We start from the raw sequence: 57,671 nt of genomic DNA on the forward strand, positions 1-57,671 counted from the left end.
AAACTCTCCGATAAAAGTTTGAATAGCTCTTTAAAATAAATCTAGAATTAACGTTGACGTATTGTCTTGTTTTGTTCAGTTTTCAAGGTTCAATAATCAGGTAATAAATTGGAGCGGGTGAAGGGAATCGAACCCTCATCATCAGCTTGGAAGGCTGAGGTTTTACCACTAAACTACACCCGCATATAAAATTTCGATGGTCGGGAAGACAGGATTCGAACCTGCGACCCCTTGGTCCCAAACCAAGTGCTCTACCAAGCTGAGCTACTTCCCGTCAGAAAAGCATATGTATAAATTCGTGAATGATACTCACTAGTAGAAACAAGATGGCGCGCCCGAGAGGAGTCGAACCCCTAACCTTTTGATCCGTAGTCAAACGCTCTATCCAATTGAGCTACGGGCGCATTATGTCTTTTGAAACCTTTTGGTGCGGCCGAGAGGACTTGAACCTCCACGGGGTCGCCCCCACTAGGCCCTCAACCTAGCGCGTCTGCCATTCCGCCACGACCGCGTTTTAAAGCGACAAACACTATTATATCGAGGAAAATCTATTTTGTCAACAACTTTTTTAAAGTGTTAAAAGTGCGGGTGAAGGGACTTGAACCCCCACGCCTTGCGGCGCCAGATCCTAAGTCTGGTGCGTCTGCCAATTCCGCCACACCCGCATGAATCTGTAAATATTTCCGCATTCGCGAAAATCCTATAATAAGATATTTTACCGGAGTAAAAAATCTATGGTGAGCCATGAAGGACTCGAACCTTCGACCCTCTGATTAAAAGTCAGATGCTCTACCAACTGAGCTAATGGCTCGTAATGGCTGGGCTAGCTGGATTCGAACCAACGCATGTCGCAGTCAAAGTGCGATGCCTTACCGCTTGGCTATAGCCCAATATGTCATTAAAAAGTGACGAGGTTTTAATAATACCATGTCCACTTCGATGAAGTCAATGACTTTTTTAAAATAAATCTGGCGGTCCGGACGGGACTCGAACCCGCGACCTCCTGCGTGACAGGCAGGCATTCTAACCAACTGAACTACCGGACCAAAGCTTTTTGCGTTAGCAAAATAGGTATCATTGCATTGCGAAAGTAACATAACTTTCATTAAAGTAAATATGACCCGTACGGGATTCGAACCCGTGTTACCGCCGTGAAAGGGCGGTGTCTTAACCGCTTGACCAACGGGCCACGTCATTAAAGTAATGGCGGAGAAGGAGGGATTTGAACCCTCGCGCCAGTTGCCCGACCTACACCCTTAGCAGGGGCGCCTCTTCAGCCACTTGAGTACTTCTCCATAAAAATGGCTCCGCAGGCAAGATTCGAACTTGCGACCGATCGGTTAACAGCCGATAGCTCTACCACTGAGCTACTGCGGAACGTGAAGTATTCTAACGCTTAACTCGTCTTATCGACTCTTTAGATTATAATGACTCATCGTTTTCTTGTCAACTACTTTCCGACACTTTTTTCACGAAACGATTGTAATCAAAAGTCTGAATCTTTATCTTTTTTCAAACACCATTTCCTTCTCCAGTCGTAACTTTCCACTGCAGCGACCGCACACATATTTACTCGTATTAATCTTTCGTTTTCTTTCAAATTTCCACCCACACTTAGAACAGCTATAGAGTACTACTCGTTTTCGCTGCTTCTCACTAGGTAACGAAGCACAATGCCTCGGTCCCCCCACCTTCTGAAGAAGCCTCTTAAAGTCTTGATCTCCATGTTTGTAACCTTTTCCTTCTATATGTAAATGGTAATGACACAGTTCATGCTTAATGATCCCGATTAATTCCTCCATCCCATGCTCATCGAGATACTTACGATTAATATCAATATCATGACTTCTTAACATATACCTTCCTCCCGTTGTCCTTAATCTGGGATTAAAGTACGCCTTATGAAGGAAAGGCTTGTGGAACAACTGCGTTGAAATATTTTCAACTAACTGTTGCAACTCAGCATTCGTCATAAAAATTCCTTCTTTCTTCGTTAGAACATGACAACCCATTATAGCATAAACTAGGTATCACCCTTACTGTTAAAACCTGAGATCAACTACTCTTATAAAACCCTTTTTCATTGGGGCTTTCTTAGAGACAAGGAGGTTCATACATGCCTAATTGGCTTGTCAATCAATTAAGGAAAGCATACCTCGAGAAGGATCGTTACCAAATTAAACTTCTCAATCAGTGCTGGTACTTTTACCGAAAGAAGAACTGCTCTTAATGGAAACTGTAAAGACACGAGTCATTCGACCACATATTGAAAAAAAGAGCTGACTTCTGATAGTTCCCTATCATGCCGTCAGCTCCTATTCTCTTCCTACTGAACCATCGTCAGCGAGACTCTGCCTTTTTGGACATCAACACTATCGACCCAAACGGTTACAACGTCTCCAACAGAAACCACATCTAATGGATGTTTTACATATCCGTTTTTCAACTTCGATATATGGACAAGACCATCCTGTTTAACACCAATATCGATAAATGCTCCAAAATCCACAACATTTCTAACAGTCCCTTGCAATTCCATTCCTTGAGTAAGATCCTCCAATTTCAGGACGTCCTTCTTCAGTAACGGTTTGGGAAACTCATCCCTTGGATCACGGCCCGGTCGAATCAGTGAATCGATAATATCCTTCAGCGTCAGCTTCCCTATTTCCAGTTCACCAGAAACCTCTTCTATATTCAATTGATTCAATGCCAGCTTTAATTCTTCTGTTCCGATGTCCTGTACACTTAATCCCACTTTAGAAAGGAGTTTCTTCACATCATTGTAGTTATCCGGGTGAATCGGTGTTCGATCAAGCAGTTCTTTTCCATCCATTATTCTCAAGAATCCGATACACTGCTCATACGTCTTGGCGCCCAGCCTTGGAATCTTCTTTAATTGGGCTCTCGATTGAAACTTACCTTCTTCTTCTCGTTTTTTCACAATATTATTTGCCACTGTCTTTGAAAGTCCAGCAACATATTGAAGAAGAGAAGAGGAGGCAGTATTGACATTTACTCCGACCTTGTTAACCGCTGTCTCTACGACGAAGGTTAAGGATTCATTCAGCTTCTTCTGAGAAACATCATGTTGGTACTGACCAACCCCGACGGATTTCGGATCAATCTTCACTAACTCTGCCAATGGGTCCTGCAATCTTCTCGCAATAGAGACAGCACTCCTCTCTTCGACCTGAAGATCAGGGAATTCTTCTCTTGCCACTTCAGACGCTGAATACACACTTGCCCCTGCTTCATTGACAATTAAATAAGAAATGTTTGCATTCAGATCTTTAAGCACATCCACAACAAATTGTTCCGTCTCCCTGGAAGCTGTCCCGTTGCCTATCGCCACAACCTCTATGGAATATTTCTGTAATATCCCTTTGATAATCTCTTCAGCTTTTTCCCGCTTCGGTTTAGGCGGATGTGGATACACCACATTTATATCAAGGGTTTTCCCTGTTTCATCAATGACAGCAAGCTTACACCCCGTCCGGAATGCAGGATCCACCCCTAACACCATCTTCCCTTTCATCGGAGGCTGAAGCAATAATTTCCGTAAGTTTTCGGAGAATATATGAATGGCCTGATCTTCCGCTTTGTCTGTTAACTCATTACGGATCTCCCTTTCCACGGAAGGCTGAATAAGCCTTTTATAACTATCCTCCACCGCTTCTTTCACAATCGGGACAGAAATGGAATGTACATTTTTAATAACCTGCTTTTCCAAATAGTGCTGAATACCCTCTGAATCAGGCTGGATATTCACCTTCAGGATGTCTTCCTTTTCTCCTCTATTCATCGCCAACACCCGATGAGGAACCACTTTATGAATAGGTTCTTGATAAGAATAATACATTTCAAATACACTTTTTTCGTCCAGCTCTTCTTTTTTTACTTTTGTTTCAATTAATCCTTTTCGGAATGTATACTTTCTTATGTAGTCCCGGTAAGATGCTTCGTCGGAAATATATTCTGCAATGATATCGCGTGCTCCACTCAGGGCTTCCTCGACTGTCGTCACTTCTTTCTCTTCAGAAAGGTAATGTTTCGCCTCATCTTCCAAGTCACCCTTTGATGGGAAGGAAAGAATCCATTCAGCCAGGGGTTCCAATCCTTTTTCTTTCGCTACGGTCGCTTTAGTACGCCTTTTTTGCTTATAGGGGCGGTATAAATCTTCCACCATTTGCAGCTTTTCAGCTTTATGAATGGCATTTGCCAATTCTTCCGTCAACTTCCCTTGTTCTTCTATCAAACGGATAACTTCTTCTTTTCGCTGCTCAAGATTCTGCAGGTAATTCCATTTATCCATAATATTACGGATCTGAACTTCATCCAGCGCGCCTGTCTGCTCTTTTCGATAACGAGCGATGAAAGGAACTGTATTCCCTTCCTCCAGCAACGAGATGACGTTTTTTACATTCTTTATCGATAAGTTCAATTCTTTTGATACTTGGTTAAGTAAAGGTTCCTGCTTTGTTAATGTTGATGTCACATGTATTACCTCCATTAATAGGATTCTTTTATATTTTACCATAATTGCCTTTTAGGGTTGAAAAGGCAACGGGGAAATCAATGTATCCAAATAAACAAAAAAACTTACCCTAAGCCCATTAGAGTAAGTTTCCTATAATATATGTTGTATCATCTGATGTACCATCGACTAATGATTGGATATCCCCTAAAGCTCCGTGAAGGGTTGGATACCTTTGGAGGATATTCTTTACGCCGGATATACTCAAACCATCTGAGTGAATAAGAAATCTGGAGTTCGGATTGTAATGAAAGCGTTGAGTTTTATACTTCTGCGGTCTTCCAGATAAGTAACCTGTCACCGGAAGGGGATAGGTCATCTTTCCTTCAGGTGCATACATATAAAAGCGGATATTTCCAACACAGCTATACACAAACTCTTTGGAATGGTAATATGCTTTAATGATTGCAACTGCCGCTCCGCGTTTTCTTTGCAGAGCTTCATTACACAGGCTCATGAGAGTTTCCACATCCTCATGGTGATGCTTTTCAACTATTTCCACCACAACATGTGACGATTCGTACGCAAACTTACCACTACCTAAACCATCGGCCAGGACACAGATAAAGTAATCGTTTGTAGATGTATAGTAATAGCTATCACCACAAAAGGGGTTCCCATTTTTCGATACTTGTTCTGCATAAAGCTCTATTTCATTTTGTTGAAGATAAGCCATTAATAATGACTCTCCGAATCGTTCATCTCTTCTTGTATGGCTTCCCTTAACTTCTTAATTGCCCTTCTTTGCAGACGGGAAACATGCATTTGTGAAATCCCGAGCTTTTCACCAGCTTCTTTTTGGCTTAGATTTTCCAAGTAAGTGTGTTGTATAATCGCTTTCTCTCTATCTGTAAGGACATGAAGGACTTTTTCCAGAACAAGCCGCTGATTTACTTTCTCGTAACCCTCATCCTGATCCCCTACAATATCCAGTATCGTTACCGTGCTTCCTTCTGAATCCGCCTCTATCGAATGATCCACGGAAAGCGCCTGATAACTCCTGCCCATTTCCATTGCTTCCAGTACTTCTTCCTCGCTCACTTCCAGATACTCCGCAATTTCATGAACCTGGGGAGAACGCTCCAATCTATTCGTTAACTCTTCAACCGTCGATTTGATTTTCGGGCCGAGTTCCTTAATTCTACGCGGGACATGTACACTCCATGTCTTATCTCTTAAGAACCTTTTGATCTCACCGATGATGGTTGGAATGGCAAAGGCTTCGAATGATCTGCCGAAGGATTCATCATATCGTCTGATGGCACCAAGCAGTCCAATCATCCCTACCTGGATAATATCCTCATGGAAAGACCTGCCCTTTGAGTATTTCCTTGCGATGGACTCAACGAGGTTTTGATAGTGAAGGATGAGCTGGCTCTGAGCATCGTCATCTTGCGTTTCCTGATACTCCTTGATCCATTGCAGTACTTTTTCTTTTTGGGCCTGCTGGTTAGGTTGAGATAGTTTTTTCATCCCTCTCCACCTGCTCCCCTGATAGGAATTTAGTCATGAAGACTGTCACTCCCTCCTTGTGATGCACTTTTACATCATCCATAAGGCTCTCGATAAGGTAAAGGCCTAACCCACCTTCTCTTAAGAACTCAACGGAATGATCGGCATGATAAGGACCAACAGCACTTCGGATTTCTTTAAAATCAAAGCTTTCACCATGATCTGCCACCATCACCTCAAGACGATCCTCATACAGGGCAAATCCAACGACTACTTCCCCGAGATTGTCCTTGTAAGCATGCTGTACCGCATTAGTGATTGCTTCACTTGTGGCAATCTTCAAATCCTCAATTGCATCATAATCAAACCCCATTCGACTTGCAATACCTGAAAGCGTCAAACGAATAACCCCGACATATTCCGGCTTTGCGGGGATTTTCATTTCGATGTAATCAAAAGCTTGCATCATTCCACCCCACCTTCTACCTTGGAATTAATATTCATAATATCCCCTAAACCTGTAATATCAAACAGTCTTTGTAAACGATCGGAAAGGCCAACAAGATGAAGTTGTCCACCACGCGCCTTTACCATTTTAAACAGACCGACAAAGACTCCTAGTCCGGTACTATCCATATAAGACACTTCGGAAAGATCGACTGTAATATCTTTATTATCAGCTTCAGCAGATGGTTGAAGCGTTTCCTTAAGCTTTGGAGCTGTATATGCATCAATTTCACCGGCCACTTTTACAAGCAGCTCATTTTCTTTTTCTTTCATATCTATTGATAAGTTCATAAAAAGACCACCTTTTTGGCAACGTTATATTAAGTCTCTATACATTTACCCTATGAATGATAAAAATAAACTTCTTTATGAAATTCTTTTTATGATGATCAAGGTGAAATCGTCTCTCAGTTCAAAGTGCTGCAGCTTCTCCAGTTGTTTATACACTTTATTCACGATCTCCTGTGTCGGCAGATGCGTATATTGGCTGATTAATTGAACTAAGTCCTCTCTTTCGATGAACCCCTCTTCGGTACGGCATTCAGTTACTCCGTCAGAGAGTAGGATAATCATATCCCCTACTTCCACCCGTCGTTCATACTGCCTGTACTTCGCTTTCTTATCCACTCCCAATAAGAGCCCTTTTGCATCAAGGTCCTCATATTCATCCGTTGAAGCTTTATAAAAAAAGCCAGGTTCATGCCCGGCTGATGAGTATGAAAACAGATGTTTCTCGGGATTATAAACACCGTAGAACATTGTGATGAACATACTCGCATCCACATTCTGTTCCACAACCCTATTCAAGCTTTCCAGTACCGCATTCGGTTCATGGCGATATTCAGGTAAACTATCCATCGCGTATTTAATCATGGACATGCAAAGAGCAGCCGGTATCCCTTTTCCGATGACGTCTGCTATGGCCACGCTGACACTATCATTTTCATCCTGCACAAAGTGATAGTAATCTCCGTTCATTTTCTTGGCAGGTACACTGACTGCCCCAATATCCAATCCTTCCACTGCCGGAACGACGGTCCCAAGAAGGGTCTGCTGCATATTGGATGCTACATCTATTTCGTTATTTAGTTCTTGTTGTTTCGTTCTGAGGCTTTGATGTTCCCGGTAAGCAAACCCGTAGCCAATCATGACTTCCAGCAGGATGTCGAATGAATGCAAAACCTGATGCGGTATATCCGGTTCCATTTCCAGAATGACATTCTTATGAAGACTGATGATTTCTTCGGGTGACACGTGATGCTCAATTGATTTACGGCTGAATTTCTGCCCTAAGTAAAGGGCTTTCTCATCTTGATCGTTTAGATAGTGCTCAATGATCTCTCTATATTTTGAATCCATCAATTCTCTGAAATTCATCTAACTCCCCCTAGCGGAGCCACTTAGTTGCCCTTATATCTGTCCCTTCACCAGGTACAGACTCTACGTTAAACTCATCCATTAAGCGCTTAACTCCAGGCAAACCTGCTCCTAATCCGCCCGATGTGGAATATCCATCTTCCATTACTTTTCTGATATCGGCAATACCAGGACCTTCATCTAAGGCGATGATGCGCACACCCTTTTTCCCGGCGTCAAATAATTTCTCAATACATATCTGACCATAGCCGGCATATAAGTAAATGTTCCTTGCTAATTCGCTGATAGCCGTAGTGATACGAGCTTGGTCAACGGTGCCGAATCCGAGCTCCTTCGCTACATTCCTCCCTAACTGGCGGGCAGCAACGATGTCCCATTCATTCGTGATCTTCACGCAGGATTGGCTATCCATACCTAGTCCCCCAGTTCCAATTGTAATTTCTCCAGACCTTTTTCGAGATCAAGAGCGGTTAGGACGTCCTCTAACCTGATTCCAAGCTCAATCAGCGTAATCGCTACAGCTGGCTGAATACCTGTGATGACCACTTTAGCCCCCATTAATCTGGACATGTTGATGACATCCCCAAGAACCTTCGCGATAAAGGAATCTATGAAATCGATGGAGGTAATATCAATCACAACTCCCCTTGCACTCGTCTCGTGAATCTTCTGTAGAAGATCCTCTTGAAATTGAAGGGCGGTTTGATCATCCAGCTCCCACTGAATGGAAATCAACAAACAATCATGCAGCTTTAAAATTGGTATTCTCACTCTAATCCCTCCGCCGAAACAATTTTTCGATTTGTCATTTCAAGAGCCTTTTCTATTCCTTTTCTTAACGTACTATTCGTACTGAACTGATTAAGATCAATCCCTAAATTGACGATCGTCTGGGCAATCTCAGGTCTGATACCTACCAGCATGCACTTCGCCCCGACTAAACGCACAGCCTCTGCCGCTTGAATGATATGATGAGCAACCATTGTATCCACCACCGGTACACCCGTGATATCAATCAATACAACTTCTGCCCTATGCTTCACTACACCGTTTAACAGGTTTTCCATGATCAAGCGCGCTCGTTCAGTATCAATCGTTCCGACAAGAGGCATGATGGAAATTTTCTCAAAAACCGGTATAAGGGGCGCAGATAATTCCTGCAATGCTATCTTTTGAAGAGAAACCGTTCGTTCCCATGATTCTGTATAAGCCTTAACCACTTTGTTGTACATCGGGGTCAGCCATTTGTCGAATTTCTCAACCTGAGCAGCATAATTTTCTTCTGATATCAGTTGATCATTCGTCATGCCCTCAAATACCACTTTCCCAAATGTACCTAATGCTGATGTCACAAATGTTAGTGGCCACCCTAATCTGACAACTTTCTCAGCGAAATCTTCCAACCGGCTGGTGAATTCTTTCGAATCTCTCAAATTGGCAGCGATCATTTCCACAAACTCATGGCTTGTCTTAGTGAAAACCTGATCAGAAACGACTTGAAGAAACTTCTCATCCGCCTCATTTCGCATTCGTTCCATCCATATACTAGTGATTTCTGATTTATTGGTTTGAATATAATCCGTGACTTCACTAAACATATCGTTCTCTCCATTCTATCATATGAAATTTAACCTCAGTATTTATGCCGAGTGATGTAACCCAATTTTAAAGTAGTTTACATCCATTGACGCAAAATGACGTAATTAATCTAATAGTAACAAATTAACATAGAAAAGAAAAAAGCTATGCCTTTTCGGGTATTTTGCTTTCTTTTCCCATTATAAATTGTTTGCCTTGTTTTGTCATAAAATTGTCTATATTTCCACTATCCATATTCTTCTTACAATCAAAAAAACTTCGCCGTAATATAAAAAAGGCAAAACAAAAAGGCTTAATGATCAATATCGTGTTGATCAGCAAGCCTTCTGGTTTGCAGTAATACTGTCCCTATTATAAACGTGACCATGATTACACACATTCAGTAAGAATGCTGGTTAAAACTGGATCAGACCCACACTGATTTGCAGGGCGTCATCCACCTTTTCCATCATCTCATCATCCAGATGTGTAATTTTATCGGTAAGACGCTGTTTATCGATCGTTCGAATCTGTTCAAGCAAGATAACGGAATCACGTTCAAAGCCATAACGTTTTGCATCAATTTCAACATGAGTAGGCAGTTTTGCTTTTTGAATTTGTGCGGTAATGGCAGCTACAATAATTGTGGGACTAAACCTGTTCCCTATATCGTTTTGAATAACAAGTACCGGCCGAACTCCGCCTTGTTCTGAACCTACAACAGGAGAAAGGTCTGCAAAATATACGTCACCACGCTTTACAATCAAAGGATTAACCTCCGCTTACTAAGCGTTCGACTGTATGTTCTGCCTCATATTCTGCTTGAATCGCTTCAGAAGCGATTGCGAGATTAATCTTAGCCATTTCCATATAGCCGCGTCTCATAGATTCACGTAATTGTCTCTTCTTACGCTCTCTTAGATACATTTTGGTTGCACGATAAATAAACTCATTGCGATTCACATTTTCTTGATCTGCAAAGCCGTCTAATTCTGTAACGAGCTGTTGCGGTAGACGAATTAAGATTTCTGTTGTTGCGCTGGATTCAGACACAAACTACACCTCCACCAATCACTACATACCGTTTCTGTTCATTAACATATTTATCATACCATCAATTATAGGGAATGAAAAGTTAATTTATCAATCTCTTCTATTATCCACCATTTAAAATACGAATTATTCATCCTGAAGTTCTTTATTTTTCAATTGACCCTGTACCCCGGTAGATAAGAGTTTATTCGATACTTCTGCAGGTTCTCCGTTCCGTATATAAATACGCGGAACCCTTGTAGAGATGATACAAGGTATCTCATAGTTGATTGTATCAAGCTTTTGAGCGATTTCATCCATGGTGATATCCTCTTCGCCCTGACTGCCGATTAGCGTGACATGGGTTCCAATCGACCTGGATTCAGGGAGGCGGATCATGCATTGATCCATGCAAATCCTTCCAACAATTGGAACTCTCTTTCCGTCCACCAAAACGTCCTGCCCCTGTAACTTTCTAAGCCACCCGTCAGCATAACCGATGGGAATCGTCCCGATCCACTCAGCCCTTTCCGTTTGATACGTAGCTCCATAACTGACCTTCTCAAAAGCTCCGAGCTCCTTGGTGTGGATGAGTGTCGAATGAAGAGAAAAGACTTCCTTTAACGGAAATGGCAGTTCCGGTTTCATTTCAATCGACGGTGTAAGTCCATACATGGCAATTCCGACCCGCACAGCATTAAAGAGTGTATTCGTTTTCCTTAAAGTAGCCGCACTATTGGAAGAATGAATATAGGCAGGAAGACTATCCAATTGTGCAAGCATATGTTCGAAACGCACCAATTGCTCATCAAGATACTCATCGTTCAATTCATCCGCAGTGGCGAAGTGGGTAAAGATCCCTTCCATTTCGAACTGAGGATGATCAAGGATATATTTCTCAATCCCCTTCAACTCTTCAGTCGTCCGTACACCGATCCTGCCCATACCGGTATCACATTTGATGTGGAGGTTTAAACAATCTCCTTTTGACAGTTGTCTTTCAGCTTCCACTAGCCATTCCTGCTGAAACACCGTTAATGAAATATCCATATCGGCAGCCATCTTCACGTCTTTAGGGCGTGTAGCCCCCAACACCAGGATAGGTGCGATGATGCCGCCTCTCCTTAAGGAGATCGCTTCATCCAGGAATGCCACAGCAAGACCATGCGCCCCCGCCGAAAGAGCCGTCAGAGATGTTTGCACATCCCCATGACCATACGCATTCGCCTTCACTACGGCAAACACCTTTACATCATTCGGGATATGACCTTTGATATTCTTTACGTTTTCATATAAATGATCTAAATTGATTTCAGCCCATGTATCACGAAAAAATTGCGTCTGGGTTTCCACTCTGTTCACTTCCTCGTATCTTTACACAAAACATTGTCATTCTATTCAAGAATACCATGGATTATTCATAATATCATTGATTGTGGTGAAGAGAATTTTTTGGGGAAGGGTGAAACTCGAAAAGAGGGTGTTTGAAAGGAAATAAGATCTGCGACGAAACTTTCTATCCGTTTGTGCTCAAATTGCTTGATTAGTAAAATATGTGACCTTTTATTATCGAGTTTGGGTTATATATTATCGAGTTTCTGATTTTATTATCGACTTCTACTCGTATATTATCGAGCTTTCGCATATATCATCGACTTTACAACTTATATTATCAACTTACGCTATTCACTCTTGATCCCGTCATTGAAAAGAGGCAGACCCGGCAGGCCCGCCCCTATCATAGAATTTATTTCACCATCGAACCTTGTACAGACTGGGCCACCATCACCATCTCGGAAGGAGTGAGATCATTTGAAGCAAGCATATAATCCACGCCGTTATCCGTCCATCTGATGGATTGATCTGTCATGGCCGCCACTGTGAATCCGAGGTCCACTAATTCCCCTTTAAGTGAAGTAGAAACCGTCATCGTCGGCACGACAGTTGTCTTCTCCTGTACGATTGTAAATGACTTTTCACCATCGTAGGTCAAGATGACACGTTTTCCGGTATCCGTCGCCACTTCTTTTTCTTCTATTAATTCAGTCCCCGTGATTTCTGACATCGGGTAAAGAACAGTGAATTCAGTATCTTCTACAGATGCTGTAACAGGGACTTCAAGCTGGGCACCTGTCATGTTCTTCTTCATGTCGAAGTCTTTCTTGTCAAATGCCGCTTTCATATCCATCTTGGAAAATTCCACTTTCACGAGCGGGTTTTGATCGGAATCCATGACACTGACGGATGCAGGAGTCAGGTCTTTCTTGTTAAAAGCAATCTCCTGAGTAGGCAGCATCTGACTGTTTTGGTAGCGTGTTTTCGTCGTAAACACATAATGGTTCTTCGTTTCTTTGAAGGTCGCTTCCTTGTCTTCTAACACATCCTTGACAAGCGATTCATACAAGTACGCCTGACTGCTGTTTTCAGGCCAGTTGCTTTGGAATCGGAAGCTTTTGTTCAGGGCCGGTGTCAGAACGAACACTCCCTCGTCATTTCGCAGAATCATCTGGCTTTGATCTTTCGAAGCATTCTTTAAAGCTACACGGTAATAATTAGGGTCATTATGCCATACTTCTACATCATAGGTTTGGGGTTCCTCTCCCACCTGAAGGGTCATTTTGGCATCTGCTTTGTACCCCTTCATATCCTCTACTTTTGCCTTTAGGTCCTTGGTTACATCTTCTTTCGATTTTTGCCCACAAGCGGCGAGCGCCAGCACCGCTAACATGGCAATCACTAGTATCACTAGCTTTTTCTTCATTTTTTCAACCCCTTTTGTCCCAGGATATACGTAATTGAGAGAGGGGAAGGTCAGCTGTCAAAGAATGGACGATCCTTGAAAGAATGCCCGTTTCCATTCGCCAACGAACCGCGATTGTGAGACACCTGACCTTGTCTCTCCTATTGCACTACTGAATATATGAGACAACCTCGGGGATTATGCTGACAAGCATAAAATTTATTACTCTTCGATGACGACTTGAGCAGCCGCAAACTCCCTGCTATGGGTGATGGATAGGTGGGCAGCCGTTCCCTCAGGCTTTGAAAAATACGGCTTGCCTCTTTCATCCTTGCTGATTTCAATATCCCGGAATGAAAGCTCCTTCCCGATCCCGGTACCATTCGCTTTGGCATATGCCTCTTTCGCAGCGAAACGCCCAGCAACAAATTCAACCCTGCGCCGCTCATTCAAAGAATAGAACGCATCCTCTTCTCTGTCCGTTAGAATCCTACTTACAAACTTCGTCTTGCGCTCCAGCAGTTCCTGAATGCGTCCTATCTCAACAATATCCATCCCTATTCCTTTTATCATATGCGATTCCCCTTCTACTCTTGTCCTATCTTACATATATTAATTAAGATTTCACTCGTAATTTCAAACGTCTTCTTATACTATAGTACTATTATGTAACAGAGCCTATCTAGGAGGATACAATATGTTTGTACGAACCGAAAGTTTCTCTCAATTTTTACGATTCTATCCTATTATCTCCTTGATCGTATTGATTCATATCGCCCTTTTCGCCGTAAGCGCCCTCCCTATCTTCCCCCAGCTGTGGGTATACGAACAATTGGCCGGTGTGAATTTATTCATTAAAGAAGGGGAATGGTGGAGACTCCTCACCCCCATCTTCGTTCATATGGATTTTGCCCATCTATTATTTAACTCGTTTTCTCTTGTACTATTCGGCCCGCCCCTGGAAAAACATCTTGGTAAGGCGAAATTCCTTGGCCTTTATTTAGCAAGCGGGATGTTCGCCAATATCATCACGTATTTGGTTAAACCTCTCACCTACAGTCATGTCGGGGCATCAGGAGCTATATTTGGTTTATTTGGATTTTACATCGCCATGATTGTGTTGAAAAACCATTTCATCACAAGGGAAAGCCGGCAAATCATCTTGCCCATCGTCATCATCGGAGTCGTGATGACATTTATGCAATCCGGCATCAACATAACCGCCCACATATTCGGACTTATCGCAGGATTCGTCATCGGATGGATCTCGGGCAGGAAGTAAGGAATATTCAAAAAGCGGCCCGCAAATGCAGGCCGCTTCTTCATTTACACACGATGCGAAAACCAGGAAGCAATCCTCTTAACATCCTCTTGATCAAGGTCCTTAACAGGACTTTCATGTCCGGTTACACCTGATTTCACAGTCGTCGAAAGGCTACCCAGTTCTTTTCTCGATTGAAACCAGCTCACTTTCGTATCAAGAGACTGGATCCTGCTTTTCTTCATGTACATCGTATTCTTCAACAAGCCCCTATACCGTAAAGTCAATTGTCCCCCATCGATCCGCCATCCTCCTGCACGGTATTGGAAGTATCCCAGAACCCCAAAAGGAAGAATCAAAAGGGATACCCAAAGTCCATATGGCCAGTAGAAATAACAGGCAGCTGCCGTGGGTACCAGAACCCAGGCCGTCTGTCTCAACACATATCTTCTCATGGAGCGTCCAGGCAGCCCCTTAAAATCATGTTGGATGATATAGTCGGGAAACAGCCCCTTTAACAAATCCGGTACTTGTTCCTTCTTCACAATCGGGAATAGTTTGATACTCATACTGTCTTTCTCCAGGACAGACCCTCCGGCATTTTCAATATGCACCGTGCAATAGCCGATCAGCTGCCTGATGGGGTTCTCCACAACCCGAATCCCTTGGACCCGATTCAGCGGCACCGTCACCTGCTTCTTCTCAAGCAGCCCCCTTGTCATGACGATATGATCATCTACTATTTTAATCTTAAAATCTCCATAAATGATGAACGTCCAAATAATCGAGAGGACCCATGCTAGAATCAACCCTAAGAACGCTGTCATAGCAACGACGAACACTCCATTTTGAACAAATACTGCCACTTCTTCATACACGGCCTCATACGGAATGAGTTCATTCATTTGAGACAAAAATAAAGCAACACCTGAAATAATGACCCCAACTCCCCCTGAGGTTGCCGCCAGGACCCAAATGTCCTTGGACCCGAGTGAGAAATAGGGTTCTTCCTCCCGGGTTTCAGATGACTCAGGAGAATCCTCCACAGCGGTATGCCCCTTCTTCTCCACATAGATCATGTTCTCTAAGTCCTGAGCTTCTTTCTTTGTAATCGCGGTCAGTTCCGCTTCAGACTCTCTTGAATTTGAAGAGCCTGCCGTTTCAATCTTCACCTTTACAAGCCCGAAAGGACGATGCAAGATCCCTTCGGAGAAATTAAGGCTCTGAATCCGGTCAATGGGGATGTACCGTTTCTTTTTCACAAACAGCCCATATTCAATCCGGAGTTCACCCTCTTCTACGCGGTAAGTGAATCGCAGCCATTTGATGATTCCGAAAACAAGTACGAAAACAAGCACGACAGCCATGGATAAAAGAGGAAGATAATCCCAAAACCCATTCTTCTCTTCCCGATTATTCAATACAAACAGAAATACGAAGGGGACAATCAGATCCTTTAGTTGCTTAATGAAATTGGCCACTGCCGAAATGGAGTGAAGACGTTTATGCTCAGACATCATCTTCCGCCACCCTCGCCAATTGTGATATGGAATTTCTCAGCTGATCCGCTTCTTCCATGTCCAATGCCGGAATCTCGTGAACCGTCGCTGCCGTGGAAATGGTGATCGTCGATAGTCCATACCTTTTTAAAATAGGCCCCTGTACCGTGTCTACATGCTGTACCCTCACCATCGGGACCAATGTCCGCTTCACAATGAAGATCCCACGCTGCAGTTCAATTTCCTGCTCCCTCACTTCATATCTCCATCTTTTCCATTTCATCATCGGAAGCAAGTAAACAAACAAATATGTAAACAAAATAAATACAAGCACTGCTGTGACAGTCACCAAATGGGACCAATCAAAAATAAAAGCGAGCACAATCGCTCCGGCTACAAACACCGCCGCGATCAATGATTCCAACACCCCATATATTCTCCAGACCTTCAAAGCCATGGGCGATATTCGCGTTTGCGGTTCCCCTATCATGCAAATCCCCCTTCCATCTCTCTTACTAAATCTTACAGTATAAATACGATTGGGAACAGAGATGGTTTCAGAATATGCCTCACGCTAGTTAATAATAAAAGAACTCTTATCCACCCATTCGATCCCTTCACATTCCTGCAGGTCCTCTACTAACTTGAACAAAGCGTCATCCTTTTTCTTTGCTTCAATCATACAATCGATTTCATCGACCGTACCTTTTATGCCGTGCAGAAAATCAAGAAACATGCCGGGATCGATGAAATCCGCATGTGCTTTATATTCCTCTTTTGACCTCGGGCTTGAGATATGCATTTTCATCGGAAGCTTCGACTGACTCCACGTCCCAACCACCCTATCCCAGTCCAACAACCAATCCCGTTCGTTATACGCAAGATGATGATGATAATCAAACACAAGGGGAATGCCCAGTTTCTCACATAAATAAAGGGCATCCGCCGCACTGAAAACCGTGTCATCATTTTCAAGGATGATCATCCGTTGAAGAGACACAGGAGTCAGCCCCCAATTATGAATGAATTGCTCCAGCGCCTTCTCCTTATCCTCATATGCCCCGCCGACATGAAGAACACAGCGATGGGTCGGATCGATTCCCATTCCTTTTAACAACGCCTCATGCACCTTCAAGGTTTTTAGCGTATTTTTCAAAACATCCACATCGCTTGAATTCAGCAGAACAAAATGGTCGGGGTGAAAATCGACCCGCATCGGATGTAGCTGGAGATAATCTTTAATCTCTTGTAGTTCCTCCTTCAAAGGAGAAATAAAATCCCACCCTTTCAAATCCGGATGATTGGCAAGAGGAATCAACTTTGAACTGAACCGGAAGAAATGGATTTCATTCAGGACATTATGCTTTAAAAGCCTAAGGCAATTTTGTAAATTCGACCGGGCAATCCTCTCGAGTTTATGGATAGCCGCTTCCCGATCCTTTATGCTGGAGAATTGTTTATATGTCATCGTTTGGGAAGGGGACGCATTTTGCAGGTTCATGCTCATGGCCACGTAGCCAAGTTTAATGAGTGTCATGGGTGGGTGGACTCCTTTTTGGGGTTAGTATGTGCTTTAGTCGGGGAATTATCTCGTGGGTTTTGAATAGGTAACAGATTTTGTTCCTCCTTGGGTTTCTAATTGAAAGTACTTTAATATTTTGTAGGCTGTGTTTCTTGAGTTTAAATGGAGGAACTTTCTTAAATCACTATTGGTTAGCTGATCATTTATTAGTAAGAAATAATCTTTGACCGCTGTCTCATGAGCTCTCTTTGATGAAGCATGGCACTTCACGCAGTACCAGGATGCACTGACTCGAATCATGGGGATGTGTTGGCAGGATTCACATCGGACACCGGTGATGAGATCGTTTTTTGTCAGGGAGTAGGCTTCTAAAATGTCTATTTCATGTTCATGATGATGCTTTAATAAGGTCCTTTTCATTTTTAAGAGTTCTTTATCTGTAATGATTGTTTTTAAATGTTTTTCATTTAGTTCTTTTATTTTATCGATGAGGTTTTGAGCATGAATAATATTCTTATAAGGATCATCTGGTGCCGGGGATACTGTGTAGTTCAGAATGGTTGACGGGTTGCTGAAAACGACGAGGTGTTCGATTGGGGGATGATTCAGTTTATGGGTACTGAACCATTTCTGTAGTAATAATTTATATCTTTGCACTTGAGAAACCGGGTCGATAAACCCTTCCGTCACTCCTTTATGAGTCCGGGTAAGTTGTCTGATGAAAGGATCGATGAGGACGATTCCTGATATGTTTTTTACTTCGATGATTAAAATATAGAAAGGGGTAAGGATGAGAAAGTCCATTTGGAAATGGTTTGAGAAGATGGGGAGTCTTACATTATAGAAGATTTTGTACTTTTTGTCTTTCAGGAAGGTGAGGTGGTAGTACACGGTGGATTCTCCATTATATCCTGCTCTTCTTTTCTTGAAATCCTTTTCTATAAGTGGCATTTGAGGATGATTATGGGGAGTTCGGCATAATAACGCTTCCGTTTTTTCAAGAATGATGGGGATTTTGAGTTCTTTACAGATCAATGGATCACTCTCCTTATGGTTTATGGATATTTAGTTCGCCACAGGATGAGAGAATCCTTCATTCGGGTTGGAAATATTAACATATTAATATGTATTGCGTCATTTTCTGGATAATTGCGTCGTTTTTTTATTTATTGCGTCATTTTTAATGATAATTGCGTATTTTTACAAATATTGGAACGCATCTCTTTTCTCTCTTTCCACTACCTCGTACAATTACCAAAACCACAACCAACAAAAAAAACACGACAACCCCAAAAGGTCATCGTGTTCCATCTAATCAAGAATTGTTATAAGATTTACGTTTGCTTGAAGAATGTGGTCTGCCGCCGCCTGAACGGTTGCGATCTCCACCACGGCTTCCGCCTCCACGGTTTCCACCGCCACTGCGTGATGATCCACCACGGCTTCCGCCTTTACCGCTGCGTGAACCGCCTTTGTATCCACCACGGTTTCCGCCGCCACGATTTCCACCTCTTGATGGTAATGGGCGCTCTTCCGTAATTTCAACCGGAGTTGTATCAGGCTCTTTCGTCAATACACGGATCGCTGCCGCTACCGCTTGAACCGGATCATGATCGCCAAGGAACTCTTCTGCTAATGGATAGTAATCTTTAAGATCGCTTTCCTTCGCTGCTTCAACCAGTTTCTCTAAAGCCAGACGCTGCTGACCTTCAAGAGCTTCGTTTAAGCTAGGTGGCTTAAGGGCCGTCATTTTCTTCTTCGTTGTTTGTTCAACGATCTTCAGGTAACCCATTTCTCTTGGTGTGACAAAAGTGATGGACATACCCTTCTTACCTGCACGACCTGTACGTCCGATACGGTGAACGTAGCTTTCAGGATCTTGAGGAATATCAAAGTTGTATACATGCGTTACGCCTGAGATATCTAATCCACGGGCAGCAACGTCTGTAGCGATCAGGATGTCGATGCGTCCTTCTTTGAATTTCTTGAGGACCGTCATACGACGAGCTTGTGAAAGGTCTCCGTGAATACCTTCTGCAAGGTAACCGCGGATGCTTAGGGCACGAGCTAATTCGTCTACTCTACGCTTAGTACGGCCGAATACAATCGCAAGTTCAGGTGATTGTACGTCGATTAAACGTGAAAGGGTATCGAATTTTTCTTTTTCACTTACTTTTGTGAAGTATTGTTCGATATTCGAAACCGTTACTTCTTTTGATTTCACTTTGATGACTTCCGGCTCTGACATGAAACGGTTCGCAATACGACGGATCGGATCCGGCATTGTTGCTGAGAATAAAAGTGTTTGTCTTGTGCTTGGAACTGTCTCAAGGATGCTTTCGATGTCCTCGATGAAGCCCATGTTCAGCATTTCATCTGCTTCGTCCAGTACTAGTGTTTCAACGTTTTCAAGGTTAAGTGTTTTACGTTTGATATGGTCAAGAAGACGACCTGGTGTACCTACGATGATATGTGGGTTCTTCTTCATCGCACGGATTTGACGCTGGATGTCCTGACCTCCATATACGGATAGGACGCGGGCACGCTTGTCGGCACCGATACGGTATAACTCTTCAGATACCTGGATCGCAAGTTCGCGTGTTGGTGCAATGATCAACGCTTGCACTTTCGGGTTTTTCACATCGATTTTCTCGATCATCGGAACACCGAATGCTGTCGTTTTACCTGTTCCCGTTTGTGCCTGACCGATGATATCCTTACCTTCTAAACTGACCGGGATCGTACTTGCCTGAATGGGTGTAGCTTCTTCAAAGCCCATACGTTTGATTGATTTCAACGTAGATGCGCTTAAGTTTAAATCTGCAAACTTAGTCAATGTTACATTCTCCTTTAATTTACATCTTTTATAACTAATCAATATCTGATTATATTTTTAGGTCGGAACGAAATCTTACAATTTTACCCACCGAAAGACTTCGGTATCTAATCTAAAACCGTCTATATGAGATGTTTAGTTTTATGTTTGGTACAAAAAAATACACTCTTCAAAATAGAAGAGCTAGCACGTCCAACAAAATAAGAACTATGTTGTAGTTATGTTACCACTTCTAGAAACGAATTTCAATCTAATGTCAAATAGTCAATCTATTCAATTTGAAGAAATTGGTAGATCTTCTCAAATAGATCCTGCTTGTCTTCACTATGACAAATTAAGTGTTTTGCTTCCGGGGAATAGTATAGGTTTTTCTTTTTTGAGGAAATAGTCTCGTATATATATTTCGCAGCTTTCGGGGGGACTATTCCATCATTCTCTCCTTGAGCGATGAACGTTGGGATGTTCACCTCGCCGAGGAGTGGACGAGCGATACGGACAACTTTTCTGAATTCATATGTGGACAGAAACGGGGTTTGAGTCACCTTGAATTTATATCGTTTGTACAGCTCGTTTTCAAGCATATTGCCTTGCATTCCCTCTTTAATTAAATTACCAATATCTTTCAGCAGTTGTTTAACATTTATATAGTAAGCAGCGGCACTTAATAGTACGAGCTTGCTGATATTGTATTTAACCGAAAGATACGTAGCAATCAATCCACCCATTGAGAACCCGATGACATACACTTCGTCGCATGTGTCCAACAGGACCTTCAGCTCAGACTCAGCATGTTCGATCCACTCAACATGCTTAATCCCTTTCAGGTCAAGGGTTTGCCCATGGCCTGGGAGAGTCGGCACGACGATTTTCCAATCGGTCCGTTCCTGGAGGAATTCTGCAAGAGGCTCAACTTCAAATGGGCTCCCTGTAAAACCATGGATTAATAAACAACCGATCATGTTATCCCCACTTACTTCTCAAAAAGTAGGGAGCGAGCCACACTCCCACAACATCTACAAGCTCATTTTGTTCACTTTAATGAAGGTTTAAACTTATGCCTTAAGGTTGTCGATAATTTCTTCAAGCTTCATCCCTCTGGATGCCTTGAATAAGATCAGTTCATCCCCCTTAAGGATGGAAGACAGTTTATTCGTCAGGCTTTCTTTGTCTGTAAAGGAGTGAACCCGGTCTTCTTGAAGATTCTCCAGGGCACCTTTCGCAATCAGGCTTCCAAGATGGCCGAATGTGAATACTTGCTGAATTTTCTCTCCATCGATCATGCGTCCGATTTCCTGATGGAATTCTTCTTCATTATCCCCAAGTTCAAGCATATCTCCGAGGACCAGGATCTTTGTACGGTAGCCCTCAAGCTCTGCTACAAGCTCAATGGCCGCTTTCATGGAAGTCGGACTCGCATTGTAGGCATCGTTGATGATGCTTTCGCCTTTCTTCCCTTCAAGCATTTCCATCCTCATCTGCGTCAGCTTTAACGACTGTAAGCCTTCTTTCATTTCATCCACGCTGAGTCCGAAATGACGGGCAATCAGGATTCCAGCAAGGGCGTTATGGATATTATGCTGCCCTAAAACAGGCAGGAAGAACGTTTCACCTTCAGCGAAAGACGTCTCGAAATAGCTTCCATGATTGTTCATTTCGATTTTAGTCGGGTAAATCGTATTGGATTCACTTCTTCCGAAAGTCTCCATATGCGTGAGGCCGAGTCCTTTTACACCTTCCTGCAGCAACGGCTCATCTCCATAGTAGGCAAACAGACCTTCAGGCTTCAGACCTTTTACGATTTCAAGCTTGGCCTTGGCGATACCTTCTCTTGAACCTAGGTCCTGCAGGTGAGATTCCCCGATATTCGTAATGATGGCAGCATCAGGTTGGGAAATTTCAGATAGGAGTTCAATCTCACCGAACCCGCTCATTCCCATCTCAAGTACAGCCACTTCCGAGTCTTGTGGAAGGGAAAGGATGGTCAGCGGGAGACCAATATGGTTATTATAGTTCCCTTGTGTTTTATGAACACGGTACTTTACAGACAGCAGATTGGCTACAATGTCCTTGGTCGTCGTTTTCCCATTGCTTCCTGTAATGCCGACGACTTTTAAATCCAGTTCGTGGCGATACTTGTTCGCCAAAGCCTGAAGGGCAAGCAGCGGATCTTCCACAACGAGTACAGGTATATCTTCCGGAGGGTTAGGGACATTGATATCCCATAGAGCTGCAGAAGCACCATTTTCAATGGCTTGGCGAACAAATTGGTGACCGTCTACATTCTCCCCTTTAAAAGGAACAAATAAGTTGCCGCTCTCGATTTTTCTTGTATCGATGGAAACGCCCTTCACGACCACTGATTCAAATGGGGTAAGATCGTTTTTCACATCAAGCATGGTACACATATCTTTAATCGTCTTCTCGAACATTCGTTTACTCCTTTTACTCATTTTTTAATGAAAATAAAGCAGGGACTGCCTTTAGGCGGTCAGTCCCAAGTTGTTTACATCGTATGCTTAATCATTTGTTTGTCTTGATATCGTTCCATTCCAAGCTCCACAAGTTTCCCGATCAGAGTAGGATAATCGACTCCTGTATGCTTCCAAAGAAGCGGGAACATACTGAATGGCGTGAAGCCAGGCATCGTGTTCACTTCATTCATATAGATTTGACCATCCTCCGTTAAGAAGAAGTCTGCCCTTACAAGCCCGGAACAATCCAGTGCCTTATAGGATTGGATGGCAATTTCCTTCATTTCGTTATAGATGCTTCCTTCCACTTCTGCCGGAATGATAAGGGCGGTATCTCCATCCTCATATTTGGCTTTGTAATCGTAGAAGTCTTTCTTCGGAACGATTTCACCTGCTACAGAGCATTCCGGCTGATCATTTCCAAGTACGCCGAGCTCGATTTCCCGTGCCTTTACGCCTTCTTCAATGATGATCTTGCGGTCGAACTGGAACGCTTCACTGAAAGCAGACTGCAGTTCTTCACGAGTCGTACATTTGCTGATTCCGACCGATGATCCAAGGTTGGCGGGCTTTACGAAGCAAGGGTAGCCAATCTCCTCTTCCACTTGCTTATAAGCCGCTTCCGGATTCCCTTTCCATGTGCTGCGGATGAACCACGTATAGTTGACTTGCGGGATGCCAGCCTGAGCGAATAGATTCTTCATGATGACTTTATCCATTCCGGCAGATGAAGCAAGGACACCGTTCCCCACATAAGGGAGATTCAACAGCTCAAGCATTCCTTGAACCGTTCCGTCTTCACCATTCGGTCCGTGAAGCAGTGGGAAGATCATGTCATATCCTTCTGAATCTGACGGCGCGATGGATGTACTTAAAGCATTAGGGGCAATCTCTTCCCCTTCTTTAAATTGCAATGCCTTCACATCTTCAACAGGAGCGTTCAGTTCAGGACCCTTGACCCAACGGCCTTCCGTCGAAATAAAAACAGGGTGGATTTCGTATTTATTTAAATCCAGGGCACCAATCACGGCCTTGGCTGTTTGCAGAGATACATTATGTTCAGCGGATTTTCCTCCGTATAGTAAGCATAACTTCGTTTTCATAAATGAGTTACCTCCAATATTCACAATAGATGTTTCTATTTTATCACTTTCACCGGAAAGGGAAAGAATGATTCCCTTGGAAAATAAAATTTACCACATTTGTCTTGATTCAAATAGCATTCAAAGAGTGCCCAATATATATGTATGCAAATGAAAACCAGTCCTGCGACAAAATGGACCTATTATTATTCTGAATACACTTAAGATTTCGCCTATTTAAAAAGCTATTAAACTATCATGGCATAAGGTGTATAATCCCTCTATCAAAAACATTTGTATTTTTAAGGAGGACACCCAGATGAGAAAGCTCGGTTTACTGCCTAAGATTCTATTAGGTATTGCGTCAGGTATTGTCATTGGTGCCTATGCACCAGAATGGTTTGTGAAAATCTTCGCTACATTCAATGGATTATTCGGTAATTTCCTCGGATTTGCGATTCCGTTGATCATCATCGGCTTTATCGCTCCTGGGATCGGCTCCATGGGAAAAGGCGCAGGGAAACTTCTTGGATTGACCACTGCCCTCGCGTACGGTTCCACAGTATTAGCCGGTTTACTCGCCTTTGCCGTTGCGAAGTCTATATACCCATCTTTACTGGCCAATCAAACTTCCCAGTCATTTGAAAATCCTGAAGAAGCTCTTCTCAAAGGTTTCTTTACAGTGGACATGCCTCCAATCATGGGCGTTATGTCGGCATTGCTCATCGCTTTCACCATCGGACTTGGAATGGCCGCCATCAAAGGCGACACCCTTCAAAAAGGGATGGATGAATTCAGGAACATCGTCGAGCTTGTGATTGAAAAGATCATCATTCCACTGTTACCTGTTCATATACTTGGAATTTTCGCCAATATGACGCAAGGTGGACAAGTGAGTGCCATCATGTCTGTATTTGCTAAAGTATTTGTCATGATCATTCTTTTACATGTTATTTTCTTAATTATTCAATATACAGCTGCAGGGACACTGAGAAAACAAAACCCTCTTTCCATGATGAAAGGGATGCTCCCAGCTTACTTTACGGCACTCGGAACACAGTCTTCCGCGTCCACGATCCCGGTGACCCTTGAACGTTCCAAGAAAATCGGTTCAAGAGAACGCATTGCCGATTTCTCTGTACCGCTTCTTGCTACGATTCACTTATCAGGAAGTACCATCACTCTTGTCAGCTGCGCCATGGCCGTCATGTTCATCCAGGGCGAGGCACTGCAATTCACTCAGCTGTTTCCATTCATTCTGATGCTTGGCATCACGATGATTGCAGCACCCGGTGTTCCAGGGGGAGCCGTCATGGCAGCCCTTGGACTACTTGAAACGATGCTTGGATTCGGACCGACAATGACGTCCCTTATGATCGCCCTGTATCTCGCACAGGACAGCTTCGGAACTGCCTGCAACGTAACCGGTGACGGCGCCATCACATCGATCGTCGACAAACTGACCCAAAAGAAAAAAGCACACGTATCTTCTATTAAAGCAAGCTAACCTAATAGAGGTCCGTCCCTCCAATCGGAGGGACGGACCTCTATTTTTATTTTTGAAATCAGTCTGAAAAAGACACCGCGGTGACCATTTTATCTGCATATGACGTTTAGACGACGTGACGCATAGGTCCAGGGAACCACTCTCCGATCCGTGAATCAGTCACTTCACCACTGAATATCTCTGTCATTTTCTGTATAATGGAAATATTAACACATTAAAGGAGTGCTCATAAATTGAAATTAACCGGGCAGCGTGTAACACTAAGAAAAATAGAAGAGAGAGACCTTCCTACTTTATGGGACTATATTTACGGGGATCCTTCTCCGGAATGGAAAAAATGGGACGCCCCTTATTTTGAACATAAATATGTCCCTCTTGACGAGTATATGGAATCATCCACCCGGAATAAAAACCGCAGCGATGAATTCCAGCGGATCATCGAAGTTGACGGAACCATCATCGGAACCGTCGGATACTATTGGGATTATGAGCCCACCAGATGGCTTGAGGCCGGGATTGTGATCTATGATCCCGCATACTGGAACGGTGGATACGGGACCGAAGCCTTATCCCTATGGGTAGACCACCTTTTTACTACAAAGGAAATCGGACGGGTCGGCATCACGACCTGGTCAGGAAATGAACGGATGATGAAGGCCGCAGAAAAAATCGGCATGCAGCTTGAAGGTCGTATGCGAAAATGCCGTTATTACAATGGCGTCTATTACGACTCCATCCGAATGGGCATGATCCGGGAAGAATGGGAAGAAAAACGATCTCTCTAAAAGGAGTCCCACTATGAAAACAATCATCCTGGTTGGTGGCGGACACAGTCACCTTCACTGTTTAAAAAAGATACAACCGCAAGAAGAAACCGTGAAATGGATCCTCATCTCCCCTTCCCGCTATCAGCATTACTCGGGAATGTTCTCCGGATATACAGAAGGAATCTATTCATTAGAAGAAACCCGGATCGATTTAGATAATTTATGTGAGAGGGCTGGCTGTGACTTTGTCGAAAGCACCGTCCTCTCTATCGATCCCGATGAACAGCATCTCTTAACAGACAAGGGAGACATATTCACCTACGACTTCGTTTCTTTCGACATCGGGTCGCGGAATGACTCGCTGGAGATCCAAGGTTTACATACGCACAATCTGCCCATCAAACCGAACTATCGTTTCCCCGAGCAAATCGAGAAACTGCGTAACAGCAGAAGGACGGTCTTTATCGGTGGAGGCGCAGCGAGTATTGAGATGGCTTTATCTTTGAAAGCATGGAAAATGAAAATGGGGTATGAGGATCATGCCGTTACAGTGATTCATTCTTCACCACTCATAGAAAAAGCAGGTTCCTTTTCATCAAAGAAAATGACGAGAGTTGCCCATTCAAAAGGCATCGAATTGCATAAAGGACGTGTGACAAAAGTAGATAGTACCCGCGTACATACGGGAGAGGGACGGACCTTAGGATTTGATGAGATCATTTTCTTAGGCGGGCCCAAAGCGCCTCCACTCTTCGGAAGCAGTGTGCTGCAGACAGATGAAAAAGGCTTCCTCCTCGTGAACAGCTACCTCCAATCCGTCGAATACCCAAACGTATTCGGAGCAGGTGACTGCGCAACTTTACAAGACTTCCCCAATCTTCCGAAAAACGGGGTCACGGCTGTGCGACAAGGCCCTGTGCTATGGAAAAACCTGACCGGTGCAGCGGCTGGTGGAAAGATCATTCCCTTTGAACCGCAGAACCGGTATCTGGCGATTATGTCGATTGGGAATAAGGAGGGCTTTTTGACATATGGATCATTTTCATTGGTCAACGGCTGGGCGTGGCGGTTGAAGAATTGGATTGATGTGAGGTTTGTTGGAAGGTATGGGGGGTGAGGTGGTAGGTTTTGTTTTTCGTCATCCCTTCTGAATTGAGCTGCATGGATTGAAGAATCTTATAAGCAATCTTTCTCGATTCTAAATGGAGGAATTTTCTAACTTGCTTGTTGTTTATTCGATCAGAAATTAAAAGGGCATAGTCGTTTAAAGCAGCTATATGACCATCTTTTGATTTCCCACCACATTCCGTGCACTCCCAATGAGCATATCTCCTTACCATAGGAAGATGTTGACATTGCGAACACTTTACACCAGACATTATTTCACCTGGAGTAACTCCATAAATGTCTTTAGGGAAAGCAAAGGGTGCAGTGTGTTTTTTCACTAATTGGCTGGAGATTTTTTTTAATTGTTTTGCTGGAATAGATTCTTTTCTATGAAGAGCAAGTACGGATAAAATCCATCCCTCTACATTTTCTACCCTGATCACATTATGATATTTTTCATTAGGAGAAGTAGTATCAATGATTGTGGATTTATTCGTCATGACAACAAGTGTAGAAATCGGGATTGAAGGCAGCTTTCTGTTGATGAACCACCTTACCAACTGCTTCTTCTGGCGTTCGACCTGTGTGACAGGGTGACTGAATGCCTCTTCTTTATCCTCTACCTTTCGAATGGCTTGGTCGAATCTCGAATCTAATGTGTAGGTTCCAGCTATGTGCTTGACTTCTATAATGATGAAGACTTGTGGGGTTAAGAGGAGGGTATCGATTTGAAAGTGACGGTCATCTATTTCAAGTCGAAGATCATGCAAGATGAATATATTTTTATTTTTAGATATAAACTTCAGATGATAGTCTAATTGTAATTCTCCCCGGTAACCGGCTTTTCGCTTGGCTAAATCCGCCTTTATGATATGCCAATGGCTATGAGCAGGAGAGAGTCTTTCTAATAATGCTTCATTCATTAAAATTCTCCGGGGTATTTCCCTGTTTTTAACGATCAATTTATCAACTCCTTTCATTGTATACACGTTTATTCGACACCCGCTTATAAAAACCCTTTATTTTACAAATATATTGTAAGTTGAGTTTTCATGATATCGGTTATTGGGCCACTTTGTGGGTTTTTCGGGCCACATTTAATATAAATTGGGCCACTTTCGGCATTTATTGGGCCACTTCCCCGGTTTATTGGGCCAAATTGTGAACGCCACCACTCGCCACATCCCACACCCCAACCCACACAAAAAAAACACGACCACCAACCAGCAGCCGCGCACTCCTACACATCTATCTAAACAACTCCACATACTTCTTACTAATCACAGGCAATACCCCATCAAACAGCTTCTCCCTCCAATAGAGGTCCGCTACCTGCTGTACAGCTGCTGCGTGATTCGGATAAGGGTAGACCATATTGGACAGAGCACCAATCTTGCTTCCTTTTTCCATGGCAAACACGACAGGCTGCATCCAGTCTCCTGCACCGGAACCGACTGCGTGGGCACCGAGTATTTTCCCGCTTGAGTCTGTGATGATTTTGACGAGTCCTTCGGTTCGGTGGTCGGCAACGAAGCGGTCGACTTCGTCCAATGTCTTCTTAAAGACTTTATACTGAATTCCTTTTTCCATGGCCTCTTCTTCGGTCAATCCGATATGAAAGATTTCTGGTGTCGTATAGGTTGTCCAAGGCAGTTTTTTGTAGGAAACCTTTCGTTTCAATCCGAACACAGCGTTTTGGACGACGAGTTTCCCTTCCATTCCGGCTCCGTGTGTGAATGGGTAGCGGCCGTTCACGTCCCCGATGGCGAAAATATGTGGATGATTCGTTCTTAGTTCATCATTCACTTTGATGAAACCGCGGTCGTCCATTTCCACGCCGGCTGCAGACAGGTTTAAAGATTCCGTCCCGGGTTTTCGGCCGGTTGCCAAAAATAATAGGTCCCCATTAACAGAATGCTCCACACCGTCTTTCATATAATGGACCGTTTTCTGCCCGCCATCCCGCTTTGATACCCGTTTGATCTCTGCTCCATACACAAACTGGATATCCTTTTCTAGTATGTCGGCTGCCACTTCACGAATTTCTTTATCTTCTTTCACTAAAACCTCATCATGTTGTTCCAGGACAACAGCTTCAGAACCTAAATGGGAAAATGCCTGGGCAAGCTCAAGTCCGATCGGACCTCCTCCCACGAACACAACCCGGTTTGGCAGTTCCTCGACGTCGAATACCGTTTCATTTGTGTGATACTCTACCTCGGAAAGGCCTTCGATATCTGGTACCCTAGGACTTGATCCAGTCGCCACGACAATCCTTTTCCCTGAGATCCTGTCCTCTTTCTCCACCAGAATGGTGTGGGGATCCAGGAACTCGGCTCCACCGAAATAGATATCGACCCCTAATTCCAGGAAGCGCTCGGGATCGTCATGCTGTTGGATATGCGCTATGGCTCCTTTGACTCTCTCTTTCACCTTTTTCATGTCAACGGTCCCTTTGGTTTCGAATCCAAAAGCATCACCTTTCCTTATAGTAGCTACTTCCCTTGCTGCCTGGATGAATGCCTTTGACGGAACGCAGCCAAAGTGCAGGCAGTCCCCGCCAAGCACACCGCTTTTTTCGACAAGGGCTACTTTGGCTCCAAGGGAAGCGGCTCCCGATGCGACGGTCAGTCCACCGGCGCCTCCCCCTATGACTATCAAATCGTATTGATCCATCTTCATCTCTCCTTAAGAAAGTAATCGTTTCGCTTCCAGAAACCGCTGGATACCCGTGTACAATTCCACTGCAAAAAATAGTAACGTCGTCCACAGGACTATCGAGGGAAATAGCATCATGACGCTGAATAGAATGAATCCTTCCGTCCTCTCAGCGAGTCCCGCCTGGTAATAGAATGACTTCATCCCCTGCTTCTCTGATACGGCTCCGACTGTGAGAAAAATGGTCATGGAGATGATGATGGAGACACTCAATAAGAGGGTGGCCCACATAATGTCAGGGTGCAGGAAAGCAACGCCAAGGAGGACACTGATCTCAACGATTCGATCAAAGGTCACATCCATGACGGTCCCGAACGGAGAAGGCTTGGTCAATCGTGCCATCGTTCCGTCCACTGCGTCGAGGAACCCGGACAGCCATAATAAGGTGACGGCGATGAACGGAAATCCCAAGTAATACACCAGTCCAGTGACCGACCCCACGACAAAGGCCGTGAGCGTCACCTGATTGGCTGATAGTCCTTTTTTTAAAAACAGCCTTGCCGTTCCCTCTATACTTGGCTGCACCCATTTGCGGGCGTGAGTGTCTAACATATTGTTCCCATCCTTTATTTATCTTCTTTCCCCGATAACCCCAGCCATGCTTTCATCTTCTTTTTGAAAATGAGTGGTACGATGATCATGACCAGGAAAAATGCGAGGGCAATATATAATTTCGTTCGATCTTCTCCTACCAAGCTTGACCCTAGAAAGACGTAACCAAACGTGCCGGGTAAAATTCCGATGGCTGTAGCAAGAATGTACGGAACGTATTTCACCTTCCCCATCCCAGCCAGATAGCTAATCAAATCAAAATTGAGGAATGGAACGAGGCGTAATAGGAGGACATAAAAGAAGCCGCTCTCCTCCATCTTGGCCTGTATTTTCTCCATTCTGGCAGATGGTCTTTTTAATAATTTTTCTCCAAGGAAGCTTGCTGCATAGTAGGCGACCGTTGCACCGCCGAGGGCACCTAAAATAATATAAAAGAAACCTTGGACAGCGCCGAAAGCAAGTCCTGCCGCCAGTGAAAGGATGGAAGCCGGGAAAAGGATCAGTGGTCGGATCGTATATACGACGATAAAGACAATCGGAGCCCATATACCAAATGACACGATCCAATCCCTTATATCATGCGGCTTGACCTGGAAGAAATTTCGGCTCAGCCACATGAGGGATAGTAAAATTGCAATAAACAGCAGAATTTTGCCTATTTCCTTCTTCTTCATTGTCTTCCCTCCTACTCCTCTTGATGAAACGTCTGAATGTTCTCTTCCTCGGTATATAGCCAGACCGCCTCGAGTGATGGGTGTCCGTCAAGGGGGAGATTCAGTTTTTGCTTCAAATCCTCCACCCATACTTCATAAATATTCGTTCCCGCTATGAAACGTTTTTGCTTTACCGCTCCCTTCCATTTCGGGGACAAAACACCCTGACCGCTAGAGCTGACCTTTATTTGGGAAGCATGAACAAACTGCCTCCCTCTTAAGATGAGGCCATCGCTCATGAATGACGCGACAAATGGGGATGCGGGCCGGTAATAGATCTCATCTGGACTACCTATCTGCAAGAATCGCCCATCGTGTAACACTGCCACGCGATCCCCCATCTCATACGCTTCATCCCGGTCATGGGTCACGAATATAACCGTGGTTTCTTCTTCCTTTAGAATGCTCCTGACCCAGTGTCTCAATTCTTTCCTCAATTGCAGATCAAGACTGCTGAATGGTTCATCCAGAAGCAATAGCTTTGGCTTCAGGATGAGGGAACGGATCAGGGACACCCGCTGCTGCTGACCCCCGGAGAGCTCTGAAGGATAGTGGTGCATGAATTCCCCAAGACCGACTCTTTCGATATAGTCCATTGCCCTCTCCTTGGTTTCCTTTTTTCTTCTCCCTTTCATCTTTAACCCATACATGACATTTTCAAGAACATTCATATGAGGGAATAATAAAGGTTGTTGAAAGACCATCCCGATGGGGCGGTTCTGAGGTCTGATGGAAGAAATATCGTTTCCTTCTATTAACACCTTTCCCTGCGTGGCAGATTCTAAGCCTGATAGAATGCGCAGAAAGGTTGATTTACCTGAACCCGATGCTCCCACCAGGGAAAGGATCTCACCTTTGTTCAGTGTAAGCGTCGTGTCTGTTAATATTTCTTTCTCTTTAAATGTTTTTGATATTCCTTGAATCTCTATGAATGTATTCACAGCTTCTTCCTCCCTCTTAGATGCTGATATGGGAGCATGACAGTCAAGCATCCTTCCAACATGATATAAAACGCGATGGGGATAAGGGCAAACACAATAGAGAATGCAGCTACGACCGCTTCGTCTGCCGTATTGGTAAATGGGTAGTAAACCATTGCCAGGGTCACCACGTTCCCTCCCCCTATGATCGCAGTAAGGACGTATTGACTTAAGGAAATGACAATTGTCAGGAACAACACACTCCGGATGCTTGGTAGAAGCAGAGGTAATTCAACATGGTACAGGCGTTGTAAGGAGCTTCCCCCAAGGATGGTTGATTGTTCAATTAATTTAGAACCGATTCGTTCATAGCCTGTCTTAAACATTTTGATGCTGTAAGGGATCGTCGGGACCAGATGGACGAGGGCCACTCCAAGCCAATGATCCGAAAGACCATATCGGATAAACGTGATATGAAGACCGATGGCCACAACCAATACCGGTATAAAAAGGGGAAGCATCATGAGCGCTTCAAGCATCGATTTCCCCCTGAAAGAGGAGAAGGCATATACCTTTCCAGAGGTGATGCCGATCACAAGATTGAGGCCCAGGACGATAAGGGCGATCCAAATCGATATCCCTATGGAATCCAGGAACTCCCCTTGATTCAACAACCGTTCCCACGCTCTTACACTCGGATTTCCTTGATCGGGGCTCCCCCATACCCACACACCATAAAAGCTTTTATATACTAAAAAGAGAAGGGGAAAGACAAATAGAATAAATGATATGCTGTAAAAAATTGATTTCCTCAACGTAACACCCCTAATTCCCAATCCCTTTAGTGATGTGCATTCGCTTTTTATTCGTCATATAAAGGACGACCCACATGATGATCCCGATCACGAGACCTGTCAGGACAAGCGAAGCAAACGCCAACGGACGATCACTCCAGCTTCCGCTGTAAAACCAGTCGTATGCTAGAATGGCAAGCATTTGCGGGGACGTCACTCCAAGAAGCTGCGGAACCTCGAATGCGGTAAAGATGAAGGCAAATAATATCGCTCCGGTTTCAATAAACACCGGAAAGATCAAAGGCCATTCCGCTACCCAGAAGGCTTGATATGGTCCCGCTCCCAATAATGAAGCAACCTCTTTATACCTTTTTGACAGGGTAGCATACACAGGCAGCATCATCAGGGTCACAAATGGGACTTCCTTCCACACATACGTCAAGATAATTCCGACCCCGTTCCGGTCCTGAACCACTATCGGGAACTGACTGCGATCGTCTATCCATCCAAGCAAACCGGCTACATTCGAGAAGAAACCGCTCTGATTGAAGAGTAAATAGACAAGATAAGCCCATACAAAGTGGGGAACGAGCATTGGGATCCACACCAGCAATTTATGCTTATTATCCTTTAACAACGGAGAGAAGGCCTTTACGATTCCCAGGCCAATCACAAGGGCCAGGATGGTTGAGATGGAAGTCACCATCAAGCTGAAAAGGACGGAAGAGATAAACCGGTCCTCTACAATCAATTCCTGGTAATGTGCAAAGGTGAAGGTTCCTCTGTCCCTTACACTTTCAAAGATTGCAAGGACAATCCCAAGCCCCGGAATCAATAGAAAAAAGAGAACGCCTGGAAGGATGAGGAACGCATTATTGACTTTCAACCACTTCACGGTTCCAGTTCTCCTTTAGCCATTCCACATAGGCGGCATCAAGCTCACCTTTGAAATGTTTCTCAAGCTCAGATGCCTCCAGTACACTTTTTCCACGATCAATTCCCATGAATTTCTCTCTCCATTCCTCATCAAGCTTGTCGTAAGAGATAGGAGAACTTTCCCCCCAATAATCCGGCTTCAATTTCTCATACTGTGCTTCTGGTGATAAAAACTCATTAATGGTCACCATGGCCCCTTCTTTATTCGGACTATTAAATGGAATCGCCAGGAAATGGGTGTTTCCGATTGACCCGACGTCCTCTAATAGGAAGGACTTCGTACTTTCGGGGAAGACTCCGTCTTTGATCAAATGCTCGGCCCTCGCTTCGTTATACCCCATCGTCATCCATACCTCTCCCTGACTGTACAGCTTATCAAGATCAGTTAAGGTGGCAGGATAGGTTTCCCCTTGACGCCATAAGTATGGCTTCAGTTCGTTTAATTCGTTCCAGACATCGGTTCCTAGTCTGTTCGCATTCTCTTCATCAAACCCATCCTGAACCAGATTCTTGTCTGTTTTCGCATAAAGAAGATGTCTAAGAAACGCATTCCCTGTGAAATCACTCGGATTTGGATACGTAAATTTCCCTGGATTCTCTTTCATGAACGTTTTCAGTTCCTCAAAGGTAGAAGGAGGATGGTTCACTTTCTCACTATTATAGAAAAAAACGAATTGAACCTTTCCCCACGGTGCTTCGAACCCTTCCGTTTCCGTTCCAAAATCATAACGGAAGGCGTCGCTCGTGGTATCGTAATATTGGTTGTAATTCGGCAGCTGGTCCGTGAATGAACCTGCCAATAACTTATTTTCTTTTGCATTTTTAAAATTCTCACCGTTGATCCAGACGATATCGATCGTGCCCTTTTCTTTGTCAGCCCGTTTCTCCGTTTGCAGCTTCTGAAGGATTTCAGTTGTATCCAAAGGTACACGGTTCAGTTCGATATGATGCTTTTCTTTCAGCATGGGAGCCATGACCTCATCTATATATCGATTGATCCCTTCATCTCCTCCCCACATGAACATATTCACTTTGGTCCCTTCTGCATTCGACGCGATCGTCTTCCAATCTCCGTCCGGAATTTTACCGGCACCATTTATATTTGAAGAATCACAAGCCGATACTAACAGTAAGGAAATGACGCCCAGTATAGCTAACCATTTTTTCATCCATCCTACTCCTCTGCGCTTTACTATAATTCTATTGTACTGGACCGATTAATATAAAAAAGTAATCTGCCTTACATAAGAAAATGATTGCCCTATCGATGACCTATGTCTTCTTGCTCATATTTTATACAGCTTGTAACCTTTTGACTCAAACCTTGTCTAATACGGTAAGGAGGTGACTTTAACGTGAAGCGATTACTGATGATCACCATCATTCTTATGGCGGGAATGGCCGGATGTGGGACGGCTGATGAAAACGACAGCGATTCGACGAATAATGGAACGAATCAGGAAGCAGGTGAGGATATGACCGTGCAGAAAGGAATTGTCGCAGGCGCAATGGAACCTTCATTAACAAAGCAGGATGCAGCAGATCAGAATGTTTACGTATATTCAGTGAAAAACCAAACCGAACAGGAAAAAACCTTTGAATTCTCTTCAGGACAGAAGATCGACTACGAACTGAGAAACGAAAAAGGCGAGGTCGTATATAAAGATTCAAAGAATAAGATGTATACCCAGGCCTTGCAGGAAATCACAGTGAAGCAAGGAGAAGCATTTACTCAGAAAATTGTCCTGCCGAAGCTCGAGAGCGGCTCATATACATTGACGGTATGGATGACTGCCAAGGGAGATCAGGATTATAAAGCGACGACTGCCGTTGAAATTGAATAAGAGATCAAAAAAAGGATTAATCTGCACATATGGTGAGATTAATCCTTTGTATATACAGGAACAGAACCACCCAGAGTGATACGTTCAGGCGTCACGATGCAGCTTCTTCCCATGAAACGCACTCCTTGATCCGCGGCTGCTTCCATGATCCGTGCAAAATGCGGGTCGATTTCCGGCGCTGAAGTGATGGCCTTAAGGTCTGTACGCTGGGCGATGAATAGGACTGCTGTTTGATAGCTTCCATTCCTCTGAAAATGAGTGAGTTCTTCGACATGCCTTGCTCCTCTTGCCGTAACGGCGTCGGGAAATTTACCTATTCCGTCCTCGATCATCGTGACACTTTTGACTTCAAGTAGTAACTTTTCATCATTTTTCTTATGGGTTAGAAGGAAGTCAAAACGAGACCCCCCTGCCTTATATTCGGCTTTTTCAAGGCGCCATTCCTTTAGTTCATCCATTATTTCCAGCTGCAAGGCCTTCAACACCAGCCGGTTGGGATATTGAGTATTTAATGATACATAACTATCATTTGTGGAGTCATATGTCATGACAGCTGACCATTTCGTTTTTCTTTTTGGATCATTGGATTCCTGGAGCCATATCGGCCCCCCTGGCACCAGTAAGTCCTTCAATCTTCCGGGATCGGGTAAATGAACTTTTTCTTTTGAACCCGAAGGAAGCTCGCATTCCAGTACAAACCGATTGAGCCTCTCAAGAAAGATTCCTTGAATCAATGTGTCATGGAATGGTATTTCTACCATGTCTTCACGGCCTCTCATTTAAGCAGAGCACTCCAGCTCTTCGTCTTGCGGTCATAGGATAATAATCCGTTCGCAGGGGACTTGCGAATCTGTTCATAATCCTCCGCCATTTCATCCATATCATAATAATCCCCCATCACCCAGATGGGAATTTCAATTTTCCCTCTTGTCAGGACAGCTTTTTCAAGGGAAATGACCATCCCTTCTTTAAGCTTGTCCCTAAAGGAATGAATGACTTCCTTTCCGATCACAGGGTAAGGCTTTTCCTTTTTCATACCGAACAGTCCTTTCCCACCCTTGATGGAGCTCAGCTTTGATGAAAGGGTCGATCCCAGCATATGATAGAAGTCCTCGAAGTCACGGTAATAAACCTTATTGAACCAGCCGTCATCATGCGAAAGATAGGCGTAGCGATTATTCAGCTTGGAATAAAAAGGAGGGTTTAACGGCTGCTTGATATGCCCCATATAAAGCAGTTCCGCAATTTCCTGACCGTTCAATTCATCGACTCCAACTTCCTCTTCAAAGTCAATCCAGCAGAAATCCCCATAGTTTTGAACCCCGTCGTTCATAATCTTTTTCATTTCGTCCTTTTCTACATATTCCATATGGGTATGTATATTAAAAGCACCATGCTCGTACTGATGCTTTATGAGAAGTAAGTTCTTTAAGGGTTTACGGGCATTCATAACAAATTCATTGAAATGAATTCCGTAAGAAACGACGTATTGACGCTCCGGATTCTTATGAACATAGATGATATCTTTAACTCGATTATTTGCCTTCAAGAACATTCCCTCCATCTGATTAACACGGTGCACAGTTCATATTTTCTATTTTATCAAATAAAGAAGACACTTGTTCTTTTCTATTTCATTTCAAAATGATGACAAAAGTCGCAGGGAATTGTCGAAAATAGTCATATCCCGGTACTACAGACTGTATGGATTTTAAATTAGCACTATTTTTAATAACAAATGCCCAGCACAAATATGTAATAAATGGAATTCTCTCTCTCTATTCTTTCCATGAGCCCTTCTGCTATCTACATTTCCAATGAACTCATTTCCCTGAGTGCTCCAAAGTACCCGTCCAATCCCGATAGAAGTTCAACGATTTCTCCGGTCATGAGTAGAAATTTCCCTTCATTTCTATTAGACTAGGGAATGTGAAATCTTTAGAAATTCAGGTGAATAGAATATGGAAACTCGCCAGCGATTTGCTGATAAGATCGATTGGGGTCTTCTCTTTTTATTAATGCTGTTCTTCATCGTAAGCGCAATGGGAATCAGCAGCGCCCAGACCTCAGGGCAGTATGGAACAAACTTCGTCATTAGACAAGCATTTTGGTATGTAGTGGGTGGAATCATTATTGGGGCAGCATTATTCCTGGATTCGGATCAGTATAAGCGGCTTGCCTGGTACATATACGGTGCGGGCATTTTCTTGCTCGTGTTATTATTGATTTCACCAGAGAGCATCGCACCTCATCGGAATGGAGCCAAAAGCTGGTTCATGCTGGGACCGCTTGGGTCTATACAGCCTTCAGAATTCATGAAGACATTCTTAATCCTTGCTCTTGCGCGCGTCATTACCAACCATCATGAACTTAATCCAAGAAAAACCGTACAGACAGACTTTCAGTTGTTAATTAAAATCGGCTTGACCACCCTTGTTCCCCTTGCTTTCATCATGCAGCAGCCGGATTTAGGGACATCACTGGTCATATTGGCCATTATGACGGGGATCATCCTCGTTTCAGGTATTACGTGGAAGTTGATCGTTCCCATTTACGCATCCATCGGGGTGATAGGAGCGGGCATCCTTTCACTCGTGATTTGGGCACCAGAGATATTGGAAAAGTACTTAAACGTAAAGCCATATCAATTCGGCCGGATTTATGCCTGGCTAGACCCTTATAACTACGCAAAATTGGAGGGTTTTCACTTAATCAACTCCCTTAATGCCATTGGTTCGGGTCAGATTTTCGGAAAAGGCTACAGCGACCGGGAAGTGTATATCCCGGAAAACCATACGGACTTTATATTCAGCGTCATCGGTGAAGAGTACGGGTTTATCGGTGCAAGTGTCGTCATCAGCTTATACTTCCTGCTGATCTATCATTTGACCAAGACGGCCCTTGATACGAAAGAGCCCTTCAACGCTTATGTGTGTGCAGGGATTATCAGCATGATCACATTCCACGTGTTCCAGAACATTGGAATGACGATTCAATTACTCCCAATCACCGGTATCCCCCTTCCGTTCATCAGCTATGGGGGAAGCTCACTGATGGGGAATATGCTGGCCCTCGGCCTCGTGTTCAGTATGAGGTTCCACCACAAAACGTATATGTTTTCTTCAGAAGATTCCTAATTACTGGTTGCATTCATCCTCAGGATGTGTAAAATAATAGTAATTAGATATCGAACATTCAATGAAGAAGAGAGTAATCCTGACGTAAATCAAAAGCGAGCCGGGGGTGGTGGAAGCCTGGTGTGAAACCATGGATGAACCGCACTTCTGAGAAGTTTTCCCCGAAATCGGAGTAGGGAAAAGCCGGGATCTCCCGTTATACAATGAGTGTCCTTATTGGAAATAAGAGTGGTACCGCGAGCTAAACTCGTCTCTGTGTAGAGACGAGTTTTTTTGTGTTTTATATTAATGGAGGTGTTCTAAAATGGATTTGAAATCTTTACTGGCTCATGAAATAAAAGCACAGCTCCTGCCTGATTGGAGCGAAAATGTTCTGTGGGATTTGATTGAAACCCCAAAACATAGTCATCTGGGTGACCTGGCTTTCCCATGCTTCCAGCTGGCTAAAGTCTATAAGAAATCCCCCGTACAAATCGCCAATGAATGGTCTGTCACCTTTACCTCTCCCCTTTTCACCAAGGTGGAGGCAGTAGGTCCTTATCTTAATATTCACTTCAACCGGGCAAAAGCAGGGAAGGAAATCGTTTCAGATATTTTGGGAAAAGGGAAGGATTATGGAACACAAACCTTCGGAGAAAAGAAGACCATCGTATTAGACATGTCCTCCCCCAACATCGCCAAACCATTCTCCATGGGGCACCTCCGTTCAACGGTCATCGGGAATGCCATTGCAACCATCGCTGAGAAATGCGGCTACTCGACCGAGAAGATTAATTATATCGGGGATTGGGGTACACAATTTGGAAAACTGATCGTCGCGTTTAAAAAATGGGGAGACCCCGAAAAAGTGAAAGAAAACCCGATCGCCGAATTATTCGTTCTATACAAAAGGTTTCATGAGGAAGCAGAACTCGATCCCGGCCTTGAGAATGAAGGGCGAAGAGCCTTTAAGCTTTTGGAAGATGGGGATGAAGAAGTCACGGAGCTTTGGAAATGGTTTAAGGATGAATCACTCCAAGCCTTCAAAACGATCTACTCCTTACTGGGTGTTAAATTCGACTCCTATAACGGGGAAGCATTTTTCAATGATAAGATGGATGAAATCGTGACATTGCTTCAGGAACACCAACTTCTTGAGGAGTCTCAAGGGGCCCAAGTTGTTCGGATGGATGAGGGGAATCTGCCTCCCTGCCTGATCAAGAAATCGGATGGAGCCACTCTTTATGCTACAAGGGACCTGGCAGCCGCCCTCTACCGGAAGCGTCAATATCACTTTGATGAAGCCCTTTATATCGTCGGCCAGGAACAGACGATCCATTTCAAGCAAGTCATGACGGTGCTGAAAAAGCTTGGATATGACTGGGCAGATGACATGAAGCATATTCCATTCGGACTATATCTAAAGGATGGAAAGAAGATGTCGACACGTAAAGGCAGGGTCATCCTTCTCGAAGAAGTGCTCCAAGAAGCAATCACAATGGCGGAGGAGAACATTACGCTGAAGAATCCCGGCTTAGAAAATGCACCCTCAGTCGCAAGAGATGTCGGAGTAGGTGCTGTCATATTCCACGACCTAAAAAACGACCGTCTCAATGATATTGAATTCTCATTGGATCACATGCTTACTTTTGAAGGAGAGACTGGTCCTTATATCCAATACACATATGCCAGAGCCCAGTCACTGCTCAGGAAAGCAGGAGAAACCTATTCCCTGAAATTTGATGGTCTTGATGATGCCGAGAGCTGGGAAGTGGTCAAACAGCTCAGGTTATTCCCGGAAATCATTGAAAAAGCCTGGCAGCACTATGCCCCATCCGTCATTGCCAAATATCTAATCGACACTTCACAAAGCTTCAATCGATATTATGGTAAAACGAAAATCATTTCAGAGGACCCACAGAAGAAATCCCGCCTTGCGCTGGTTCAAGCCGTCGGGATTGTCCTTGCTGAAGGTTTAAGATTACTCGGGATAAATTCTCCTTCGGAAATGTAGAATTCTAAAAGATTCTGTCACTATTTCCCGAGAAATAGTGTTTCCTGAAAAGATATGAAACTCCTGAAGGAATCTGCATTTTAAGTATTGAAGTGATATGAATTGGATATTTCATGACTCCCTATATGAAAAGTGATATACTTTCTTATGTTCTGTTCTAATTGAAACTAACGCTTTTTTTATAAAGGAGAGTACAATGTCTGAACTACTTCATACTTTCGAAGCCTGGTTATTGGATTACGGTGTTTGGGGACTGATTCTTGTTTCATTTGCAGATTCATCTTTCTTTCCCATCCCGCCTGATGTGTTGCTGATTCCTTTAGCGATCGCCAACCCTGACAGTGCATTGCTGTATGCACTTTATACGACAGCAGCTTCTGTCATTGGAGCCCTTTTCGGCTGGTTGATCGGTAAAAAACTTGGTAGACCGATTCTTGTTCGATTATTCTCAGAAGCACGCATACAAAAAGTAGAGGAATACTTTACTAAATTCGGCCCTATGGCCCTTCTGATTGCCGGACTGACACCTGTTCCTTACAAGATCTTTACGATTTTCGCAGGGGTTTCCGGTGTGAAAATCAGGGTATTGGTGATTTGGTCCATCATCGGAAGAGGAATTCGTTTCTTCCTGGAAGGAGCCATCATCCTGACGCTCGGGGCAAAGGCAAAGCCTTTCATCGAGGAAAACTTTACATTCCTTACCCTGGCAGCAGGTTTAGTATTGATTGCTGCATATCTCGTCTACTTAGTCATCAAAAAGAAACAACGCACTCCCTGATGACTTTCATTAAAAAGAGCATGGCGTACACTACTGTACCCATGCTCTCTTTTATTCAGTAGATCCCACTACAAAGCGTAAATGCTTAGGTAACACTTTCAGCGATTGCCTGCTTCCTTCGTATAATTCCCCGTCCATATCAAGCTTTTCATTCTGACCGAGCTCAATATGTGCTTCCTTTGCTTGAATATGCATGATATCATCATACTCCTCGCTGATGTTGCCCGTACTTTTAATCACAAGGAATTCCTTTAACAACGGAAACCCACTTTTCTTCACAACATAGATGTCCATTAAGCCATCATCTATGCTGATACAGGTCGGTAGTGGATTGGACCCGATGGAACGTCCATTGGCGACCAGCAGCATGACCACTTCTTCTTCCACTACATCATCTTCCGTCGTGACCTTCACATTTAAGATCGGGGAATCCTTGATCGATTGGAATGCACTGATATAATAGCTCAGTTTTCCAAGGACGCTCTTGGATCCCACATCTATATTATCGCTCGTCTGGGAAACCAGTCCTGTTCCCCAGAAATTACTGAAATATCTTTCACCGGCTTTGACGATATCGATTTCCTTTTCGAAAGGTCGTTCGGTAATGAGTCGGACGGCTTGTCCTATGTTCATGGGGATATGTAATGAACGCGCAAAATCATTGCATGTCCCACCTGGAAGGATACCTACCATTGGACGTTCCTTCAGGGCCGACAGCCCATTGATCGATTCGTGGATCGTACCATCACCGCCCATGATCACAACCAGCTCATATTGACTTCCGGTTTCTTTACAAACCCTCTCGGCATCACCTTTTTCTTTCGTCTTATGGATGATTAGATTCGAGCAAATATCCAATAAAGGCGGTACAGCATCTTTCAGCAGAACCTCGAGAGTCCCTTGACCTGCCTTGCCATTGCATATGAGTAATATATCTGAAAACCTTGCCATGAATGTCGTCACCTAATTTCTCAATTAATTTTTCAAATAAAAAGAGGCTGACCCAAAACGATGAGTGGATATCATCCTTATAGGACCAAGCCATATTCTATCAAAGCATCTATTTATATCTGTGGAATTTCCGGCTTAGAATCCAATGAATCTTGGGTCAACCTCTTTTACTACGCAGTACTGGAATCTTCCTGAGGGACGTGGAGTACAGATCGATGAGCTATTCCGAGACGTCCTTTAATGTAGCTTTGGGGGTCATAGGGAATATGCTGATTCTGCATACGATGAAGTTCCATTTCCGCAAACATGGCCAGGGCACGACACACCTGATCTAAAGCCATGCTTATCCGTTGAGGATCTGAAAGCTGCTCCCTGCTCATACAGTAGTATGAAATTTCATCTGCCTTCTTTCTGATTTCCTTTAATGCTTGTGGATCAAACATCATTCTCTCCATGCCTAACCCTCCTCTTCACCTTACCTATAGTATATCGGTGAGAAAAGGGAATTATGTCTGTCCGACAACTCTGGATGTATGTGTTATGAATCTTGTGTTAACGTCTTAGGTAATGGTTGATACTGCTTTAGTGAATGAAGGATTTCCCGTCTTGATTTCGTTTTTGAAATATTCACACCGACGTTCGACAATTTCGTTATCACTTTTTTAAAGCGATCGTTCTCCTTTACCACGTTATTCACCTCTTTTTATTAAATCGTTACCTATTTGTACGTTTTACTCAGTAAAAGGTTTCACTTAATGTTATATGATTTCCCTTTTCCCTAAAAATGAAACGATAATCCTATTTTTACACATTTCAGAAGAATAATTTGTTTCGAATTACACAATTTATACTCATGAAGACGAAACTATCCCTCATACTCATCACATCGTTCCTTGTATTTAGTCTATTTGATCTACCTTTAGTAACCGCTGAAAGTACGTATACTGTAAAAAAAGGAGACACTCTTTGGACCATTTCCAAGAAGTTTCGGATCGAGTTGTCAGAAATGATCGGGGCCAATCCCCAATTGACAGATCCAGATATCATTTACCCCGGCCAAATCATCCATCTTCCGGCTATACGTTCTGAGGATGCATTTGAAGACAGGTTCGCTACATTGATCAATCGGGAGCGTCAAAAAAATGGACTTTCTCCTGTTCAAACTGACAGTAAACTCTCACAGGTCGCCCTTTATAAGTCCCGTGATATGAGAGATGCAGGATATTTCTCTCACAGGAGCCCAACATACGGGTCACCTGATGATATGTTGAAGAGCTTTCACATTTCATACAGCCAGGCAGCTGAAAATCTGGCCGCGGGACAAATGAGTTTCGAGGAGGTTGTGCAAGAGTGGTTGGACAGTCCTGTTCACAGGAATAATATTCTCAATCCATCTTATACTCATATGGGTGTGGGATATGCCAAGGGCGGTGCCTACGGTACATACTGGACGCAGCTGTTCATTACAAAATAAAGATGAACGGGGCGAGGTCCGTCCCTCTTACTGTATGAAGTACTAACAAAGCTCTTTAAATAAATGGAAACTCATATTGAGAATATCTGAGGCATTATGAAGGATAATAAATGGTGTACTGCCATTATGATCAAGGGGGAATTTTTCATGCAAGTACGTGATATTATGTCGACAAATGTAGAAGCCGCTTCTAACCAGGATTCATTAGAGAGCGTTGCGTCTAAAATGAGTTCCAGAAATGTTGGTTCCGTTCCCGTTGTTGAAAACGGGCAGGTTGTCGGGATGATTACAGACCGTGATATTGCAACTCGTGGACTGACTCAAGGTGCACAAGGAAATGTCTCTCAGGTCATGTCACAGCAAGTGGTGACCATTTCTCCGGATGCTTCTGTCGAAGAGGCATCGGCGCTTATGTCCCAGCACCAGGTACGCCGTTTACCGGTAGTAGAAAACGGACAGCTTGTCGGGATGTTGGCTTTAGGGGATTTGGCAGTGCAGCAGCAATCCGATCAAAGTGCAGGAAGCGCTCTAAGCGGAATCTCTCAAAATCACCTTCGTTAACGAAAAAGCGAGCAATCTCTTTATGTTTGTTACAAATAAGGGGCTTTTTAAGCCCCTTATTTGTCATTTAAAAAGGTCCGTCCCTCTATTCGACTGATTGCGACTTGAAGGAGGGTATATCGTCATTATTTTCATGTAAAGGGAGGATTTTCTTTTTTTATGACGAATATGTGAAATAATACTATAGGTGTTAGTGGAGGAGGATGTTTTGTATGAGCCGTGCCGCACGATCGTATCGGAAGGAAGTTCGTCATTTTAAACGTGAGAACCGCAAAAAAGTCTTCGCCGACAGCATTCTTGATTTCTTATTCATGTTATTTGGTATTTCAATGATTACGGGTATCTTATTATTTGTTTTAGGATTTTGGAATTATTATTAAGTCATGATCTCATTTATTCATATTAAAGATAATAATCGATTTGTCGCCATGGATTTCTATGGCTTTTTTTTGTGGGCGATTTACTACTTCTACCGAAGAAAATATTATTTAAATAGAACAATAAAAATTATTTTGAGATAATTAATTACATAGATACTTTTGTCCGATGATTGAATAGAAACCCTTTATTACTATGACAAAATAGTTCGACCCTCTAAATACATTTTTGGTAATATTTTAATATTCAGATAATAACTTGACTTTTATTTCAAATTTTCAGATAATATTACGTGTAACCGATACAAATTTCTGAGGGGGTTATCATGGATATCTTAAACCATTTAGTCACGGAAGCGAATTCGATTCTTTGGGGGTATATTTTAATCGGTGTACTTCTCATTTTAGGACTATACTTCACCATCGGATCTAAATTTGTTCAAATCCGTCATATAGGAGAAATGTTTCGATTATTAGGCGATAAAGATGTTGTGGAAGCAGAAGGAGAAAAGCATATATCTTCCCTGCAGGCATTCTTTATTGGAGCAGGTACTCGAATTGGTACAGGTAATTTAGCAGGAGTAGCCATTGCCTTAGCAATTGGGGGACCTGGAGCGGTCTTCTGGATGTGGCTTGTTGCCATTCTAGGAGGAGCCAGCGCCTTTGTTGAAAGTACATTGGCCCAGATTTACAAGGAGAGAGATTCAGTAGGATTTAAAGGCGGCCCCGGCTACTATATGAAGAAACAACTGGGCAAGCCTTGGATGAGTTCGATCTTCGCAGTCACTATCATCCTTTCCTTCGGTACAACCTTTAATGCCGTTCAAAGTAATACGATCGCAACGGCGTTCAGTAACTCATTTCATATTAATACATTCGTTATTGGACTAATATTGGCAGGATTGACCGCACTGATCATCTTTGGAGGAGTTAAGCGTATTGCTAATTTTTCATCCTTCATCGTTCCGATCATGGCAGGTTTTTATATTGTACTGGCATTATACGTCGTCATTACGAATATTACCGAAATGCCCGGTGTCATCGCCCTTATCTTCAAAAGTGCCTTCGGCTTTGACCAAGTGGTCGGCGGCGGGATCGGTGCCGCTATCATGAATGGTGTAAAGCGTGGATTATTCTCCAATGAAGCCGGTATGGGTAGTGCACCGAATGCAGCTGCTACGGCATCTGTTTCCCATCCGGTAAAACAGGGGTTCATTCAGGCGTTAGGAGTATTCTTCGATACCATTCTGGTCTGTTCCGCTACGGCGTTTATCATTCTGACGTCAGATGCTTACGGATCAGGTTTGACGGGAATTGAATTATCTCAGGCAGCCATGTCTGAACACTTTAACTCATGGGCAGGTATTTTCCTGGCGATTGCCATCTTCACCTTTGCTTTCAGCTCCATCATCGGAAGCTATTATTACGGGGAAGCCAACCTCCCATTCATCAACAAAAGCAAAACCGGTCTTTTAGTCTACCGTTTCATTGCACTAGGAATGGTGATCTTCGGTTCTGTTGCAAGTCTCGATATCGTTTGGAGTCTGGCAGACTTCTCTATGGCACTGATGGCCCTTACGAACTTGATTGCCATCGGAATCCTGGCTCCGATTGCCTTTAAAGCACTGGACAACTACATGACTCAGCGCCGACAAGGATTAGACCCTGTCTTCTATGCTGATGATATTCCAGGATTACGAGGTGTCGAAAGCTGGCCGAAACGTGAAAGAGAAATGACTAAAAAGGCAGCAAATGAATAAATCATTTTCTAAAAAAGAGCAGACTTCTGCTCTTTTTTTCTTGTCATTTTTTTCTATTCCGTTCTCATGTATACTAGTCATAGAAAGTTAGTCAAAGGAGCCTTGGCATATGAGTATCCTATCTACACTTCTGGGGATATTATTTTTCCTGAACCTGATCCTTGCAGCCGCCATCATCTTTCTCGAGCGTAAGGATGCAGGTGCGACATGGGCCTGGCTGATGGTATTGTTTTTCATTCCATTACTGGGATTCATCCTCTACTTAGTCTTTGGCCAAAATTTGACCAGGAAACGGTTGTTTGACTGGGAAGATATGAAGAAAATCGGAATAGAAGGCTTGATCCAAAACCAGATCCATACGTTGAAAGAACATCGTTTTCCTTTTAAGAATGACATTTCTTCCCGCTATCAGGACTTGATCTATATGCATCTGATCAATAATGATGCTTTACTGACCCAGGATAATGAAGTCAAAGTATTTACACATGGAGAAGACAAGTTTAAAGCACTATTAGAAGACATAGAAGCTGCACAGGATCATATTCATATTCAGTATTATATTTTCAAAAAAGACCAGTTGGGACAACGAATCTTGGCTAAGCTCGTTGAAAAAGCCCGAGCAGGAGTCAAGGTCAGGGTCCTGTACGATGAGATGGGGTCCCGGCGAACGAGGCGGGGATTCTTTAAAGAACTCCTCTCTGCAGGTGGCGAAGTGGAAGTGTTTTTCCCCTCGAAGATACCATTTGTCAATCTACGGTTAAATTATCGTAATCATAGAAAACTCGTGATTCTCGACGGGAAGGTCGGGTATGTCGGTGGTTTCAACGTGGGGGATGAATACTTGGGCTTGAACCCGAAGTTCGGGTATTGGCGGGACACCCACCTGAGAATCGAAGGCAGTTCGGCTCTGGCCATGCAGACCCGCTTCATATTGGATTGGAATCAGGCCAGCCGGTCTAAGAAGATTGCATACGACCTGCGATTCTTCCCTCTCTCTTCCTTTACGGGCGAAGCAGGCGTTCAAATTGTCACATGCGGTCCCGACTCGGAATGGGAACAGATAAAAAACGGTTACATCAAGATGATTTCGTCAGCTAAAAAATCCATTTTCATTCAAACTCCTTATTTCATTCCAGACGTCAGCCTTCTTGATTCATTGAGGATCGCTGCTCTTACGGGCGTGGATGTCCGGATTATGATTCCGAATAAGCCCGACCATCTATTCGTATATTGGGCTACGTATTCTTATATCGGTGAGCTGTTGAAGGCGGGAGTGAAAATTTATATTTACGATAACGGGTTCATACATGCCAAAACCATCGTAGTAGATGAGTCCATCTCATCTGTCGGCACAGCCAACATCGATGTGCGAAGCTTCCGCTTAAACTTCGAGGTCAATGCCTTCTTATATGACCAGGAACTCTCTGAACACTTGAGCTCAGTATTTATGGATGACATTAAAAAAAGCCGGGAATTGACCTTGGAAGGATACCATCAACGACCGATTATGATTAAAGTGAAGGAGTCTATTTCGAGGCTGCTGTCCCCTATTTTATAAAAATGGCTGTTTTCGTAAACATTATTGTTTTAGAAGAAGCGAGTTGTGGTTGATTTCCGCTCCAGGTGCTCGTTTTCCGCGGGGCTGGCGGTGAGCCTCCTCGGACTAAAGCCCTGTGGGGTCTCACCTGTCCAGCATTTCCCGCAGGAGTCGAGCACCTTCCGCTCCAATCAACTGTCCAAGCATAACTTTTTCAGTATAACCATGTAAATGTCAGGATTACTTATCCAAACCATTTTCTTTTATGCAGTGATAGAATATATCAAATATACTAATGCTCTTTCTATTTATTTTTATGAACCATTCAGCTCTGTCAACAATTGCCTCTTTAGAGGGTGAGGGGAAATGCGGAGACTCCTGCGGAAGACGTGCGCGTCGAGACCTCGGAAGCGAATTTTGCTGAGGAGGCTCGGCCGAACGTCCGCGGAAAGCGAAGCAGTTCCCTTCACCCTCCAGCACATACTCATAGACAGAGCATGGATGAATCGTAGGCTGATAGAAAAAGCAACAACGTTGCCGAAAAGAACCAATAAAAAAGAATGTTCGACATTGCCATCAGGTGTTGGAAGAAGGCATAATAGAGGTAATGTGTGAAAGACATAGAGAGGAATGAGATCATGAGTGTTCATAAAGAAATTTCCAAGCATTCCAACAAACAGAACCAACTGGTTCAACAATTTATGATACTGGATGACCAACGGGAAAGAGCGATTGAAGAGGCTGTTCAGCTTTGTTCTGCCGGTAAACCATTTACAACGGATCGCATCAATCATATTACGAATGAAATAAATGTCCTTGCCCGCCAAGGGGTTGTACCGCAAAGGAAGCTCGTCACAATCGACATGGTCGAGGAGTACGTTGGGAGAATGAGCTAACCCGTATAAATATTAGACAATGTAAAAAGCCCTGACGCATCTATATCCAAGTTCTTGGTGAAGATGCGTCAGGGCTTTTTATGTTGGATGAAGGAACTTACGCTTTTAATGCACTATTCCACCCATCATAGACAAAGACAGGCTGTGAATCATTGTCCGCTCGTTCGATTACCACATAGTTTTTATGTGCTACGACCGTTTGATCATCCGGAAGGTCAAGCTTTTTCGCCATCTCCCTATCCATTTTAACAATGACGGTATTTTCTCTTAAGGTTGTAACGACACCATTAATGACTTGTTTCTTTCTTCTAAACTGAACAGTATCCCCAAGGTTGGCGTTTTCTTTCGAGTAAACGAATGTATTTTCCATTTTATAATCCCCTTTTTATATCATTTATAAGTTTCTCTGTTTAATTGAAAGAATTTTCTAATAATATTATTTTAACCTGTATTTATGTAAATTTCAATGAATGACTTAACCTTTTTGTACCACAATTTAATAAAGTTAAAACCTTTCAGGATGCTTTTCTTGGTGGATGAATCGGTTCAGACCTTTTCCTTATGTATACTTCCATACCCAATAAGGAAAATCCTTCCTTTTTAATCATTTTATAAAAAATAGACATCCATGAATTCATGGATGTCTGATATTCCTCTATTAATAAGCCAATGCATTCTTTTTCTCTTCTTTCATGAGAACGAAGCATAAGAAAATACCTATAAGTGATAATACGGCAAAGAAAAGGTACACCGTGTAGATGGAGTATGTTTCATAGATGAAGCCTCCCACAAAGGTGCTGAACCAGTTTCCCAGACCGTTTCCAATGGCTGAATATACGGTGACGGCTGTGGCTGTAATGTGAGCCGGTGTAATTTCTTTTATATACCTCAGCCCTGCGGGAATGAACAGGCCAATGGCAAGGCCCTGCATGACGGCTGAGGAGTAGACGAGCCAAAGACTTGGTTCTGTGAAGTAAAACAACCAGCGGATCATGGAAGCGGCACCTGCTAGTGCTGCTACGGTCAGGAGACCAAACCGATCAATCCACCCTCCGGCAACTCTCATAAACGGTACCTCTGATAATACAGCGATTAAGAAAGCAAGACCTATTCCAGCGTACGTACCACCGGAATCTTCCACAAACAATCCAAAATAGACATTGTTGGCTAAATTCGGTCCGAACACCAGGAATGTGACAGCCAGGAAAATCAGGAATTTCTTCATTGTGAATAGCTCCTTCATCCCTGCTTTTAAATCGAGCTTGGCAGCCGCTCTCTCTCTAGGAAAACGGAAGGAAAGGAAACCGGCAAGGACGAGGCAGATAAAGAACGAGTAGAAAATGATCGTCGGACCGATGAAACCTTCCGATAGTCTCCCCATGGTGAAGACTGCAATACCGAATCCCAATGATCCAAACAGCCGGATGTTTCCGTAGTTGTAGCGGACTTTACTTGTATACTTCAAACTGATACTGTCCGAAACCGGGATGATCGCACTTTGGAAAATCGCCACCAGGATGGCGACCGCCAGCAAACCATAGTACATATTCATAAATAAATAGCCAAGTGCAAAGATACCGGCAATCAAAGAAGTCAATCCCAGCACTGCAGTAGGACGGTTCGTTGTGTCACTTACCATCCCCCATATCGGCTGAAAAAAAATCATCATGATGGGACCGACGGACATGATGGTTCCAATCTGATATCCATTCAATCCGACGCTTTCACTTAAATACACACTGAGTAACGGGTATAAACTGCCAACCCCGAAGAACGTCAATAAATAAAACCCTTGTAATGTAAAAATTTGATTTCGTACAGTTCTCTCCACTACCGTATCCTCCAAGATGTTTTTTGTCTATCTTATAGTAGACCCTGACTGTTCAATTGTCTATGAATTCATGCCTTTTTATGGATAAAGTCATACTTTTTCAGGAGGACTGATGATGGGAAAGAGATGGATCAATGCTCCTTTCTGACGCTTTCGCCTTTTGCTTGTCGGGCCTGGTCGAGCCGCTTCCGCTTTTGGTTCATCCAGCTGCAGCGGCTAGGCCCTCGAGGTCATAAGTCAAGAACGTCAAAAAGGCAAAAGACGCCTTTCCGACGCTTTCGCCTTTTGCTTGTCGGGCCTGGTCGAGCCGCTTCCGCTTTTGGTTCACAATATTTTCCGGTTTGACTTTTTTGATGAAACCCTTTAAAGTATGGAAGTATATTTTAAAACAAGTAAATAACATATCTTCTTATCCAGAGAGACGGAGGGACTGGCCCTGTGATGTCTCGGCAGCGGACTCTATGTGAGTGCTGTGCCACATCCAGCAAGCGTAATGCTTGAAAGATAAGGAGAGTGTTTCGTTTGAATGAAACCTCTTCTTATATAAGAAGAGGTTTTTTATTTCATTTCACACCAAGACAAAGGAGTGTTAGCATGAATCAAGAAAAAGGAAATCTATTGGCTTTATTGCCCTTGATCATATTTGTTTCCCTGTTCCTTGGAGCTGGTATCATTTCGGGAGATTTTTATGCATTTCCTGTACTCGTATCCATCATCATTGCATCGGTCGTTGCCCTAGTTATGAACCGTAAAGAGTCGTTGACCGCTAAGATTGAACGGTTCGCTAAAGGCGCTGGTCATCCCGACATCATGATTATGGTCTTCATCTTCCTGTTAGCAGGAGCCTTTTCAGGAGTGGCAGAAAAGATGGGAGCCGTTGATTCAACCGTCAACTTTGCCCTATCTGTGCTTCCGGGTAACTTAATCATTGTTGGATTGTTTATCATTGCCGCATTCATCTCTTTATCAATGGGAACATCCATGGGGACGATTGCAGCCCTTGCCCCCATCGGAGCGGGAATCAGCTCAGGAGCAGATATTTCCCTGCCCCTTGCCATGGCAACCGTTATTGGTGGAGCGATGTTCGGAGATAACTTATCGTTTATTTCGGATACAACCATCGCTGCTGTCCGTACACAGAAAACGGAAATGAAGGACAAGTTCAAAGTGAACTTCTTCATTGTATTACCGGCAGCCATCATCACCATGGTGATCCTGTTTATCCTGACGCTTGGCACTCCATCCTCAGTAGAGGCGGAAAGCTTTAATTGGGTTAAAATCCTGCCTTACCTTGGAGTCATAATCGGAGCCCTTGCAGGATTGAACGTATTTGTTGTTCTATTAGGCGGAATCCTGTTGGCAGGAATCATCGGATTTGTGGATGGAAGCTTCACCCCATCGAGTTATTTTGGCAGTGTAGCTGACGGAATGACAGGGATGGCTGAGATTGTGATCCTTTCCATCCTGATTGGAGGCGTGGTCGAACTGATCCGTCATAACGGTGGAATCCAGGCAATCCTGTATCAAGCCACCCGTAAGATCAAATCCCCTCAGGGAGCACAGCTTGCTACCGCGGGGTTAGTCAGTGCAACAAATCTTTGTACTGCGAATAATACCATTTCCATCATCATTGCAGGTCCACTTGCCAAAACGCTTAGCGAACGATATGGAGTGGATGCCCGTAAATCAGCTAGTATCCTGGATATTTTCTCTTGTGCCATCCAAGGCTTGATCCCATATGGGGCACAGGCACTGCTCGTGGCAGAAGTAGCCGGCATATCACCGATCAGCATCATTCCATATGCCTTCTATCCAGTATTGATTGCGGTTTGCGGATTAATTGCAATTCAATTCGCCCTTCCAAAGTTCACGCGCAATCCCGTTCCAGATGGAGATCCGATTCAGTCTTCATAATGATTTTAAAGAGACAAATCTTTCGGGATTTGTCTCTTTTTTGTTTTTGGATAGGGTTGTATGAATGTCGGGGCAGTTTTGGCTGTTGATTGGACCATTTTAAGCACTTATTGGGCCACTTTTGACGTTTTTCGGGCCACTCTAAGCACTTATCGGGCCAACTCCGTAAATACCACAAGATTCTTTATCGTCTAGACACTAACAACAACCTCAAAAAAGCAGATCCCGCTTCCCGGAATCTGCTCACTCTCTTATAATAAGTCATTCACATGATAAAGCTTTCCACTTTCAATTTCACTTTCAGTGATGAGCTTCAATAATACATCTGCAACCGTATCTGTGCTGCGAAGCATGCCCTCGTCTTTGTAGCGCTGGAATGATTCAACATCAGCAAAGGATTCCTTAGATGAAGAACGGATTTCCCCCTGCATATCGGTATCCATCACCCCTGGACTGAAGGCGATGACTTGATGGCGGCTATGCTTATTGGTAAGCTCCAGGCTCACGGTTTCCGTCAGCATATTGACGCCTGCTTTCGTTGCACAATACGTACTCCAACCATAAACAGGACGGCTCCCTGCACCAGAGCTGATGTTAACCATGGTCATTTTGGAAGAAGAACCTTCTGCTGCTTTGATCAATTCATTGGTGGCTATCATGGGAGAAAGCAGGTTGACATGTACACTCATTTCAAGTGCTCCGGTATCCACTTCACCAGACGGATTGATCGGTGTCACCACTCCCGCATTTTGCACAACATAGATTGAATCAGCTTCAGATTTAAATGCCCTGGCTCCGACCTCACGAAAAACGGATTCTGTTTGCACGGTTTGAGAAAGATCACAGTGGAAGAATTCATACGACACTTCTTTTTCACGTGCCAGCCTTTGTAAGCTCTCATTATCTGTACGGGAAATATTCATGACGCCGATGCCCTTTTCTATAAAACCCTTGGCAATGGACTCCCCTAAGCCTCTTGTTGCTCCTGTCACAATTGCATAATCCATTTCGAATCATCTCCTTCTTATCTCCTGATTATAAGGGAGAGGAATCTTTTCACAAAAAAATATGCACCCGTTTAACGAAAGATTTACATTTGCCTCGAAAGCCCTCATCAATCAAGGCATGCTCTCGTCAATCAAATGATACTCCGGTATAAGATCTGACAATGGGACAATCGTGGCCTTCTTTTCATAAAGGGGCAGGAATTCCTTAAGCATGGTTGCCACCTTCATTCCCGTGACCCCGACGTGGCCAATCGCAATGGTTGCATTGTCATGATCCAATTCTTTCGAAAGGAGTCTTGCCTGCTTTCCGATATGCTGGATCGTATAGACGTCATCAAAGAATAGTTCGTTTTCCAGATACGGCACTCCCAGTTCTTTGGCAAGCTGAGGAATGACGCTCTTTCCTGTAGTTTTACTATCCAGATAAAATAAGCCGTTTTCCTTACAAATATCAAGTACAATCCGCATGACCCGCTCATCCGCTGTTGCCTTCGAGCCCATATGATGGTTGATGCCAACTGCATAAGGAACCTCTTTGATGGCCTGCTCCACTCTCTTTCTGATTTCTTCATCGGAAAGGGAGGTCGTGATGGCCCCGGGTCCAAGCCAGCTCGCTTTCCCGTGCATCGGTTCCATCGGAAGGTGGATGATGACTTCATGGCCATTCTCGTGGGCTTTTTCTGCATCTTTTCTGGTCGTTGGCAAAAAAGGCATGACGGCAATTGTCAATGTCACAGGCAGATTCAGTATCTCTTTCGTTCCTTTCATACCATTACCCAGATCATCTATCACAATCGCCAATTCATTATGATGGGCAGGATAGGGAAGGATGTTTCTTGCAGAAACGGATGTTTGGACGGAGAACGTCAGCAAGAAAAAGATAAGCAGGATTCTCAACTCATATCACTCCTTTTTTCATTATGATGTCCATTTTAGAGAGGATATACGAGTGGAGGTCCGTCCCTCATCCATCAAAAAGCCAGGAAGCGTGTTTTGCTTCCTGGCTTGGTGAAGAGTCTCTATTCATCCCAGGCTTTGGTGGGGCGGTCTTTTGGGTAGCCGTGGGTTTGGCGGTGGGTTTTTCTGTCTGCGGTGAAGTCCCACCAGTTTTTGGTGCTTTCCGGGTGATTCGCGTGGTGAACGACACATCTTAATGAGTCTTCGACACAGGGGTCCATCCAAACACCGTATTTTTTCTCTAATTCGATGATGAGTTCTTCCCCTTTTTCATCCTTTATTTCTTCAAAGGTATAGAAACCCAGATCTTCTACGACATTATGAGCCATATTGGGCCCGATGGATGGAATCTGTTGAAAAATGGACATCCCGACTAAATAACGGGATCTGTCTAAAGGAATGTCCAGCATTTCCCCTAGTCGCTCAGGCGGCAAGTCATGAATATCCCCCAACCGGATCTTCCCTTTACGAAGGGCGGACCGTTCCTTATCAGTCAGGGGCAGTTTCGGACTCTTTCTAGTCATTATACCTCCTCCTTATCCTTTAAAGGTTTGCTGACGGGCCATTTGGAAGTCTTCCACAACTGGCATCTTCGTTTTCTTTTTATCCAACGGACCCTTTACTTTGATTGGCTTCTTGTTCACTAGGACCCCGACCTTCGTCTGTTGGATTTCTTTTACCCCCTGTACAATCAGCTGCATGGCGATGATGGCGATCATGAAGGCGACTAAAGGGGCGATGACGATCCAATACTTCCCGGTCATAAGAGAGTTCTTCGTGGAACTGATCAGACCGGACCATTCAAACGTCCCTGATTTCGGTGGATCCGGTACAAGCCCGCCGGTGATGATCGTTCCCCCGAGGAATAGATGGAATAATCCAAGATGGACGAGAATGAGAAGCGTCTGGATGAATTGCTGCCCCCAAATGATGAATAACCTCGGGGCAAGATGTGGAAAAAGATGCGTCCAGAGCAAGTGCTTATTGCTTCCACCAAGCAGCTTTGCCGAAAGAACGAAATCCTGTTTTCCGATTTGCTTCAGTTCATTCCCAATCAGCACTGTTGTCAACGGAAGGACCAGAATCGTCAACACTACCGCTTCAAATACCAGCCTTTCAAAAATAGAGTGATCCCATCCTAACACAGGCAACCCCCAAAGCACTGGCCTTAATAGAAGATACGCGATTAGGCTCAGGGGCAGAAAGTGAATGGAATCCACCATGCGGTCAAGCCAATTCTTCCTGTTCTCTTTCAAGTGAAAATGATAGCCAATACCAAGGTAGAATCCGCCGATCACCCTCAGAGAAGCGACAATCAAGGCAAATAACAGTGTATATTTGGCACCTACGATAAGCTGATCCAGGATACTGTAACCGAAGAAATCGGATCCCAGAATCATGTCACCAAACGGTTTATGTGGAGGGGCGCTTATGATCCGGCCCTCATCATTCTTCATAAATTGAATCTGTTTAATCGGCTCTTCCTTCAACGTTGAATAAAGGAAGCTCGTAGCAATCAAACCGAAAATGATGCTAAATCCGATGGCAAACTTGCTGTTATGCATATGCTGCCACCACAGCTTCCGGATGGTCGAAAGAATGCTCCATATCTTCCATTCAGTCCACTTTGTTTTATCTCTTTTATATTTCGTATAATCCTCGCTGCTCTCATGGTTGATCCACAGGTATACCCCTTGATACACCACAAAGAAAGGTGTATAGATCATGATTAATGAGATGGCGATCACCATCGGCCGGAAATCCTGGATGATATAATAGGTGATCCCTTTCATATTAAAAATCGTTTCGATGATAAATAAACTGGATAACATGCCCCATACGATCAACTTTCCATGATAAAACAAACTTGGAGAAATATTTTTCAGTACATGAGAAAACAGGATCCTGCCCTTAGACATCCCCTTACTATGGGCGAATTCAATGTGAGGCTTGAGCAGCTCTTCTTCCATAATGAAAAGGAGAATCCGAAAGAAAGAAATCATGGGAATGATGGACAACGTAATCATGGGGGCAAGAAAGACCTTCTCTTCCCCGTACTCTGCAAAGTTCATCAATTCCACACCAAAATATTTAAAGATATAGACAATCAAAAGCTGAAGCATGAACGCAAACATTAAATCGGGCACAGTCTCTAAGAGGTTTAACCCTTTCTTAAGTGTCGAAGTAACCGGTCGGGGTAAAAATACGGTGAAGATCGTAAGAATAAAGGCAGCACCAAGACCAATCCCCAGAGCACCACCTACAATCTGGAGGGAGTATACGTATGGCCCCCAGAGCATATCAAGAAATTCCACGGTAATCCCCTTGTATGAGTAACTCCAATTTGCTCCATCCAGGAAGACAAAGATAAACTTTATAAATGCCTCAAGGTACCCTACAACATTGTATAATCCACGTTCCCTGAATACTTCTGGTGCGATACTGACGGCTAAAATCCCAATCAGACCAAGAATATAATAGAAGATCAATTTAATCGGAAAGATGAGAAACTTCATCATTGTGTCCCCTTTATCTCTTTTTCCTCAGTTTAATTGAAATGTTAAAATTTTTCAATTTTATTTCAAATCTGACAATTCCATAACAAAAAAAGTGACCCACCTTCTCCAGAGTCACTTTTTTGTCCCTACGCTAACAGTTGACTTGGCTTGCCCAAGTAAAATCCTTGTCCGATCGTGATACCGATTTCCTTGGCAACCTGCATATCCTGTTTTGTTTCGATTCCCTCCAG

The 57,671-nt window shown here is 43.6% G+C and carries 59 protein-coding genes, 11 tRNA genes, 1 riboswitch and 1 other annotated feature (1 of these 72 running past the window's edge); of the genes, 16 read left to right on the top strand and 54 right to left on the bottom strand.

What is annotated here, in order from left to right; all coding sequences use genetic code 11:
- Positions 1–109 precede the first annotated feature (109 nt).
- From ACIGG7_RS21815 to ACIGG7_RS21870, 12 genes are all read right to left on the bottom strand, one after another.
- Positions 110–183: transfer RNA gene (locus tag ACIGG7_RS21815), tRNA-Gly, on the bottom strand.
- A gap of 14 nt (positions 184–197) precedes the next feature.
- Positions 198–274: transfer RNA gene (locus tag ACIGG7_RS21820), tRNA-Pro, on the bottom strand.
- Positions 275–327: 53 nt separating this feature from the next.
- A tRNA-Arg gene (locus tag ACIGG7_RS21825) sits at positions 328–404 on the bottom strand.
- Positions 405–425: 21 nt separating this feature from the next.
- A tRNA-Leu gene (locus ACIGG7_RS21830) sits at positions 426–511 on the bottom strand.
- Between the two features lie 72 nt (positions 512–583).
- Positions 584–665, bottom strand: a tRNA-Leu gene (locus tag ACIGG7_RS21835).
- 70 nt (positions 666–735) lie between these two features.
- Positions 736–811, bottom strand: a tRNA-Lys gene (locus ACIGG7_RS21840).
- A gap of 4 nt (positions 812–815) precedes the next feature.
- Positions 816–890, bottom strand: a tRNA-Gln gene (locus tag ACIGG7_RS21845).
- A gap of 79 nt (positions 891–969) precedes the next feature.
- Positions 970–1,046: transfer RNA gene (locus ACIGG7_RS21850), tRNA-Asp, on the bottom strand.
- Positions 1,047–1,117: 71 nt separating this feature from the next.
- Positions 1,118–1,189, bottom strand: a tRNA-Glu gene (locus ACIGG7_RS21855).
- 15 nt (positions 1,190–1,204) lie between these two features.
- Positions 1,205–1,295: transfer RNA gene (locus ACIGG7_RS21860), tRNA-Ser, on the bottom strand.
- A gap of 7 nt (positions 1,296–1,302) precedes the next feature.
- A tRNA-Asn gene (locus tag ACIGG7_RS21865) sits at positions 1,303–1,377 on the bottom strand.
- A gap of 125 nt (positions 1,378–1,502) precedes the next feature.
- Positions 1,503–1,973 carry a SprT family protein gene (locus tag ACIGG7_RS21870; protein ID WP_397551020.1) on the bottom strand — a complete coding sequence of 157 codons (471 nt, stop codon included), beginning with the start codon at positions 1,971–1,973 and terminating at the stop codon, positions 1,503–1,505.
- 143 nt (positions 1,974–2,116) lie between these two features.
- Between ACIGG7_RS21870 and cmpA the strand changes: the two genes are divergently transcribed.
- Positions 2,117–2,230 (top strand): cortex morphogenetic protein CmpA, encoded by a 114-nt coding sequence (gene cmpA / locus ACIGG7_RS21875; RefSeq protein ID WP_098351062.1) that lies wholly within the window; start codon positions 2,117–2,119, stop codon positions 2,228–2,230.
- Between the two features lie 96 nt (positions 2,231–2,326).
- Here cmpA and ACIGG7_RS21880 read toward each other — a convergent pair whose 3' ends face one another.
- The 14 genes from ACIGG7_RS21880 to acpS all read right to left on the bottom strand — a co-directional run bounded on the left by ACIGG7_RS21880 (position 2,327) and on the right by acpS (position 13,793).
- The gene (locus tag ACIGG7_RS21880; protein WP_397551021.1) at positions 2,327–4,495 is read right to left on the bottom strand and encodes a Tex family protein; all 2,169 of its coding nucleotides are present in this window, start codon (positions 4,493–4,495) and stop codon (positions 2,327–2,329) included.
- 118 nt (positions 4,496–4,613) lie between these two features.
- A complete protein-coding gene (locus ACIGG7_RS21885; RefSeq protein WP_224945321.1) occupies positions 4,614–5,210 on the bottom strand; it encodes a PP2C family serine/threonine-protein phosphatase in 597 nt (198 codons plus the stop codon).
- A complete protein-coding gene (gene sigB, locus ACIGG7_RS21890) occupies positions 5,210–6,007 on the bottom strand; it encodes an RNA polymerase sigma factor SigB (RefSeq protein ID WP_224945319.1) in 798 nt (265 codons plus the stop codon). The genes ACIGG7_RS21885 and sigB overlap by 1 nt, the downstream gene beginning before the upstream one ends.
- Positions 5,985–6,452 carry an anti-sigma B factor RsbW gene (gene rsbW, locus ACIGG7_RS21895; RefSeq protein WP_318246453.1) on the bottom strand — a complete coding sequence of 156 codons (468 nt, stop codon included), beginning with the start codon at positions 6,450–6,452 and terminating at the stop codon, positions 5,985–5,987. Before rsbW ends, sigB begins: the two co-directional genes overlap by 23 nt.
- Positions 6,452–6,784: an anti-sigma factor antagonist gene (locus tag ACIGG7_RS21900; protein ID WP_224945315.1), complete on the bottom strand. Its 333-nt coding sequence runs from the start codon at positions 6,782–6,784 to the stop codon at positions 6,452–6,454. The genes rsbW and ACIGG7_RS21900 overlap by 1 nt, the downstream gene beginning before the upstream one ends.
- Before the next feature lie 75 nt (positions 6,785–6,859).
- Entirely contained in the window at positions 6,860–7,870 is a 1,011-nt protein-coding gene (locus ACIGG7_RS21905; protein WP_224945313.1) for a PP2C family protein-serine/threonine phosphatase, read from the bottom strand.
- A 10-nt stretch (positions 7,871–7,880) separates the two neighbouring features.
- On the bottom strand, positions 7,881–8,282 hold the full coding sequence (locus tag ACIGG7_RS21910) for an anti-sigma regulatory factor (RefSeq protein ID WP_034763056.1): 402 nt from the start codon (positions 8,280–8,282) through the stop codon (positions 7,881–7,883).
- A gap of 2 nt (positions 8,283–8,284) precedes the next feature.
- Positions 8,285–8,641 (bottom strand): STAS domain-containing protein, encoded by a 357-nt coding sequence (locus ACIGG7_RS21915; protein WP_034763058.1) that lies wholly within the window; start codon positions 8,639–8,641, stop codon positions 8,285–8,287.
- A complete protein-coding gene (locus tag ACIGG7_RS21920) occupies positions 8,638–9,468 on the bottom strand; it encodes an RsbT co-antagonist protein RsbRA (protein WP_224945312.1) in 831 nt (276 codons plus the stop codon). The genes ACIGG7_RS21915 and ACIGG7_RS21920 overlap by 4 nt, the downstream gene beginning before the upstream one ends.
- A 396-nt stretch (positions 9,469–9,864) precedes the next feature.
- Positions 9,865–10,215: a type II toxin-antitoxin system endoribonuclease NdoA gene (gene ndoA / locus ACIGG7_RS21925; RefSeq protein ID WP_034763063.1), complete on the bottom strand. Its 351-nt coding sequence runs from the start codon at positions 10,213–10,215 to the stop codon at positions 9,865–9,867.
- A gap of 4 nt (positions 10,216–10,219) precedes the next feature.
- Complete coding sequence (locus tag ACIGG7_RS21930) at positions 10,220–10,501, bottom strand: CopG family ribbon-helix-helix protein (protein ID WP_032085355.1); 282 nt, start codon at positions 10,499–10,501, stop codon at positions 10,220–10,222.
- Positions 10,502–10,627: 126 nt separating this feature from the next.
- Positions 10,628–11,833 (bottom strand): alanine racemase, encoded by a 1,206-nt coding sequence (alr, locus tag ACIGG7_RS21935; RefSeq protein WP_397551022.1) that lies wholly within the window; start codon positions 11,831–11,833, stop codon positions 10,628–10,630.
- Between the two features lie 394 nt (positions 11,834–12,227).
- Positions 12,228–13,241: a LolA family protein gene (locus ACIGG7_RS21940; protein WP_397551023.1), complete on the bottom strand. Its 1,014-nt coding sequence runs from the start codon at positions 13,239–13,241 to the stop codon at positions 12,228–12,230.
- 201 nt (positions 13,242–13,442) lie between these two features.
- A complete protein-coding gene (gene acpS / locus ACIGG7_RS21945) occupies positions 13,443–13,793 on the bottom strand; it encodes a holo-ACP synthase (RefSeq protein ID WP_397551024.1) in 351 nt (116 codons plus the stop codon).
- A 124-nt stretch (positions 13,794–13,917) separates the two neighbouring features.
- Between acpS and ACIGG7_RS21950 the strand changes: the two genes are divergently transcribed.
- Positions 13,918–14,502 carry a rhomboid family intramembrane serine protease gene (locus ACIGG7_RS21950; RefSeq protein ID WP_224945305.1) on the top strand — a complete coding sequence of 195 codons (585 nt, stop codon included), beginning with the start codon at positions 13,918–13,920 and terminating at the stop codon, positions 14,500–14,502.
- Positions 14,503–14,546: 44 nt separating this feature from the next.
- Here ACIGG7_RS21950 and ACIGG7_RS21955 read toward each other — a convergent pair whose 3' ends face one another.
- From ACIGG7_RS21955 to ACIGG7_RS21990, 8 genes are all read right to left on the bottom strand, one after another.
- Positions 14,547–16,001, bottom strand: coding sequence for a PH domain-containing protein (locus ACIGG7_RS21955; protein WP_397551025.1), 1,455 nt, complete (start codon positions 15,999–16,001; stop codon positions 14,547–14,549).
- On the bottom strand, positions 15,991–16,470 hold the full coding sequence (locus tag ACIGG7_RS21960) for a PH domain-containing protein (RefSeq protein WP_397551026.1): 480 nt from the start codon (positions 16,468–16,470) through the stop codon (positions 15,991–15,993). The genes ACIGG7_RS21955 and ACIGG7_RS21960 overlap by 11 nt, the downstream gene beginning before the upstream one ends.
- Before the next feature lie 84 nt (positions 16,471–16,554).
- Entirely contained in the window at positions 16,555–17,517 is a 963-nt protein-coding gene (gene uvsE, locus ACIGG7_RS21965; RefSeq protein ID WP_397551027.1) for a UV DNA damage repair endonuclease UvsE, read from the bottom strand.
- Between the two features lie 48 nt (positions 17,518–17,565).
- Positions 17,566–18,537, bottom strand: a complete 972-nt coding sequence (locus ACIGG7_RS21970; RefSeq protein WP_397551028.1) for a nuclease-related domain-containing protein — start codon at positions 18,535–18,537, stop codon at positions 17,566–17,568.
- A 280-nt stretch (positions 18,538–18,817) separates the two neighbouring features.
- Positions 18,818–20,338, bottom strand: a complete 1,521-nt coding sequence (gene cshA, locus ACIGG7_RS21975; RefSeq protein WP_224945296.1) for a degradosome RNA helicase CshA — start codon at positions 20,336–20,338, stop codon at positions 18,818–18,820.
- A gap of 269 nt (positions 20,339–20,607) precedes the next feature.
- A complete protein-coding gene (locus ACIGG7_RS21980) occupies positions 20,608–21,297 on the bottom strand; it encodes an alpha/beta hydrolase (protein WP_224945295.1) in 690 nt (229 codons plus the stop codon).
- Positions 21,298–21,390: 93 nt separating this feature from the next.
- Positions 21,391–22,767 (bottom strand): UDP-N-acetylmuramoyl-tripeptide--D-alanyl-D-alanine ligase, encoded by a 1,377-nt coding sequence (locus tag ACIGG7_RS21985; RefSeq protein ID WP_397551029.1) that lies wholly within the window; start codon positions 22,765–22,767, stop codon positions 21,391–21,393.
- A gap of 74 nt (positions 22,768–22,841) precedes the next feature.
- Complete coding sequence (locus tag ACIGG7_RS21990) at positions 22,842–23,912, bottom strand: D-alanine--D-alanine ligase (RefSeq protein ID WP_397551030.1); 1,071 nt, start codon at positions 23,910–23,912, stop codon at positions 22,842–22,844.
- 298 nt (positions 23,913–24,210) lie between these two features.
- On the opposite strand from ACIGG7_RS21990, the gene ACIGG7_RS21995 reads away from it, so the two are divergent.
- The 3 genes from ACIGG7_RS21995 to ACIGG7_RS22005 all read left to right on the top strand — a co-directional run bounded on the left by ACIGG7_RS21995 (position 24,211) and on the right by ACIGG7_RS22005 (position 27,282).
- The gene (locus ACIGG7_RS21995) at positions 24,211–25,398 is read left to right on the top strand and encodes a dicarboxylate/amino acid:cation symporter (RefSeq protein WP_224945281.1); all 1,188 of its coding nucleotides are present in this window, start codon (positions 24,211–24,213) and stop codon (positions 25,396–25,398) included.
- Between the two features lie 233 nt (positions 25,399–25,631).
- Positions 25,632–26,183 carry a GNAT family N-acetyltransferase gene (locus tag ACIGG7_RS22000; protein ID WP_397551031.1) on the top strand — a complete coding sequence of 184 codons (552 nt, stop codon included), beginning with the start codon at positions 25,632–25,634 and terminating at the stop codon, positions 26,181–26,183.
- Between the two features lie 13 nt (positions 26,184–26,196).
- Positions 26,197–27,282 (top strand): FAD-dependent oxidoreductase, encoded by a 1,086-nt coding sequence (locus ACIGG7_RS22005; protein ID WP_397551032.1) that lies wholly within the window; start codon positions 26,197–26,199, stop codon positions 27,280–27,282.
- Here ACIGG7_RS22005 and ACIGG7_RS22010 read toward each other — a convergent pair.
- The 8 genes from ACIGG7_RS22010 to ACIGG7_RS22045 all read right to left on the bottom strand — a co-directional run bounded on the left by ACIGG7_RS22010 (position 27,215) and on the right by ACIGG7_RS22045 (position 35,074).
- Positions 27,215–28,195: a nuclease-related domain-containing protein gene (locus ACIGG7_RS22010; RefSeq protein ID WP_397551033.1), complete on the bottom strand. Its 981-nt coding sequence runs from the start codon at positions 28,193–28,195 to the stop codon at positions 27,215–27,217. The two genes, ACIGG7_RS22005 and ACIGG7_RS22010, sit on opposite strands and share 68 nt — an antisense overlap.
- Positions 28,196–28,520: 325 nt before the next feature.
- A complete protein-coding gene (locus ACIGG7_RS22015) occupies positions 28,521–29,948 on the bottom strand; it encodes a dihydrolipoyl dehydrogenase family protein (RefSeq protein WP_397551034.1) in 1,428 nt (475 codons plus the stop codon).
- A gap of 12 nt (positions 29,949–29,960) precedes the next feature.
- On the bottom strand, positions 29,961–30,542 hold the full coding sequence (locus tag ACIGG7_RS22020; protein WP_224945271.1) for a CDP-alcohol phosphatidyltransferase family protein: 582 nt from the start codon (positions 30,540–30,542) through the stop codon (positions 29,961–29,963).
- A gap of 14 nt (positions 30,543–30,556) precedes the next feature.
- Entirely contained in the window at positions 30,557–31,216 is a 660-nt protein-coding gene (locus ACIGG7_RS22025; RefSeq protein WP_224945269.1) for a TVP38/TMEM64 family protein, read from the bottom strand.
- An 11-nt stretch (positions 31,217–31,227) separates the two neighbouring features.
- Positions 31,228–32,196, bottom strand: coding sequence for an ABC transporter ATP-binding protein (locus ACIGG7_RS22030; protein ID WP_397551035.1), 969 nt, complete (start codon positions 32,194–32,196; stop codon positions 31,228–31,230).
- Positions 32,193–32,990 carry an ABC transporter permease gene (locus ACIGG7_RS22035; RefSeq protein ID WP_397551036.1) on the bottom strand — a complete coding sequence of 266 codons (798 nt, stop codon included), beginning with the start codon at positions 32,988–32,990 and terminating at the stop codon, positions 32,193–32,195. The genes ACIGG7_RS22030 and ACIGG7_RS22035 overlap by 4 nt, the downstream gene beginning before the upstream one ends.
- 10 nt (positions 32,991–33,000) lie before the next feature.
- Positions 33,001–33,864 carry an ABC transporter permease gene (locus ACIGG7_RS22040; RefSeq protein ID WP_224945263.1) on the bottom strand — a complete coding sequence of 288 codons (864 nt, stop codon included), beginning with the start codon at positions 33,862–33,864 and terminating at the stop codon, positions 33,001–33,003.
- On the bottom strand, positions 33,842–35,074 hold the full coding sequence (locus ACIGG7_RS22045; RefSeq protein ID WP_397551037.1) for an ABC transporter substrate-binding protein: 1,233 nt from the start codon (positions 35,072–35,074) through the stop codon (positions 33,842–33,844). The genes ACIGG7_RS22040 and ACIGG7_RS22045 overlap by 23 nt, the downstream gene beginning before the upstream one ends.
- A gap of 186 nt (positions 35,075–35,260) precedes the next feature.
- Between ACIGG7_RS22045 and ACIGG7_RS22050 the strand changes: the two genes are divergently transcribed.
- Positions 35,261–35,749: a BsuPI-related putative proteinase inhibitor gene (locus ACIGG7_RS22050; protein WP_224945259.1), complete on the top strand. Its 489-nt coding sequence runs from the start codon at positions 35,261–35,263 to the stop codon at positions 35,747–35,749.
- Positions 35,750–35,787: 38 nt separating this feature from the next.
- Here ACIGG7_RS22050 and sfsA read toward each other — a convergent pair whose 3' ends face one another.
- Both sfsA and ACIGG7_RS22060 read right to left on the bottom strand, forming a co-directional pair.
- Positions 35,788–36,510, bottom strand: a complete 723-nt coding sequence (gene sfsA / locus ACIGG7_RS22055) for a DNA/RNA nuclease SfsA (RefSeq protein WP_224945257.1) — start codon at positions 36,508–36,510, stop codon at positions 35,788–35,790.
- Between the two features lie 14 nt (positions 36,511–36,524).
- Positions 36,525–37,298 (bottom strand): hypothetical protein, encoded by a 774-nt coding sequence (locus ACIGG7_RS22060; protein ID WP_397551038.1) that lies wholly within the window; start codon positions 37,296–37,298, stop codon positions 36,525–36,527.
- A gap of 412 nt (positions 37,299–37,710) precedes the next feature.
- Between ACIGG7_RS22060 and ACIGG7_RS22065 the strand changes: the two genes are divergently transcribed.
- The 3 genes from ACIGG7_RS22065 (at position 37,711) to ACIGG7_RS22075 (ending at position 41,657) form a co-directional block, all read left to right on the top strand.
- A complete protein-coding gene (locus ACIGG7_RS22065) occupies positions 37,711–38,886 on the top strand; it encodes an FtsW/RodA/SpoVE family cell cycle protein (RefSeq protein ID WP_224945253.1) in 1,176 nt (391 codons plus the stop codon).
- 52 nt (positions 38,887–38,938) lie between these two features.
- Positions 38,939–39,144 (top strand) — a binding site (T-box leader).
- Between the two features lie 46 nt (positions 39,145–39,190).
- A complete protein-coding gene (gene argS, locus ACIGG7_RS22070) occupies positions 39,191–40,879 on the top strand; it encodes an arginine--tRNA ligase (protein ID WP_224945251.1) in 1,689 nt (562 codons plus the stop codon).
- A gap of 196 nt (positions 40,880–41,075) precedes the next feature.
- Complete coding sequence (locus tag ACIGG7_RS22075) at positions 41,076–41,657, top strand: YqaA family protein (RefSeq protein ID WP_397551039.1); 582 nt, start codon at positions 41,076–41,078, stop codon at positions 41,655–41,657.
- A gap of 51 nt (positions 41,658–41,708) precedes the next feature.
- Here ACIGG7_RS22075 and ACIGG7_RS22080 read toward each other — a convergent pair whose 3' ends face one another.
- The 3 genes from ACIGG7_RS22080 to ACIGG7_RS22090 all read right to left on the bottom strand — a co-directional run bounded on the left by ACIGG7_RS22080 (position 41,709) and on the right by ACIGG7_RS22090 (position 43,296).
- Positions 41,709–42,608 carry a diacylglycerol/lipid kinase family protein gene (locus ACIGG7_RS22080; protein ID WP_397551040.1) on the bottom strand — a complete coding sequence of 300 codons (900 nt, stop codon included), beginning with the start codon at positions 42,606–42,608 and terminating at the stop codon, positions 41,709–41,711.
- Between the two features lie 170 nt (positions 42,609–42,778).
- On the bottom strand, positions 42,779–43,063 hold the full coding sequence (locus ACIGG7_RS22085; protein WP_224945246.1) for a hypothetical protein: 285 nt from the start codon (positions 43,061–43,063) through the stop codon (positions 42,779–42,781).
- 83 nt (positions 43,064–43,146) lie between these two features.
- A complete protein-coding gene (locus ACIGG7_RS22090; protein WP_098351100.1) occupies positions 43,147–43,296 on the bottom strand; it encodes an Lmo0850 family protein in 150 nt (49 codons plus the stop codon).
- A 138-nt stretch (positions 43,297–43,434) separates the two neighbouring features.
- On the opposite strand from ACIGG7_RS22090, the gene ACIGG7_RS22095 reads away from it, so the two are divergent.
- The 6 genes from ACIGG7_RS22095 to ACIGG7_RS22120 all read left to right on the top strand — a co-directional run bounded on the left by ACIGG7_RS22095 (position 43,435) and on the right by ACIGG7_RS22120 (position 49,213).
- Positions 43,435–44,082 carry a CAP domain-containing protein gene (locus ACIGG7_RS22095; RefSeq protein WP_224945245.1) on the top strand — a complete coding sequence of 216 codons (648 nt, stop codon included), beginning with the start codon at positions 43,435–43,437 and terminating at the stop codon, positions 44,080–44,082.
- 147 nt (positions 44,083–44,229) lie between these two features.
- Positions 44,230–44,643, top strand: a complete 414-nt coding sequence (locus tag ACIGG7_RS22100; protein ID WP_224945236.1) for a CBS domain-containing protein — start codon at positions 44,230–44,232, stop codon at positions 44,641–44,643.
- A gap of 212 nt (positions 44,644–44,855) precedes the next feature.
- Positions 44,856–45,023, top strand: a complete 168-nt coding sequence (locus ACIGG7_RS22105) for a hypothetical protein (protein WP_224945234.1) — start codon at positions 44,856–44,858, stop codon at positions 45,021–45,023.
- 323 nt (positions 45,024–45,346) lie between these two features.
- Positions 45,347–46,780 (top strand): alanine/glycine:cation symporter family protein, encoded by a 1,434-nt coding sequence (locus ACIGG7_RS22110; protein WP_397551041.1) that lies wholly within the window; start codon positions 45,347–45,349, stop codon positions 46,778–46,780.
- 109 nt (positions 46,781–46,889) lie between these two features.
- Entirely contained in the window at positions 46,890–48,338 is a 1,449-nt protein-coding gene (gene cls / locus ACIGG7_RS22115; RefSeq protein WP_397551042.1) for a cardiolipin synthase, read from the top strand.
- A gap of 617 nt (positions 48,339–48,955) precedes the next feature.
- Positions 48,956–49,213, top strand: coding sequence for a YpbS family protein (locus tag ACIGG7_RS22120; protein WP_224945225.1), 258 nt, complete (start codon positions 48,956–48,958; stop codon positions 49,211–49,213).
- A 97-nt stretch (positions 49,214–49,310) separates the two neighbouring features.
- Here the strand turns inward: ACIGG7_RS22120 and ACIGG7_RS22125 are convergent, their stop codons facing one another.
- Together ACIGG7_RS22125 and ACIGG7_RS22130 are read right to left on the bottom strand one after the other, a co-directional pair.
- Positions 49,311–49,583 (bottom strand): DUF2187 family protein, encoded by a 273-nt coding sequence (locus ACIGG7_RS22125; RefSeq protein ID WP_397551043.1) that lies wholly within the window; start codon positions 49,581–49,583, stop codon positions 49,311–49,313.
- A 288-nt stretch (positions 49,584–49,871) separates the two neighbouring features.
- Positions 49,872–51,044, bottom strand: a complete 1,173-nt coding sequence (locus ACIGG7_RS22130) for an MFS transporter (protein WP_224945223.1) — start codon at positions 51,042–51,044, stop codon at positions 49,872–49,874.
- 406 nt (positions 51,045–51,450) lie between these two features.
- Positions 51,451–51,555: riboswitch (SAM riboswitch) on the top strand.
- Between the two features lie 83 nt (positions 51,556–51,638).
- Between ACIGG7_RS22130 and ACIGG7_RS22135 the strand changes: the two genes are divergently transcribed.
- The gene (locus ACIGG7_RS22135; RefSeq protein WP_397551044.1) at positions 51,639–52,958 is read left to right on the top strand and encodes a Na+/H+ antiporter NhaC family protein; all 1,320 of its coding nucleotides are present in this window, start codon (positions 51,639–51,641) and stop codon (positions 52,956–52,958) included.
- A gap of 251 nt (positions 52,959–53,209) precedes the next feature.
- Here ACIGG7_RS22135 and ACIGG7_RS22140 read toward each other — a convergent pair whose 3' ends face one another.
- The 5 genes from ACIGG7_RS22140 to ACIGG7_RS22160 form a co-directional block, all read right to left on the bottom strand.
- Positions 53,210–53,965 (bottom strand): (S)-benzoin forming benzil reductase, encoded by a 756-nt coding sequence (locus ACIGG7_RS22140; RefSeq protein ID WP_224945219.1) that lies wholly within the window; start codon positions 53,963–53,965, stop codon positions 53,210–53,212.
- A 111-nt stretch (positions 53,966–54,076) separates the two neighbouring features.
- Positions 54,077–54,862 (bottom strand): divergent polysaccharide deacetylase family protein, encoded by a 786-nt coding sequence (locus ACIGG7_RS22145; protein WP_224945210.1) that lies wholly within the window; start codon positions 54,860–54,862, stop codon positions 54,077–54,079.
- Between the two features lie 122 nt (positions 54,863–54,984).
- Complete coding sequence (locus ACIGG7_RS22150) at positions 54,985–55,446, bottom strand: helix-hairpin-helix domain-containing protein (protein ID WP_224945208.1); 462 nt, start codon at positions 55,444–55,446, stop codon at positions 54,985–54,987.
- 12 nt (positions 55,447–55,458) lie between these two features.
- Positions 55,459–57,441: an ABC transporter permease subunit gene (locus ACIGG7_RS22155; protein WP_397551045.1), complete on the bottom strand. Its 1,983-nt coding sequence runs from the start codon at positions 57,439–57,441 to the stop codon at positions 55,459–55,461.
- Between the two features lie 125 nt (positions 57,442–57,566).
- On the bottom strand, positions 57,567–57,671 hold the 3' portion of the coding sequence (locus tag ACIGG7_RS22160) for an EAL domain-containing protein (protein WP_397551046.1). 606 nt of this gene lie beyond the right edge of the window; the window shows 105 of its 711 coding nt (coding positions 607–711); its start codon lies off the right edge, out of view; it ends in the stop codon at positions 57,567–57,569.

The sequence above is a fragment of the Rossellomorea sp. NPDC077527 genome, assembly GCF_044542955.1.
GTDB lineage: Bacteria > Bacillota > Bacilli > Bacillales > Bacillaceae_B > Rossellomorea > Rossellomorea aquimaris_E.

Excerpts from the sequence above, each read along its gene's own strand:
- ACIGG7_RS21870 (WP_397551020.1), bottom strand. The coding sequence starts at position 1,973 with ATGACGAATGCTGAGTTGCAACAGTTAGTTGAAAATATTTCAACGCAG.
- cmpA (WP_098351062.1), top strand. The coding sequence starts at position 2,117 with ATGCCTAATTGGCTTGTCAATCAATTAAGGAAAGCATACCTCGAGAAG.
- ACIGG7_RS21885 (WP_224945321.1), bottom strand. The coding sequence starts at position 5,210 with ATGGCTTATCTTCAACAAAATGAAATAGAGCTTTATGCAGAACAAGTA.
- sigB (WP_224945319.1), bottom strand. The coding sequence starts at position 6,007 with ATGAAAAAACTATCTCAACCTAACCAGCAGGCCCAAAAAGAAAAAGTA.
- rsbW (WP_318246453.1), bottom strand. The coding sequence starts at position 6,452 with ATGCAAGCTTTTGATTACATCGAAATGAAAATCCCCGCAAAGCCGGAA.
- ACIGG7_RS21900 (WP_224945315.1), bottom strand. The coding sequence starts at position 6,784 with ATGAACTTATCAATAGATATGAAAGAAAAAGAAAATGAGCTGCTTGTA.
- ACIGG7_RS21905 (WP_224945313.1), bottom strand. The coding sequence starts at position 7,870 with ATGAATTTCAGAGAATTGATGGATTCAAAATATAGAGAGATCATTGAG.
- ACIGG7_RS21910 (WP_034763056.1), bottom strand. The coding sequence starts at position 8,282 with ATGGATAGCCAATCCTGCGTGAAGATCACGAATGAATGGGACATCGTT.
- ACIGG7_RS21920 (WP_224945312.1), bottom strand. The coding sequence starts at position 9,468 with ATGTTTAGTGAAGTCACGGATTATATTCAAACCAATAAATCAGAAATC.
- ACIGG7_RS21940 (WP_397551023.1), bottom strand. The coding sequence starts at position 13,241 with ATGAAGAAAAAGCTAGTGATACTAGTGATTGCCATGTTAGCGGTGCTG.
- acpS (WP_397551024.1), bottom strand. The coding sequence starts at position 13,793 with ATGATAAAAGGAATAGGGATGGATATTGTTGAGATAGGACGCATTCAG.
- ACIGG7_RS21950 (WP_224945305.1), top strand. The coding sequence starts at position 13,918 with ATGTTTGTACGAACCGAAAGTTTCTCTCAATTTTTACGATTCTATCCT.
- ACIGG7_RS21955 (WP_397551025.1), bottom strand. The coding sequence starts at position 16,001 with ATGATGTCTGAGCATAAACGTCTTCACTCCATTTCGGCAGTGGCCAAT.
- ACIGG7_RS21960 (WP_397551026.1), bottom strand. The coding sequence starts at position 16,470 with ATGATAGGGGAACCGCAAACGCGAATATCGCCCATGGCTTTGAAGGTC.
- uvsE (WP_397551027.1), bottom strand. The coding sequence starts at position 17,517 with ATGACACTCATTAAACTTGGCTACGTGGCCATGAGCATGAACCTGCAA.
- ACIGG7_RS21980 (WP_224945295.1), bottom strand. The coding sequence starts at position 21,297 with ATGATCGGTTGTTTATTAATCCATGGTTTTACAGGGAGCCCATTTGAA.
- ACIGG7_RS21985 (WP_397551029.1), bottom strand. The coding sequence starts at position 22,767 with ATGTTCGAGAAGACGATTAAAGATATGTGTACCATGCTTGATGTGAAA.
- ACIGG7_RS21990 (WP_397551030.1), bottom strand. The coding sequence starts at position 23,912 with ATGAAAACGAAGTTATGCTTACTATACGGAGGAAAATCCGCTGAACAT.
- ACIGG7_RS21995 (WP_224945281.1), top strand. The coding sequence starts at position 24,211 with ATGAGAAAGCTCGGTTTACTGCCTAAGATTCTATTAGGTATTGCGTCA.
- ACIGG7_RS22005 (WP_397551032.1), top strand. The coding sequence starts at position 26,197 with ATGAAAACAATCATCCTGGTTGGTGGCGGACACAGTCACCTTCACTGT.
- ACIGG7_RS22010 (WP_397551033.1), bottom strand. The coding sequence starts at position 28,195 with ATGAATGAAGCATTATTAGAAAGACTCTCTCCTGCTCATAGCCATTGG.
- ACIGG7_RS22015 (WP_397551034.1), bottom strand. The coding sequence starts at position 29,948 with ATGGATCAATACGATTTGATAGTCATAGGGGGAGGCGCCGGTGGACTG.
- ACIGG7_RS22020 (WP_224945271.1), bottom strand. The coding sequence starts at position 30,542 with ATGTTAGACACTCACGCCCGCAAATGGGTGCAGCCAAGTATAGAGGGA.
- ACIGG7_RS22025 (WP_224945269.1), bottom strand. The coding sequence starts at position 31,216 with ATGAAGAAGAAGGAAATAGGCAAAATTCTGCTGTTTATTGCAATTTTA.
- ACIGG7_RS22045 (WP_397551037.1), bottom strand. The coding sequence starts at position 35,074 with ATGAAAAAATGGTTAGCTATACTGGGCGTCATTTCCTTACTGTTAGTA.
- sfsA (WP_224945257.1), bottom strand. The coding sequence starts at position 36,510 with ATGGTAGAAATACCATTCCATGACACATTGATTCAAGGAATCTTTCTT.
- ACIGG7_RS22065 (WP_224945253.1), top strand. The coding sequence starts at position 37,711 with ATGGAAACTCGCCAGCGATTTGCTGATAAGATCGATTGGGGTCTTCTC.
- argS (WP_224945251.1), top strand. The coding sequence starts at position 39,191 with ATGGATTTGAAATCTTTACTGGCTCATGAAATAAAAGCACAGCTCCTG.
- ACIGG7_RS22075 (WP_397551039.1), top strand. The coding sequence starts at position 41,076 with ATGTCTGAACTACTTCATACTTTCGAAGCCTGGTTATTGGATTACGGT.
- ACIGG7_RS22080 (WP_397551040.1), bottom strand. The coding sequence starts at position 42,608 with ATGGCAAGGTTTTCAGATATATTACTCATATGCAATGGCAAGGCAGGT.
- ACIGG7_RS22085 (WP_224945246.1), bottom strand. The coding sequence starts at position 43,063 with ATGGAGAGAATGATGTTTGATCCACAAGCATTAAAGGAAATCAGAAAG.
- ACIGG7_RS22100 (WP_224945236.1), top strand. The coding sequence starts at position 44,230 with ATGCAAGTACGTGATATTATGTCGACAAATGTAGAAGCCGCTTCTAAC.
- ACIGG7_RS22105 (WP_224945234.1), top strand. The coding sequence starts at position 44,856 with ATGAGCCGTGCCGCACGATCGTATCGGAAGGAAGTTCGTCATTTTAAA.
- ACIGG7_RS22110 (WP_397551041.1), top strand. The coding sequence starts at position 45,347 with ATGGATATCTTAAACCATTTAGTCACGGAAGCGAATTCGATTCTTTGG.
- cls (WP_397551042.1), top strand. The coding sequence starts at position 46,890 with ATGAGTATCCTATCTACACTTCTGGGGATATTATTTTTCCTGAACCTG.
- ACIGG7_RS22120 (WP_224945225.1), top strand. The coding sequence starts at position 48,956 with ATGAGTGTTCATAAAGAAATTTCCAAGCATTCCAACAAACAGAACCAA.
- ACIGG7_RS22125 (WP_397551043.1), bottom strand. The coding sequence starts at position 49,583 with ATGGAAAATACATTCGTTTACTCGAAAGAAAACGCCAACCTTGGGGAT.
- ACIGG7_RS22135 (WP_397551044.1), top strand. The coding sequence starts at position 51,639 with ATGAATCAAGAAAAAGGAAATCTATTGGCTTTATTGCCCTTGATCATA.
- ACIGG7_RS22140 (WP_224945219.1), bottom strand. The coding sequence starts at position 53,965 with ATGGATTATGCAATTGTGACAGGAGCAACAAGAGGCTTAGGGGAGTCC.
- ACIGG7_RS22150 (WP_224945208.1), bottom strand. The coding sequence starts at position 55,446 with ATGACTAGAAAGAGTCCGAAACTGCCCCTGACTGATAAGGAACGGTCC.
- ACIGG7_RS22155 (WP_397551045.1), bottom strand. The coding sequence starts at position 57,441 with ATGATGAAGTTTCTCATCTTTCCGATTAAATTGATCTTCTATTATATT.